Origin of the sequence: Xylophilus ampelinus (assembly GCF_003217575.1) — a bacterium.
GTDB lineage: Bacteria > Pseudomonadota > Gammaproteobacteria > Burkholderiales > Burkholderiaceae_C > Xylophilus > Xylophilus ampelinus.
In genome coordinates this window covers 1-40,499 of the sequence record NZ_QJTC01000027.1, presented here as the reverse complement: position 1 = coordinate 40,499, position 40,499 = coordinate 1, and the positions used below count along the sequence as shown (strand labels likewise).

Here is a 40,499-nt window from a genome sequence, read left to right as displayed (position 1 = left end):
GTGCCGCGCTGATCTCTTTGTTCTTGTTTCGACTCATGCATCGCCAAACGCACATCGCGCCCTTGGCGATGACAGGGTTGTGTTAGCCGCTCTTAAGTCAGAATCGAATTAGCGGCGATCGGAGCCTTCGGCCGCCGCTGGCCCGCGGTCGCGGGCCGATCCGCGGACCATATCGAAGCGGAACAGCCGGCATTCGATCGGGCCGTTCCACATCGGCACCCGGCGCGATTCCTTCAGGCGCATGCGGCTCGGCAGCTTCAGGTCGGGGGTCAGCATCCAGGCGGTCCAGCCGGCGTAGTGCTTCTTCCAGTGCGTGGCCAATTGCGGGAAGAAGTCGCCGCCGTCGTCGGTATGGGCGGTCTCGCGGGCACCGCTGGGGCCCGGTGCGGCCGCGTAGTCCTGCTCGAAGTCGATGTTGCGCGCCTGTTCACGGCCCGGTGGCTGGCGGTAATGGTCGCGCGAACTGCGGGCCACCGCGGTGCGGCCGGCCACGCCGCCGGGCTCGATCCGCTCGCCGTAGGGCGGGTTGAGCAGCAGCAGGCCGCGCTCGGCCGGCGGCATCCGCTGCAGCGCGTCGCCGCCGCGGAATTCGATGGCGTGGGCCACGCCGGCGCGCTCCGCGTTGCGCTGCGAGAAATCGACCATCCGGTGCGACACGTCGCTGCCGAAGATCGGCACCGCCGGCTCGGTGATGGCGGCGCGGGTTTCCTCCCGCAGCGCGTTCCACACATGGGGCTGGAAGGGCAGCAGCTTCTCGAAGGCGAAGCGCCGCAGCAGGCCGGGCGCGATGTTGCAGGCGATCTGCGCCGCCTCGATCGCCACGGTGCCGCTGCCGCAGCAGGGGTCGTAGAGCGGCAGCGCCTCGAAGCCCTCGGCGTCGCCGTCGGCCCAGCCGGTGGCGGCGATCATCGCGGCGGCCAGCGTCTCCTTGAGCGGCGCGTCGCCCTTGTCCTCGCGCCAGCCGCGCTTGAAGAGCGGCTCGCCGGTGGTGTCGATGTAGATCGTGGCGGTGTCGGTGGTCAGGTGGGCATGGATGCGCACGTCGGGCCGCCGGGTATCCACGCTGGGCCGCTCGCCGTGCTTGTCGCGGAACCGGTCGGCGACCGCGTCCTTGATCTTGAGCGCGGCGAAATTCAGGCTCTGCAGCGGGCTGTGCTGGGCGGTGATCTCGACCTTGATCGTCTGGCGCGGGGTGAACCAGATCTCCCACGCGACTTCGGACGCCGCCTGGTAGAGGTCCTGCTCGTTGCGGTAGGGCGTCGTCGACAGCTGCACCAGCACCCGCTGCGCCAGGCGGCTGTGCAGGTTGAGCAGCATCGCGTCCTGCCAGGAGGCGCGCAGCAGGGTGCCGCCGCGCAGCGTCTGCAGGTCCATGCCCGCCAGGCCGGTCAGGCGGTGCACCTCGTCGGCCAGATAGCCCTCGACGCCCGCGGCGCAAGGCAGGAAAAGTTGTAGTTGGTTCATGGGAAGCCAGGAGGATACGCGCTGCGCCCTGTCACGCGCCGATACAGGACAGCGGCGCACAATAGCCCGCATGCCCACGCCATCGGAAGACATCGCCATGCATCTGCGCCATTTCCTCGCCACCGCCGCCCTCGCCGCCGCCGTCGCCCTGCCCGCCGCGGCCCAGATGCCCGGCTTCGGCATCAAGCCGCTGCTGGGCCAGGCTTCCGACGCGGCGCTCGACCGGCTCTCGCAGCCAGGCGCCTTCTCGTCTGATACCGCGATCCGCATCGCCCTGCCGGGCGCCGGCAACAAGGGCGTCGGCAAGCTGCTGGAACTGGCCCAGCAATCGGGCATGACCGCCGACCTCGACGCCGCCCTGAACCGCGCGGCCGAGCAGGCCGCGACGCAGGCCAAGCCGATCTTCCGCGCCGCGATCGACAAGGCCACGCTCAACGACGCGGTCGACATCGCCCGCGGCGGCAGCACCGGCGCCACCGACTATCTGCGCAAGAGCACCGGCGCGCAGATCACCGCGCAGTTGCAGCCCCTGGTACGCACCGCCCTGCAAAGCAGCGGCGTGCTGCAGAAGACGGCCCAGCTTCAGGCCCTCGGCTTCGACGAAGCGCGCCTGACCGACTACGTGGCCGCCAAGACCTCGGACGGCATCTTCACCTATGTCGGTCGCGAGGAAACGCGGATGCGGCAGGACCCGATCGGGACCGGCACGCAGCTGCTGAAGGGTCTGCGGTTCTGAGCGCAGCCGCCGGCCGCCCGGCGCCGCTGTCGAGCGCACGGCCGGTGTCGCGGCGTCTCAGGCAGCCGGCAGCGGCAGCGCGGCGGTGTCCTCGTCCGGCGCCGGCGCCCTGTCCTTGCCGAACCAGGCCACGTAGAGCGCGGGCAGCACCACCAGGGTGAGCAGGGTGGCGGTGAACAGGCCGCCGATCACCACGATGGCGAGCGGCCGCTGCGTCTCGGAGCCGATCTCGCGGGAGAGGGCCATCGGCAGCAGGCCGAGCGCGGCCAGCATCGCCGTCATCAGGACGGTCCGCAGCCGCTGCAGCGAGCCTTCGCGCACCGCCTGCACCACCGGCATGCCGGCCTGGCGCAGCTGCTGGAACACCGACAGCATCACCACCCCGTTGAGCACCGCCTGCCCCGAGAGCGCGATGAAGCCGATCGCCGCCGACACCGACAGCGGGATGCCGAAGACCCACAGCGCCACGAAGCCGCCGATCAGGGCCAGCGGCACGTTGATCAGGATCAGGCCGGCCATCTTGAACGACTTGAAGGCGTCGAACAGCAGCACGAAGATCAGCAGCAGCGAGATCGGCACCACCACCGCCAGGCGCTTCATCGCCCGCTCCTGGTTCTCGAACTCGCCCGACCAGTTGACCTGGTAGCCCTGCGGCACCTTGACGTTCTGCTCGACCCGGGCCTTCATGTCGGCCACCACCGAGCCCATGTCGCGGCCGGCGATGAAGATGCCGATGGCGGTGGTGCGGCGGCCCGATTCGCGGGCGATGTTCATCGCGCCGGTGGTCTCGCGCACGTTGACCACGTCGCCCAGCACCACGAAGCCGCCGTCGGGCGTGGCGATCGGGGTGCGGCGCAGGTTGGCCATCACCCGCTCGCTGGCCGGCAGGCGCACCGCGACGGCGAACTTGCGCTCGCCCTCCCACAGGCTGGTGGCGGCCTTGCCGGCCAGCGCCGCCTCGATCACGTCCTGGATGTCGCCCACGTTCAGGCCGTAGCGGGCGGCGCGGTCGCGGTCGATGTCGAGCAGCAGCTGCGGCACCTGCCCTTCGCGGTCGATCTCGGCGCGGGCCACGCCCGGCACCTGCTTGACCTCGCGGGCGATGGCCTCGGTCACCTGCTTCATCAGCGCCAGGTCGTCGCCGGCGAGCTTGATCACGATCTGGCCCTTGATCTGCGAGATCGACTCGAGCACGTTGTCGCGGATCGGCTGCGAAAAAGCCGGGTCGATGCTCGGGATCGCCGACAGCACCCGGTTCATCTCCTCGGTGATCTTCTCGCGGGTCATGCCGGGGCGCCATTCCTCCTCGGGCTTCACGTCCACGAAGATCTCGGCCATCGAGATGGTCTTGGGATCGGTGCCGTCCTCGGGCTGGCCGGCCTTCGAGACGGTGGTGCGCACCTCGGGCACCGTCAGCAGGGCCTTGCGCGCCATCCGCAGGATGCGCGAGGCCTCCTGCGTCGAGACGTTGGGCGACAGGGTGAAGTTGACCCAGGTGGTGCCCTCGTTCAACTCGGGCAGGAATTCCGACCCGAGGCGCGAGGCGACCACCACCGTCACGCCGAAGGCCGCCAGCGCGATCACCACCACCGTGCGGCGGCGGCGCAGGGCCCAGTCGAGCACCGGCGCGTAGAAACGCTTGGCGCCGCGCACCACCCGGTTGTCGCCGTGCGGCAGCTTCTTGCGCAGCATCCAGTAGGCCAGCAGCGGCACCAGCGTGAGCGAGAAGATCAGCGAGCCGATCAGCGCGGTGGTCACCGACAGCGCCATCGGCTGGAAGATCCGGCCCTCGTGGCGCTGCAGCGCGAAGATCGGGATGTGCGCCGCGATGATGATCAGCATCGAGAACAGCGTCGGCCTGCCCACCTCGTTGGCGGCCAGGCCGATGGTCTCGCGCCGCTCGGTCGGGTCGAGGTCGTCGCCCTTCAGGTCGCGCCGCTCGGCCAGCCGGTGCAGGATGTTCTCGACGACGATCACCGCGCCGTCGACGATGATGCCGAAATCCATCGCACCGAGCGACAGCAGGTTGGCCGGCACGCCCATGATCTTCAGGCCCATGAAGGTCGAGAGCAGGGCCAGCGGGATCACCACCACCACCGCCAGGCTGGCGCGGAAGTTCGACAAAAAGATGTAGAGCACCAGCGACACCAGCAGCGCGCCTTCGACCAGGTTGCGGAACACGGTCGAGAGCGTCTTCTCCATCAGCCAGGTGCGGTCGTAGAAGGGCACGATCTGCACGCCGGCGGGCAGGCCGCGCTCGTTGAGGTCGGCGATCTTCTCCTTCACACCCTTGAGCACCACGCTCGGGTTCTCGCCTTTGCGCATGATCACGATGCCGGTGACGATGTCGTCTGCGTCGTCCTGGCCCACCACGCCCAGGCGCGGCACCGCGCCGATCTTCACCTCGGCGATGTCGCGGATCAGGATCGGGGTGCCGCCGCGCGCGGCCACCACCACCCGGCCGATGTCGTCCGCCGACTGCAAGAGGCCGATGCCGCGGATCGTGTACTGCTGCGCGCCCTGGCGCACATAGCTGCCGCCGGCGTTCGAGTTGCCGCGGCCCAGCGCGTCGAGCAGGTTCTGGAAGGTGACCTTGTAGGCCCGCAGCTTGTCGAGGTCGGGCTGCACCTCGTACTGCTTGATCGCGCCGCCCATGGCGACCACGTCGGCCACGCCCGGCACCTGGCGCAGGCCGCGCTCGACCACCCAGTCTTCCAGGGTGCGCAGCTCGGTCGTGGTCTTGCCGTCGCCCTTCAGGCGGTAGCGCATGATTTCGCCGACCGGGGTGGCGTTGGGGGCGATGTCGGATTCGACGCCGTCGGGCAGATCGACGCCGCGCAGCCGCTCGGCCACCTGCTGGCGCGCCAGGTTCACCTCGGCCTTGTCGTCGTAGGTCACGACGGTGAAGGACAGGCCGAACTGGGTGTGCGAGAACACCCGGATAGAGTTGGGCAGGCCGGCCAGCGCCACCTCGATCGGCAGGGTGACCTGCTTCTCAACCTCTTCGGCCGCGCGGCCGGGATAGAGCGCGATCACGGTGACCTGCGTGTCGGTCACGTCGGGGAACGCCTCGACCGACAGGTTCTTGAAGGCGATGACGCCCGCCAGCGCGAACAGCAGCGTCCCCAGGACGATGAAGAGCGGCTGGTGCAGCGCGTAGTGGATCAGGCGTTTCATTGGGCGGGCGCCTTCGGCGCTGCGGCCTTGGGTGCGGTGCCGGGCGCGGCGGTGGGCGCGGCGCTGCCTTCACGCGAGACGGCGAACTGGCGGGCCAGCAGCAGCGCGTTCTCGGCCACCACCTGCTCGCCGACGTTCAGGCCGCTGGTGATCACCACCTGGCGCGGGCCCATGTTGCCGGGCACCACCTGGCGCGGCTCGTACACGCCGGGCTGCACCTGCACGTAGACGGTGTGGCGGTTGCCGTCGAGCGTCACCGCGCCCGCGGGCACGACCACGCCGCGCAGGGCTTCCTGCACCACCGCCGTCGCGAGCATCTCGCCCTTCAGGCGCCGGTCGGCGTTGGGGATCAGGCCGCGGATCTTGATGGTGCGGGTGGTGGGGTCGATGAAATCTGCCGCGGCCGTCACCTTGCCGGCGAAGTTCTCGCCCGGATAGGCCGCCACCTGCAGCACGAAGCCGTCGCCGGGGCGCAGGCTGCCGACGTCGGCTTCCTTGGCATCGATCTGCACCCAGAGCGAGGTCGGATCGGTCAGCACGAAGAGCGCCGGCACGCCGGGGCCCGACTGGTCGGGCCGTACTTCCTGGCCGGGGTTGAGGTTGCGTTCGACCACCACCCCGTGGATGCCCGAGACCAGGCCCAGCTGCTGGTTCACGCCGCCGCCGGTGCCATAGAGGCTGGTACGGGCCGCGGAGCGGGCGGCCTCGGCCTGGAAGCGGGAGAGGTCGGCCTCGCTCTGCTCCAGGTCCTTGCGGGCGACGATGCCGGCCTCGAACAGCTCGCGCTGGCGCTGCAGGGTCTTGCGGGCCAGGGACACGTCGACGTTGGCCTTGGCGGTGTCGGCCTGCGCCGCCCCGAATTCGGGCGAGGCCAGGCGGGCCAGCGGCGTGCCGGGTTTCACCGGCGTGCCCACGTCGGCGCTGATCGCGACGATGCGGCCGCCGAAGCTCGGATAGATGCGCTGTGTGCGTTCCTCGTTCCAGACGAGGCGCGCGGGCAGCTCAACCGCCAGCGCGGTCGCGGCGGTGGCGGGCACCGTGGCCAGCAGGGCCAGTTGCGGATGGTTGGGCGGGAAGCGCAGCTGCTGGCCCTGCACGATCGGCGCGGGCGGCGGCGCTTCGGCCTTGGGCGCGGCGGATTCGCCGCAGCCGCCGAGCAGGGCGGCCACGCAGGCGGACGCCAGCAACGCTGCGTGGGCCGGGCGAAAGAGGGTGCGGGACGGATGCGGCATGGCGGATGTCTCGGGGCGTTCGGGAACAAATGGGAGAGGCGGTGCGCGGCGCGCGGGTCAGCGGTTGCCGACCAGCAGTTCGGGCCGGGTCTGCAGGGTCCAGGCGCCGGAGGTCTTGGCGAAGTCGGTGCGCGCGGCGACCGCTTCGAGCAGGGTGGCGCGCAGCACGCGGCGGGCGTCCAGCAGGTCGAACAGCGGGATCGCGCCGCGGCGGAAGGCCAGCTCGGCGTTCTCGGCCACGCGGCGAGCGCGGGGCAGGATGTCGGTCTCGTAGCTGCGGGCGCGGCGCTCGGCGGTGAGGGCCGCCTGCTGCAGGCCCTGCAGCTCCAGCGCGCCGTCGCGGCGGATCTTGTCGAGCGCGTCCTGGGCCTGGTAGTAGCTCGCCTGCGCGCGGCCGATCTCGCCTTCGTAGCCGTAGCCCCACTGCAGCGGGATCGAGGCGCGCACTTCCAGCAGGCGGGTGGAGACGCCCGGGTAGTGCTCGAAGCCGGCGCCGATGGTCACGTCCGACTTCTTCAGCGCCAGCGCGCCGTCGAGGCTGGCCTGGGCCGACTGCACCCGGGCCAGGGCGGCGCGCACGTCGGGCCGGTTCTCGGCCAGGGAGGCATAGTCGGCCGTCGGCGTATCGACCGACGGCAGCACCGGCCAGGCGTCCTCGGCCTGCAGGTTGGGCTCTACCGCGGCGCCGCGCGCGCCGATCGACTGGGCCAGCGCGATGGCCGCGCGCTGCCGGTCGAGCAGCGCCTGCTGCACGTCGGCGCGGGCGCGCTGGGTCTCGATCTCGACGCGCAGCGCGTCCTGCGCGGGCAGGTCGCCGGCCTGCACCCGGCGGTTGGCGCCGCTGGAGAGCTGGGTGGCGCCGCGCTCGATCTCCTCGACCTGCACCTGGCGCTCCTGCGCGGCCAGCAGGTCGTAGTAGGCCGAGAGCGCCTCGACCAGCTGCTGCACCCGCACGTCTTCCACGTCGGCGGCCGCGGCATCGGCGGCGCGGGTGGCGGCGGCGGTGCGCAGCGCGCGCTTGCCGCCGCGCTCGATCGTCCAGTCCAGGCCGATCTTCTTGTCGATGCGCTTTCGGACCAGGTTGCCGGCGCCGATGCCGTTCTTCAGGTCGATGTTCTCGGCCGAGGTGCTCAGCACCGGCAGCGGCGCGTGGTCGGCCGCCAGGATGTCGGCGCGGGCGGCGGCCAGGCCACCGCGGGCGATCGCGACGTCGAGGTTGTCGCGCGCCGCGACCAGGGCCTGCGCCAGGCTCAGGCGGGTCGCGGGCGATGCACCCGGCACGGGGGTGACGGGGGAGGCGGCCGGGCCTGCCACCGGCGCGGTGCCGCCCCCTGTCACCTGCGCCTGCAGTGGCAGGGCGGCGGCCAGGCCGAACGCCACGAATAACTGTCGTATGCTCATAACCCCGTTTATCGGCCCCAACGGCTGACCAAGACCTGACCTGAGCCGGGCAGGGCCTTTCCCCCCGTGCAAACCCTTAGCGGGTGTGCTTTTTTCTCACCGATCCTGACCCCCATGCGCATCCTCGTGGTCGAAGACGATGCCGTGCTGCGCGACATGATGGTTCGCAGCCTGCGCGACGCCGGCCACCGGATCGACGTGGCCCGCACCGTGTCCGAGGCCGACCACTTCTGGCGGGTGCAGGCGTTCGACGCGGTGCTGCTCGACCTGAACCTGCCGGCCACCGACGCCGCCGGCCCCGCGCTCGCCAGCGGCCTGACCACCCTGCGCGCCGCCCGTGCCCGGGGCGACGGCACGCCGGTGCTGGTGCTCACCGCCCGCGACCGTACCGAGGAGCGCATCGCCGGCCTCGATGCCGGGGCCGACGACTACTTGGGCAAGCCCTTCGAGCTGGCCGAGGTGGAGGCCCGTCTGCGTGCCCTGGTGCGGCGCAGCCTGGGCGCCCAGGACGTGTCGGAGGTCGGCGCGCTGCAGCTCGACCGCAAGGCTCGCCTCTTCGCCCTGCGCGGCCTGCGGATCGACCTGCCGGCGCGCGAGTTCGAGGTGCTGTGGGAGCTGATGACCCCGCCCGGTCGGGTCGTCAGCAAGCGCGACCTGTCGGCCAAGCTGTCGGATTTCAACGGGAGCCTGGGCGACAACGCGCTGGAGGCCTTCATCTCCCGATTGCGCAAGAAGCTGGCCGGCTCCGGCACGGGCATCCGCACCCTGCGCGGGCTGGGCTACATGCTGGAGTCCGAGGCGGCGGACCTCGCCGGCGGCGCATGAGGGGCGGCGGCCCGGCCCACCCGGTGGCCCGCCCCGCGGTGGGAGCCCGCCGGTGAACCCGGGCGGCCCCGCGTTCGGGCGGCCCGCCTCCGATCCGGACGCCGCGGCCCAGCCGCCCTCGCTGCGCTCGCGCCTGCTGCGCAACGTGCTCGGACCGATGGCGATCGCCTGGCTGTCGGGCGGCGTGGTGGCGGTCGGCGTGGCGAGCGTGTTCACCCAGCGCGCCTTCGACCGCGCCCTGCTCGACGACGCCTACTCGGTCGCCGCCAGCGTACGGCCGACCCGCGATTCGCTGGAGCTGACGCTCACCCCGCGCGAAGTGGGCGCGGTGCTCTTCGACCAGACCGAGACGGTGTATTTCGCCGTCCGCTGGCCCGACGGCACCCTGGTCGCCGGCCATGCCAACCTGTACGCCCCCTCGCCCCTGGACGGCGCCAGCTACCGGTTCTCCGACATCCACTACCAGGGCCATGCGCTGCGCGCGGTGACGCTGCAGCGCGGCGGCGAGCGGCCGTTCACCGTCATCATGGGCGAGACGACCCAAACCCGTCAGATCCTGCTGCGCAACGTGCTGGTCCTGTCGGTGCTGCCGCAGCTGGGCCTGCTGGCGCTGCTGGCCTTCTGGCTGCGCCGCGCCGTCGGCCGCGACCTGCAGCCGCTGGCGGCGCTCCAGCATGCGATGGACCAGCGCGACGTGCACGATCTCTCGCCGGTCGCGGCCACCGCCTCCACCAGCGAGATCCAGCGCCTGGGCGAGGCGGTCAACGGCCTGTTCGCCCGGGTGGGCGGCGGCGTTCGGGCGCAGCGCGAGTTCGCCGGCAACGTGGCGCACGAGCTGCGCACGCCGCTGGCCGGCATCCGCGCGCTGGCCGAGTACGGACTGGCCCAGAACGACCCTGCCGTCTGGCGCGAGCAACTGGAGCGCATTGCCCGCAGCGAGGAGCGCGCCAGCCACCTGGTCGACCAGCTGCTGGCGATGGCCCGCGCCGACGAAGGCCCGGCGCTGCGCATGGCCCCGGTCGTCCTCGACATGCTGGTGCGAGACGCGGTGCTGCGCTTCCTGCCGCGTGCCGACGCTGCAGGGGTGGACCTGGGCGCGCGCGGCATCGAGGACCCGGTGACGGTGCTGGGCCATGCCGCGCTGCTGGAGGGCATCGTCAACAACCTGCTCGACAACGCCCTGCGCTACGGCCTGGCCCCGCCGCAGACGGCGCGCAGCATCACGGTGGAGGTGGTGCAGGAAGGCGATACGGTCACCCTTTGCGTGGTCGACAACGGCCCCGGCATCTCGGTGGAGCGGCGCGGCCGACTGCAGCAGCGCTGGTCGCAGGGACCGGAGGGCCAGTGGCTGCGCCAGGGCATGGGCCTGGGCCTGGCGATCATCGCCCGCTACGCGCAGCTGATGGGCGCGCCGCTTCGTTTGGGCGACGCGCCGGGCGGGCAGGGGCTGGCGGTGTCGGTGACGCTGACGCGGGCCTGAGGACGCCGTTCGCCGCAACCCGATACGTCCTGCATCGGTCCTTGCGCACCATTCACATGTTTCGGCGCTACGCTGCCGGGGCCATCATCACCGTCACCCATCCATGCCCCGCCGCTTCATCGACATTTCGATCCATCTCGAGAACGACGTGCTGAGCGATCCGCCGGCCTTCGCGCCCAAGATCCAATACCTCGGCCACCAGGACACCTTCCACCAGATCGCGCCCTTCTTCCCGGGGCTGCAGCAGAGCGATCTGCCCGACGGCGAAGCCTGGGCGGCGGAGCTGGTGCAGCTCTCGACCCACAACGGCACGCACCTGGACGCGCCCTACCATTTCCACAGCACCATGAACAAGGCGCTGGGCACGCCCGAGCGGGCCGCCACCATCGACGAGGTGCCGCTGGAATGGTGCTTCCAGCCGGGCGTGAAGCTGGATTTCCGCCACCTGCCCGACGGCCACGTGGTCCGCGCGCAAGAAGTCGCGGACGAACTGACGCGCATCGGCCACGCCCTGCGGCCGCTGGAGATCGTGGTCGTCAATACGCGCGCCGGATCGCGCTACGGCCAGCCGGACTTCGTGTCGTCCGGCTGCGGCATGGGGTACGAGGCGACCATGTTCCTGCTGGAGCAGGGCGTGCGCCTCACCGGCACCGACGCCTGGAGCTGGGACGCGCCCTTCGTACACACGGCCGAGCGCTACGCCCGGACGCGCGACGCATCGCTGATCTGGGAAGGCCACAAGGCGGGCCGCGACATCGGCTACTGCCATCTGGAGAAGCTGCACAACCTGGAGTCGCTGCCGGCCACCGGCTTCTATGTCTCCTGCTTCCCCCACAAGATCCGCGGCGCATCGGCCGGATGGACGCGCGCCGTCGCGATCGTCGACGAAGCCCTGGCAGCGGGCGGGCCACTCGCCTGAAACCATCCAAGATGGCTGGTGCGCGCGGCCGATTACCGATAAAGCCTTTGCTGTGGAAAACATTGCCGCATGCCGTCGTCCGGTGCCGGCTGCGGCACGGCTTTGCTTGATGCTATATTTTTGATAGCTATTCGTCCGCGCCGGTCGCTGGCTGGAGGCCGAAAGCCTCCGCAATATCAGTTCAGCGCCGGGTAGTCGATATAGCCGTGCTCGCCGCCGCCGTAGAAGGTGTTCTTGTCGGGCGTGTTGAGCGGCGCGTTTTCCCTCAGGCGGCGCACCAGGTCGGGGTTGGCGATGTAGGGGCGACCGAACGCGACCAGGTCGGCGCCGTCGGCCACGGCCTTTTCGGCCAGGGCCTTGTCGTAGCCGTTGTTGACCATCCAGGCGCCCTTGCCGCCCGCATCGCGGTAGGCCGCCTTGGCGGCGGCATAGTCGAACGGCCGGTCGTCCACGTCGCGCGGGCCGCCGGTGGCGCCCTCGATGACGTGGATGTAGGCCAGGTTCAGCGGCGCCAGCTCGCGCAGCAGGTACTCGAACAGCGGCTGCGGCGCGTCGTCGGTGACGTCGTTGGCCGGGGTGACCGGCGACAGGCGGATGCCGACCCGATCGCCGCCGATGTCGTCGGCGATGCCGCGGGCGATCTCCAGCAGCAGGCGGGCGCGGTTCTCGATGTTGCCGCCGTAGTCGTCGGTGCGTTTGTTCGCGCCGGTCTTGAGGAACTGGTCGAGCAGGTAGCCGTTGGCGCCGTGGATCTCCACGCCGTCGAAGCCGGCGGTCTCCACCGCGTTGCGGGCGGCGGCGCGGAAGGTCTTGACGATCGCGGGTATCTCGCCGGCATCGAGCGCACGGGGCGTCGAGGTCTCGACGAAGGAGCCCTCGCCGTCCTTGTCGACCAGGTAGGTCTTGGTCTTGGCGGCGATGGCCGACGGGGCCACCGGTGCCTGGTGGTCGGGCTGCAGATCGACGTGCGAGACGCGGCCCACGTGCCAGAGCTGCACCACGATCTTGCCTCCCTTGTCGTGAACCGCCTGGGTGACCTTCTTCCAACCGTCGAGCTGCTCGGTGCCGTAGAGGCCCGGCACGTCGGCATAGCCTTGCGCCTGGTGGCTGATGGCGGTGGCCTCGGTGATCAGCAGGCCCGCGGTGGCGCGCTGCGCGTAGTAGGTGGCGGTGATGTCGCGCGGGATCGCGTTCGGCGAGCGGTTGCGGGTCAGCGGCGCCATGACGACGCGGTTGGACAGTTCCAGGCGGCCGGCCTTGGTGCTTTCGAAGAGTGACGACATGCGGGTTCCTGTTGCTTGAGAGGTCGGGCTGCAGGCGGCGCACGGAGCGGCCTGCGGCGCAGTGCGCGATGGAGCGCGTGCCGGGCCAGCGTAGTCGGCCGGGCTAATCCTTGCCGGGGACGGCTCACTGCATCCTGTGCTACATCCGCGCGGGACCGCGGTGGCGGCCGCCGCGGGCGGAGATCGTCACTGCAGCAGGCCTTCGGCCTTCATCGCCGTTTGCACCGCCGGACGGGCGCCGACGCGGGCGTGGTGCGCCCGCACATTGGGCAGCTTCGACAGGTCGAGGGAGACCTTGCCGGCCCAGTTCACCACGGTGAACAAGTAGCCGTCGGCCACCGAGAAGTTGTCGCCTGCCAAATAGTCCTTGCCGTCGAGTTCGCCGTCGACGAAGGCCAGGCGCTTGCCGATCTTCTCGACCGCGGCGGCTTTCGCATCGGCCGGGGTGGCCGGGTTGAACAGCGGGCCGAAGCTCTTGTGCAGTTCGGTGCCGATGAAGTTGAGCCACTCCTGCAGGCGGTAGCGTGCCAGCGTCCCGTTGGCGGGCGCGAGGTTTTTGGTGGGCACCTGATCGGCGATGTACTGGACGATCACAGGACCTTCGCGCAGGCGGGTACCGTCGTCGAGTTCGAGCAGCGGCACGTAGCCCAGCGGGTTGACGGCGTAGTAGTCGCTGCCGTCGGGCAACTGGTGCGTCTTGGTGGGCGCCGCCACGGCTTCGAAGGCCAGGCCCGCCTCGTGCAGGGCGATGTGCGGGGAGAGCGAGCAGGCGCCGGGGCTGTAGTAGAGCTTCATGAAGGGTACGGTCCTCGGGTTGAGATGGGGGGTGCCGGGCGGTGCGCCGGCACCCCGGCGACCGCCATGCTAGCCAATTCCCGCCGTTCGCGGTGGCCCCTCGCCAGGCCCCGTCTCGGGGCCTGGATGGCGTCCTACAGCCCAAAAAGGGAGTGCCCGACCCAACTCTCCTCTCGGCCGCTCTTACTATCGGGCCATTACCGACCAGGGCATTCGGCAATGCGGTCGCATTGCTGCGAGACGTCCTCATCTGGTTGCAAAGGAATACAAAATGCTCAAATACGCCATTATCTTCGCGCTGATCTCTCTCGTGGCAGGTGCTTTGGGTTTCACCGGCGTCGCCGCCGGATCGGCCGGCATCGCCAAGGTGCTGTTCGGCCTGTTCCTGGTGATCGCCATCGTCTTCGTGGTACTCGCGGCGCTCGGCGTCGGCGCGGCACGCAAGGTACTGAAGTGACCGCTTCCAACGTCTTCCGATTGCCGCATCCCGCGACGATCGACGGCGGTGGCGGAACTGTCGTGGGCATGTACACGCCGCTTTGGTATGCGGCCAAGGTGCTCAACACCACCGCCCACAGCTGGTGGAGCGAGGGCATTCCCCCGGCTCGAAAGCGCAGCGAACGCGCGACCGATGCCGTGGTCCAGGTGGCCTCGTCGGTGGTGCGGCACCTGAGGTCTGCGCCCCCGCGGCCCGGTTCCGCTGCGTACTGAAAGCCGCTTCCGCGGCTTTTTTCAGCCCGCGCCCTGCGCACGACGGACTCCGTCCCCCCACGGTATCCGGGGCTCGCATCGGCGGCCGCTGGGTGCTGTTCGACCCGACCGACATGGCGCGGATGGATCGCATCGTGCGGGTCGGCTCGCGACGCGACGGCGACCCCCGCCGCTCAGTGCGCGCGAGGGGCGGATTGTTATACTCGTTCCGCGCCGATTTGCTCCAGCTTGCGGGCGCTCTACAAATCCTGCTAAAGACGGACCGACGCGCTGCACCCCTCGTCCAGAAGCCCGGCCTCGTTTTCAGCGATGCCGGGCTTTTTCATGTCGTTCATTGCCACGCCTCAATCGATGCATTTCGCCGAACCGCTGCCCCTGCGGAGTGGCGCGGCGATCGCCGGCTACACCCTCGCCTTCGAGACCTACGGCACGCTCGACGCCGCGCGCTCCAACGCGGTGCTGATCTGCCACGCGCTCAACGCGTCGCACCACGTGGCGGGCACCTACGCCGGCCAGCCGCGCTCGGAAGGCTGGTGGGACAACATGGTGGGTCCCGGCAAGCCGGTCGACACCGACCGCTTCTTCGTCATCGGCATCAACAACCTCGGCTCCTGCTTCGGCTCCACCGGGCCGGCCGACCCCAACCCGGCCACCGGCCGCATATGGGGCGCCGACTTCCCGGTGGTGACGGTGGAGGACTGGGTGAACGCGCAGGCCCGGCTGCTCGACGCGTTGGGCATCCGAACCCTGGCCGCGGTGATGGGCGGCAGCCTCGGCGGCATGCAGGCGCTCTCCTGGACGATGCAGCATCCCGAGCGGGTGCGCCATGCGGTGGTGATCGCCAGCGCGCCCAACCTCAATGCCGAGAACATTGCCTTCAACGAGGTGGCGCGCCGCGCGATCGTGACCGACCCGGACTTCCACGGCGGCAACTTCTACGAGCACGCCACCGTGCCCAAGCGGGGCCTGCGCATCGCCCGGATGGTGGGCCACATCACCTATCTGAGCGACGACGTGATGAACGAGAAGTTCGGCCGCCAGCTGCGCCGCGTGGTCGAAAGCTCGGCCCTGGGCGACGACGCCTCGGCCCCCGCCGCCTACCGCTACACCACGCAAGATGTCGAGTTCCAGATCGAGAGCTACCTGCGCCACCAGGCCGACAAGTTCAGCGACTACTTCGATGCCAACACCTACCTGCTGATCACGCGTGCGCTGGACTACTTCGACCCGGCACGCGACCACGGCGGCCAGCTCGCCGAGGCGCTGGCGCGCGCACGGTGCCGCTTCCTGATCGCCAGCTTCACCACCGACTGGCGCTTCTCCCCGGCCCGCAGCCGCGAGATCGTCCGCGCGCTGCTCGACAACGGACACGACGTGGGCTATGCCGAGATCGATGCGCCGCACGGCCACGACGCCTTCCTGCTGGAAGATCCGCGCTACCTGGCGCTGGTGCGCTCCTACTTCGAACGCATCGCACGCGAGTCGGCAAGCGCGGCGACCGCGTCACCGGCGGCAGTGGCAGGAGCGGCAGCATGAGCGACCTGGCCACCAAGCAACGCATCGCCCGGCTGGTGCCGCAGGGCGCCCGGGTGCTCGACCTGGGCTGCGGCGACGGCACCATGCTCGACCTGCTCCAGCGGGAGCGCGGCTGCACCGGCTACGGCATCGAGATCGACGACGCCAACGTGCTGGCCTGCGTGCAGCGCGGCGTCAACGTGATCCAGCGCGACCTGGGCGCGGGCCTGGACCTGTTCGACGACCAGGCCTTCGACGTGGTGCTGCAGCTCGACACGCTCCAGCACCTGCACAACACCGAGACGATGCTGCGCGAGACCGCGCGCGTCGGCCGCATGGGCATCGTCGCGTTTCCCAATTTCGCGCACTGGCCCAACCGGGTGAGCGTGGCACGCGGCAGGATGCCGGTGACGCGGCGGCTGCCCTACGAGTGGTACGACACGCCCAATATCCGCGTCGGCACCTTCAAGGATTTCGAGGTGCTGGCGCGCAAGAACGCCCTGCGGATCCTCGATAGCTTCGGGCTGCAGGACGGGCGCGAGGTGCGGTGGCTGCCCAACCTGCTGGCGGGCACCGCGGTGTTCCGCTTCCAGCGCGGCTGAGGCGGGCCGAGCCGGAGACCTGCGCGATTACTTGGCCGGAACCGGCGTCACGGTTTCGCGGATGATGCCGCCGCTGCCCACGCTGCCGCTTCTGGTCGTGGTGCCGGCGGCGCCGGAAGCGCCCATGCGCTTCATGCAGTCGGCACGCTCGCCGGCGGGCAGGCTGCCGCAGCGGTCGGTGCCGTTGCGGCCTTGCTCGGGCGTGCTCGGCGAGGTCAGGCCGCCGCGGGCGGCTTCCTGCTTGGCGGCACCGCCTTCGCGGCGGCAGGCGGCCGGGTCGCTCTGGGCACCGGCCGGCGTGCAGCCGGCCTCGACCGGTGCCGAGGGGGTCTGCGCCTGGGCCGCACCCAGCCAGACGGTGCTGGAGAGCAGGGCGATGCCGGTGGCGCGAACGATACAGGAGACGATGGATTTCATGGGGCTACCTCGATGAGGGAAACGATGGCCGACGCTGCCGGCCGCGAAAAAGTCTGCAACCGTCTCGGTCAGGGCCGCAGCGTGGCGGTCAGCGTGATCTCGGGCACCGAGGCCAGCGCCTTCGACAGCGGGCAGTCACGCTTGGCGGTCTGCGCCAGTTCCTGGAAGCGGGCATCGTCGATGCCGGGCACCGAGGCGTCCAGCGTCAGTGCGATCCGGTCGATCTTGAAGCCGTCGCCGTCCTTGGCCAGGCGCACCACCGCGTTGGTGTCCACGTCCTTCGTCGGGAAGCCGGCCTTCTCGGCGGCCAGCGCGAAGGCCATCGTGAAGCAGGCCGCATGGGCGGCACCGAGGATCTCCTCGGGATTGGTGCCGGTGCGGTCGTCCTCGAAGCGGCTGCCGAAGCCGTACGGACAGGCCTTCAGCGCGCCGGTTTCGGTGGTGATCTGTCCCTGGCCTTTCTTGCCGGGGCCTTCCCAATGGACGCGTGCGTTCTTCTCGATCATGGATTTCCTTTCAAGGGTGGAGGCGCCGCATCGCAGACAGTACGAGTAGTACGACAAGGTGCGGCAACGACGCCAGAAGGGTTGTGTTAGCCGCTCTTAGGGCGCGGCGGGCGGATGGCGTGGTCGGACTGGCGGAGTTCGCCGGCGCGTAGCTGGCGCACCGCCTGCACCACCGAGCGGGCGACGTTCGAGACCTCGTCCTGCATCGGCGTGTCGCGGTCGAGCGTCTCGTGGCTGTCGTAGTAGGGCGCGTAGTAGCCGATGTAGCGGTCGATCCGCGACCAGTGGCCGGCGGGCACCAGGCCCATCCAGTCGGTCATGTCGCGGCGGTGCGACTCGACGCCCGACACGTCCCCGTGCACCACCACGCCGTAGGCGCGGCCGGCCACGTGCTTCGGGAAATCCCAGCCTTTTTCCTCGATGTCCTTGGCCTCCTGGGCCTTCTTGCCGTGGGTGCTGCTCGGGTCGGGATTGCCGCCGTCGGCGCAGACCAGGCGGTCGATCATCAGCTTGAGCGGGCTGGGCGACTGGTTCCAGTAGGTGGGCGCCATGATCACGATGCCGTGGGCCGAGACCCAGCGCTCGTAGATCTCGGCCATCCAGTCGTCGGTCTGGTCGAGCGAATGGTTGGGGTAGCAGCTGCAGGGCCAGTGGCACAGCGGCATCGCGGTGGAGACGCAGCCCTTGCACGGGTGGATCGTGCGTCCGTATTCGGAGGTGACGAGGCTCAAGTCGAGCAGGTCGGCCTCCATGCCGGCGTCTTCGACCACCTTGCGAGCCATCTGGCTGAAGCGCCAGGTCTTCGAGATCTCGCCGGGGCAGGTGCCGTCGTTGCGCGCGCTGCCGTTGATCAGCAGTACGCGGGAGCGGGTGGCCGGCTCCTTCAATCGGGCCTGGGCTGTCTCCAGGCGCCGGTGGGTGTCCATCCACTCGACCGACATGTCGTAGTCGGGGTCGGCGAAGCCGGTACCGGCCTTCTCGGTAATCGGTGCCTTGCGACCCTCGTCGTACGCCTCCCATGCGATCGCCTCCAGCCGGGCGATCGCCGCGTCTTCAGCCCGGTAGGCCGGATCGTAATAACGCAGGTGGAAGCGCTTGCCGAATGCAGCGCGGTCGAGGTGGGGCGGTGCCTGTCCGGTGCGGGGGGTGGTCATGGCGGGGCGGGTGTTTTTGTGGGAAGAGGCTGTCGCAGCATGGTCGCCGGCGCCCGCACCCACCGTCGGACGCTGCCGCGTAGCAGGTGGCTGCGGCTTCCTACACCCCGGCCTCGGATCCGGGCACCGGGTCGGCTTCAAGCTGAAAATAGCCAGGGCCCGCGTGATATGCCGACCTCCCGCTATTAAATAAGTAGCAAGCAGCTAATCGACCAATCGACCAATTGGCCAATCGACCGGCGGGTAGCCCTCGCCGTCGCCTGTCGTATCGTCCGTTACGGCTCCACCACGTTCAGGCAGCCCCCGGCCGGGGCGCCGCCGTCGTCCGGTGCGCCGCACTCGCCCAGCATCTGCTGCACGCCCTCGTCGAGCCAGGGCACCGGCGTGGCCTTGGCCAGGGTCATCCATACCGGGAAGGGTACCAGCGCGGCCCGGCGCGGCGCGGGCCGGGCCACACAGAGGCGGGTGCCTTCGAGCACCATCACGCCGCACTCCAGCGGGATCTCGTTGGCCGCGGCGATCGGCCGGCCGCGGGCGTCGTTGCCCAGCACGTACCAGCATTCGCTGGCCATGTGCAGATAGGCGGCGCGCTTGGCGGGCTTGCGCAGGTCGCCCAGCAGGTCGGCGCGGCGGACCTTCACCTCGTGCACCACCGGCAGGGCGTAGGCCTCGACGGTCGTGTTGCGGATCGAGAAGACATCGGGTTTGGCGATGCACCAGCGCAGGTCGGCCGGCGCGGGCGCGGCCATCGCGTCGGCCCCGGACTCCACCGGCTCCGCGCCGGGCACAGGATCGCGCTGCACCTGGGCCCGCAGCGACAGCCCGCGCCAGGCGATGCGGCCGGCGCGCTGCATCTCGCGCGCCACCGCCTCCACCAGCGCCTCGTGCTGCGACAGGCAGGCCCGGTTGCGCTGCAGGCTCCGGGCGATCGCGGCGATGCCGGCATCGGTCACCCGCAGCGTCTCGCCGGCGGACGAGGCCACCCGCTCCACCAGGCCGAAGGCCAGCAGCTCCACTTCGACCAGGTCCTGGCAGGGCCAGCCGGCCGAGCGGTAGATCTCGCGCAGCCGGCGGGTGTGCACCCGGCCCAGCACCGGGGCCGGCGGCGGCGCCACAGGCTCCAGCACGGCGGCCAGGGGCAGGGAGTCGGCAATGGGCAGCGCGGACATGGGCGGCAAGGGTAGCGGGGGGCGAAAGACCTGTGCTTTCATACAGGTACCCGGTGGCCGCCGTACGGGCGTGGCGGACCTGCGCACGGGGGCCGCTGAAAACCTGGGGCCGCATGGCACAGTGGCGCCATGAAACCCTTCTCCCGCAAAGACTACGCGCGGCAGCTCGAGCCGCTGCAGATCGAACTGGCCCGCATGGCCCGCTGGGCCGCCGCCACCGGTCAGCGCATCCTGGTGATCTTCGAGGGCCGCGACACCGCCGGCAAGGGCGGCGCGATCGGCGCGGTGTCGGAGCACCTCAACCCGCGCCAGTGCCGGGTGGTGGCGCTGCCCAAGCCCACCGACCGCGAGCGCAGCCAGTGGTACTTCCAGCGCTACGCCGCCCACCTGCCGGCCGCCGGCGAGATCGTGCTGTTCGACCGCAGCTGGTACAACCGCGCCGGCGTCGAGAAGGTGATGGGCTACGCCACCGACGCGCAGGTCGAGGCCTTCCTGCGGCAGGTGCCGGTGTTCGAGCAGATGCTGGTCGACGACGGCATCCTGCTCTTCAAATACTGGCTGGGCACCGACCAGGACGAGCAGGAGGCCCGCTTCGCCGAGCGGCACACCGATCCGCTCAAGCGCTGGAAGCTCTCGCCGATCGACCTGGAGGCGCGCAGGCATTACGCCGACTACACCGCCGCCCGCGAGGCGATGCTGCAGGCCACCCACACGCCGCAGGCGCCGTGGACGCTGGTCGACTTCAACCACCAGCGCGCCGGCCGCCTGACGCTGCTGCGCGACCTGCTCGACCGCCTGCCCGACACCCGTGTGGAAGGCGAAGCCGTGGCGTTGGCGCCGCTGGCCCGCAAGCCGCTGAAAGAGCGCTACGGCGTGGACCAGCCCCTGAAACCCGCCAAGCCGCTGAGGCCGGCGAAAGCCGTCGGCAAGGACCGCGCGGACGATTCCTGAAACCTGGCGGGGCCCTTCGCGACGCAGGGCACGGTGCCGAGGCATCTATCCTGGAGGGTTCGCGTCAAGACGCAAACCACGAGTCGCTCGGGGCCGCGGCCCGTCCGTCAGATACCGTCGCCAACCTTGTCGCTCGGATACCTGAAGCTGTCGCGCAGGATCGAGGACACCGGCAGCTCGAGGTTGATGCCTTTGGGCGGGATGGGGGTCTGGAACCACTTGCGATAGAGCTCGTATATCTCGCCGCTCTGGATCAGCCGGCGCATCTCGGCGTCGACCACCCGCTTGAACTCGGCGTCGCCCTTGGGCAGCACCATCGCGTAGGGCTCGATGGTCATCGGCTTGCCGATCACCTGGAAGTCCGAGGGCTTGCCGGAGGTGGCGCGCAGGCTGTAGAGCAGCACGTCGTCCATCGCGAAGGCGTCGGCGGCGGCCCTCTCGACCATCGAGAACGCCTCGGCATGGTCGCGCGCCTCGACGATCTTCATCTTCAGGCCCTGCTCGCGGTCGAGCCGACGCAGCGTCTCGATGTTGGTGGTGCCCGCAGTCGACACCACCGTCTTGCCGGCCAGATCGCCGACGGTGCTGCCCGGCGTGGAGCTGCGGGTGAGGAAGCGCGAGGCCGCGATGAAGTGCGTGATCGTGAAATCGACCTGCTGGCGCCGCGCGGCGGTGTTGGTGGTGGAGCCGCACTCCATCGCAGCCTTGCCTTCGACGATGGTGGGAATGCGGGTGGCGCCGGTCACCGGCAGGTAGCGCACCTCGAGCGCCGGTAGCTTCAGCTCCTTGCGCACCGCCTCGGCGATCTTCTGGCAAATCTCGACGGCATAGCCCAGCGGCTTCTTGTCGTCGCCCGCCACATACGAAAACGGCACCAATCCTTCGCGGTGGGCGATCACGATCTGGCGGCTTTCGCGAATTTGGTCGAGCTGGCCCGCGGTGGCGGCACCGGCGGCGAGGGCGGCCACACAGGCCAGCCAGGCGGCACGCCGAAAGTGTTTGAACGTCATGGGAATCTCCAGGAGAGGCGCAACGAGGGTCTTAGCGCCCGGGGAGATTGTGCCAGAGCGTAAGGATTTGTTGGAAAACGTTAGAGTGTAGGAAATAATCGCACACGCTCGCAATAGCGTCCAGATCGCAACCCGCCGCGGCGGGCTCTTCAGTCGCAGCTACGCAACGGCTTGCCGACCAGAGAGGTGGCCAGCGCCGACACCGCCGGGCGCAATGCCTCGTCCACCGTCGGCAGGCGCAGCGTCTGGCCCCGCACCTCGGCCCGCTCCTGCACCACCCGGGCGGTGCGCACGCCCCGCTGCGACAGGGAGGCCAGCTCCTCGGTGGCGGCCTCCTGGGTCGGGAAGCTGCCGAGCGACAGACCCGGCTCCAGCGAGGAGCTGGTCAATACCTCGAACGACACCCGGCGCGCCCGCAGTTCGGCGCGTTTCTTGTTCAGCTGGTCGGCATCGGCATAGCGGCCCATGTAGACGATCCAGCGGGCCGGCGCGGTGCCCGGCTCCAGCGCCCAGCGGCCGGTGGGCAGCAGGGTGGACGCGCGCTCGCGGATCACCGCCGCCTCCGCCTCGCCGAAGAGGCCGGCCTGCAGGCATTCGGTGGCCGGTGCCGGAGGCGGCGGGGCGGCGGCGCTGCGGCGCACGTCGTCGGCCGTCACCACCCGCAGCAGGTCGGGGCGGATCTGCTGGCCCATGCGCTGCGGCTCGGACTGCGGCACCGGCGCCAGGCCCCACGATTGCAGCGCGCCGTGCGCCCAGGCGTAATAGAGCCCGTTGGCCATTACGAGGAACAGGGCAGCTATGCGCAGCATGGTGTGCGAAGGGGGTCGGGAAGGTTCAGCCGCTTATCGGCCGGCCGGTCGGACGGACGCTGATCTCGGCGCTGCGGACCGCCTGGCGCACGCCGGGCGCGGTTTCCACCAGCAGCGAGCCGTCGGCATCGACGCCGCAGGCGGTGCCCTGGCCGCCGTCGCTCAGCTGCACCGCGCGGCGGGCCAGCACGTCGCGCCGGTCGAAGCGCTCGCGCCAGGGGCCGAAGCCGTCGAGCGCGAACGCCTGCAATGCCGTCACCAGCGGTGCGGCCACCCGGCCGAGCGCCAACGCGGCTGTCAGGCCCGGCTCCAGCTCGCGCAGGCCGGCGGGCGGGGTGCGCATTCCGGCGGCGTTCGGGGCGGCGATGTTCAGGCCCACGCCCACCACCGCGTAGCGCTGGACCGGGCCGCCGTCCTCGCCCGTCACGCCGGCCGTCTCGACCAGGATGCCGCCCAGCTTGCGGTCTTGCCACCAGAGGTCGTTGGGCCATTTCAGGCCGACGCGCGGGTGCAGCGCCTCGGCCACCGCCACGCCCACCGCCAGCGACAGGCCCGACCAGTCGGCCGGCGCCAGCGGCATGCCGAGCGAGAAGGTGAGCGTGTCGCCGGGCGCACCCGCATCGCTCTGCCAGCCCCGGCCCATCCGGCCGCGGCCGGCGGTCTGGCGCTCGGCCACCAGCAGCACCGGCTCGGTGCGGCCGGCGCGGGCGCGGCGCATCAGCTCGGTGCTGGTCGAGTCGATGGCCGGCACGATCTCGACCGAAAAATCGGGGATCGACGGCGACACCGCCTGCCAGATGTCCTCGGCCGGCCAGCGGATCGGCGGGGCCAGCCTCACCGGCGAAAACCCCGCTTGGGCGCCAGCAGCGTGCCGCGGCAGCGGTCGGCGCCGCACCGGCAGGGGTACTCGGCCTTGAGCTTCCTGGTGTAGCGCTCTTCGACGATCAGGCCGTAGTCGTAGTTGAGCTCTTCGCCGGCCGGGATGTTGCGCAGTGCACGGATGAAGATCCGGCCGGCCTGCTCGTCGGCCTCGCAGTTCGGGTCGCAGCTGTGGTTGATCCAGCGGGACGAGTTGCCCCCGTACTTCGCGTCGATCACCCGGTCGGCGTCGATGTGGAAGTAGAAGGTGTGGTGGGGGTCGGCCGGGTCGTGCGGATGGCGGTCCTGCGCCTCGTCCCAGCCGATGATCTCGCCCACGTACTCGACGATGCGCTCGCCCTCGGCGATGTCCTGTACCGCGAAGACACCCTTGCCGTGCACGCCGGAGCGGCGGGTCTGGATCCGACGGCCGGAAACGGGGGGGTTGGGAGCCATGTCCAAAACTCTGTTAACTTGAATAGGCACGTATGCGTGCACGCCAGCGCGTGCAGGCGCGCGAGAACTTGCGATTGTAGGGAGCCGCCGAGGCCGGCGCGCCCCCGCCCCACCCCGCCCCGACAAAACACAAGGTACGAGAGAGAGCATGACGAAGACACTGGTGATCGCGGAAAAGCCTTCGGTAGCGCAGGACATCGTGCGCGCACTGACGCCCGTGGCCGGCAAGTTCGACAAGCACGACGACTACTTCGAGAGCGAGAAGTACGTGGTGACCAGCGCCGTGGGCCACCTGGTGGAGATCCAGGCGCCCGAAGAATTCGACGTGAAGCGCGGCAAATGGAGCTTCGCCCACCTGCCGGTGATCCCGCCCTACTTCGACCTGAAGCCGGTCGACAAGACCAAGACCCGGCTGAACGCGGTGGTGCGCCAGGCCAAGCGCAAGGACGTCTCGGCCCTGGTCAACGCCTGCGACGCGGGCCGCGAGGGCGAGCTGATCTTCCGGCTGATCGAGCAGTACGCCGGCGGCTCCAAGCTGCTCAACAAGCCGGTGCGCCGGCTCTGGCTGCAGTCGATGACGCCGCAGGCGATCCGCGAGGGCTTCGAGCAGCTGCGCAGCGAGCAGCAGATGCAGGGCCTGGCCAACGCGGCGCGCAGCCGCTCCGAGGCCGACTGGCTGGTCGGCATCAACGGCACCCGCGCCATGACCGCGTTCAACTCGCGCGACGGCGGCTTCTTCCTGACGACCGTCGGCCGGGTGCAGACGCCCACGCTGTCGGTGGTGGTGGAGCGCGAGGAGCAGATCCGCCGCTTCGTCAGCCGCGACTACTGGGAGGTGCACGCCAGCTTCCAGGCCGAGGCCGGCCCCTACCCCGGCAAGTGGTTCGACCCCGACTGGAAGAAGGCCAACGCGCCGCTGCTGCAGGCCGGCATCAGCTCCGGCACCGCCCGCGCCGGCGACGCCGACCCCGAGCAGCGTGCCGACCGCGTCTGGGCCCGCGCCCAGGCCGACGCGATCGCCGCCGCCGCCCGCGGCAAGCCCGCCACCGTGACCGAGGACAGCAAGCCCAGCACCCAGGCCAGCCCGCTGCTGTTCGACCTGACCAGCCTGCAGCGCGAGGCCAACGGCCGCTTCGGCTTCTCGGCCAAGAACACGCTCTCGCTGGCCCAGAGCCTCTACGAGCGCCACAAGGCCCTGACCTACCCGCGGACCGATTCGCGCGCCCTGCCCGAGGACTACCTGGCGGTCGCCAAGCAGACCATGGGCATGCTGGCCGGCAGCGGCATGCGCCACCTGGCGCCCTATGCGCAGCAGGCGCTCGACGGCGGCTACGTCAAGCCCACCAAGCGCATCTTCGACAACGCCAAGGTGTCGGACCACTTCGCGATCATCCCCACGCTGCAGGCGCCCAGCGGCCTGAGCGACGCCGAGCAGAAGCTCTACGACTTCGTCGTGCGCCGCTTCCTCTCGGTCTTCTTCCCGAGCGCCGAGTACCAGATCACCACCCGCATCAGCACGGTGGAGCACGAGGGCAGGCGCTACCCCTTCCGCAGCGACGGCAAGGTGCTGGTCAAGCCCGGCTGGCTGGCGATCTACGGCAAGGAAGCGCAGGACGAAGAGGCCGAGGGCGACAAGGAAGCCAAGGACGGCAAGGACGCCGGCAAGCGCCTGGTGCCGGTTCGCCCCGGCGAGAAGCCGGTCGCCACCCAAGTCGACCCCAAGGCCCTCAAGACCAAGCCCCCCGCCCGCTACAGCGAAGCCACGCTGCTCGGCGCGATGGAAGGCGCCGGCAAGACGATCGACGACGAGGAACTGCGCGCCGCGATGCAGGAGAAAGGCCTGGGCACGCCCGCCACCCGCGCCGCCATCATCGAAGGCCTGCTCACAGAGAAGTACATGCTGCGCGACGGCCGCGAGCTGATCCCCACCGCCAAGGCGTTCCAGCTGATGACGCTGCTGCGCGGCCTGGGCGTGGAAGAGCTCTCCAAGGCCGAACTCACCGGCGAGTGGGAGTACAAGCTCTCGCAGATGGAGAAGGGCCTGCTGAGCCGCGAGGCCTTCATGGCCGAGATCGCGGCGATGACCGAGCACATCGTCAAGAAGGCCAAGGAATACGACCGCGACACGGTGCCGGGCGACTACGCGACGCTCGCCACGTCCTGCCCCAACTGCGGCGGCATCGTGCGCGAGAACTACCGGCGCTACAGCTGCATCGGCCGGCCGGCGGGCGCGGCCGACGGCCACGGCAGCAACCGCGACGCGGGCACCGAGGGCTGCGGCTTCTCGTTCGGCAAGTCGCCCGCCGGCCGCACTTTCGAGATCGCCGAGGCCGACGCGCTGCTGCGCGACCACAAGATCGGGCCGCTGGAGGGCTTCCGCTCCAAGGCGGGCTGGCCGTTTACCTCCGAGATCGTGCTGAAGTTCGACGACGAAGCCGCCAACTGGAAGCTGGAGTTCGACTTCGGCGACGACAGGAAGGGCGAGGAGAGCGGCGAGATCGTCGATTTCACCGGCCAGGAGCCGCTCGGCAAGTCGCCCTGCGACGACGGCATGGTCTACGAGCACGGCAGCAACTACGTCAGCGAGCGCGCCGTGCCCACCGCCGAGCACCCGACGCCCACCAGCGCCTTCAAGGTCGGCAAGATCATCCTGCAGCAGCCGATCTCCCGCGAGCAGGTGCAAAAGCTCCTGGAGACCGGCAAGACCGACCTGCTCGACAAGTTCATCAGCAACAAGACGCGTCGCCCGTTCAAGGCCTTCCTGGCCTGGGACGCCGCCGCCGGCAAAGTCAACTTCGAGTTCGAGCCCCGCGCCAGCAAGTTCCCGCCACGGCCGGGCGCCGCTATTAAAACCGCAGCAGGTAGTCGGGGCGTGGCGCCGGCCGCGGGCACGAAAGCCGTGAAGATCGCGGCCAAGACGGCCACCGCCAGGAAGACCACCGCCGCCAACGCACCGGCCGCCAAGAAGGTCGCGGCCGCCCCCAGGGCACCGCGCAAGACGACGCCCGGCACCGGCCTGGTCCCGAGCGCCGCGCTGGCCGCGGTGATCGGCACCGAGCCGGTCGCCCGTACCGAGGTGATCAAGAAGCTGTGGGACTACATCAAGGCGCACAAGCTGCAGGACGCCCGAGACAAGCGCGCGATCAACGCCGACGACAAGCTGCTGGCCGTCTTCGGCAAGCCGCAGGTCACGATGTTCGAGTTGGCCGGCATCGTCGGCAAGCATCTGGGAGCGGCGTCGTGAGCATTCGGCGCTTCTACATCGACAACTTCAAGACCCTGGTGGATTTCCACCTGCCGCCGCTGCCGCACGTTTTGGGCGCGTTCACCTGCCTTGTCGGCTTGAACGGGGCGGGCAAGTCGTCGGTGCTGCAGGCATTCGATCTGCTGGGGCATCTTGCAACCGGCGATGTGGAAGACTGGCTGCGACAGCGCGAGTGGGAAAAGTCGGATTTGACGAGTCGCTTCCTCAAGCGGCAGCTAATCAATTTCGAACTCGAATTCGATCTTCCCTCGGTGGGCCCGGTGGAGTGGAAAGGTGCGTTCAATACCTCGTTGCTGCGATGCACGGCCGAATCGGTCCGTGTCGACGGCGGCGACGTGCTGCGGATCGGCGAAGACCATCTCAAGGTTGCGACCGGGCCGTGGTCGCCCCCCCTGCTGTATCCGCTGCTCGGTTTGGACTACCACGGCTCCACGCTGTCGTTCCTCAAGACCGAGAAACTGCATCCGGCGCTGCATGCTTTGAGGGAACATGCCACGCGCCTGCGTTCGCTCGACATGCTGTCGCCGCAGTCGATGCGGCGCAGGGCCAAGGACGGCACGCATATCGGCTACGGCGGCGAGCGTTTGTCCGCCTTCCTGCATGCACTGCCGCGGCATGGCCAACAACAACTGCTGCGATCCTTGCAGCGTTTCTATCCGCAACTCGCCGACTGGAGCACCAAGGCCTTGCGCGCGGGATGGAAAGATCTGCGCGTCAGCGAGCAGTACCCGGACGCCAACGGCAAGCCACTCGAAACCGCTGCGCGGCATATCAACGACGGCTTGTTGCGGGTGCTGGCCGTGCTGTCGCAATTCGGCAGCGCAGCGGCCGCGGACGACGCACCGGTACTGTCGCCGCCGGCTCCTCGCGCCTGCCTGCTGCTCGACGAAATCGAGAACGGCATCAACCCGGAGTTGATGCAGCGCCTGGTGGAGGCGCTTCTGGAGGCAGACCGCCAGATCATCATCACCACCCACAGCCCTCTCGTGCTGAACTATCTGCCGGACGATTTCGCGCGCGAGGCCGTCATCCTGCTCTACCGCAATCCCGACGGCTACACCCGCTCCGTACGGCTGTTCGATCTGCCCTCGGCACGGGAGCGGCTGCGTCTTCTCGGGCCGGGCGAAGTGTTCGTCGACATTCCCCTGCGCGATGTGCCGGCCGAGGCCGCCGCACTTCCTGTGCCGCCACCGCCATGAGATTGTGGCTTTCGGGCGAAGGGCCGTCGGACCTGGGCACTCTGCGGCCCGATGCTGCGGGCCTTGATTTCGTGCCCGGGCCCATGGCGTTCATCGTGGATCGTCTGGTCGCGCGGCGACTGGGCTATTCGCTGCTGGATTACGAAGCAGAGGGAACCGACTGCATCCGGTACCAAAACAAAAGCGACCTTGCCCGCGCGGGAAAACGCGGCCCCATGTTGCTGCCCGGCGTGAAGTTCGGGCAGCACAACAGCCTTTTCACCCAGAATGCCCAGGTTCTGGGCTTGCTGGCCAAGGAAGACGGGCAGGCGTCTGGCATGCCGACGATCGCGGTGCTCTTCCGGGATTCGGACGGCACGCGCTCCACGCCCGCGCGGCAGTGGAAGGAGAAGGTCTATTCGATGCAGCGCGGTTTTGCGCTCGCGGACTATGCCTGCGGCGTTCCGATGGTGCCCCGCCCCAAATCGGAAGCATGGCTGATCGGCGCTTTTTTGCAGCCGCCCTATGCGCATTGCGCTGCGTTGGAAGATGCATCGGGTAACGACGGCAGCCCCCAAAGTCTCAAGAATCGACTGAAGTCGCTGGTCGGCCACGTGGCCAGTGCGCATGAGCAGGCGCAGTGGGTCCATGATGGCCGCGTCGAACCCGAAAGAATCGACATGCCCAGCTTCACGGCCTTCCGAACCGCGCTGGAAAGCGCCGTCGACGTTGCACTGCACCATGTACCCTGAACCCGACGCCCCGCCGAAACGCACGGGTGCCGGCACCCGAAGCCTTTCTGCCACTGCGATGCGGCGCACGGCGTACCGTGTGCTGGCCGCCGCGCTGCTGTGCGCAGGCCTGGTCGGCTGCAAGGCGCTGGGGGGCGCAGGCACGGCCGGCGCATCCGGCAGCGGGACGGGCACCGGTGGCAGCGGTCTGACCGTGTTCGGCACGGTGGATGCGGCGGTGACGCGCTCGCGCTGAGGCCGACGACCAGGGTCGGGCGGTACCCCCCGACCCTTCGCCTCCTCGCATCGGCACATGGCCCGTGCGGCCCGGCCCCTCCTCTCCGGGCCCGGCGATTGGCCGTCACCGCATCAGCAGGGCCTGCCGCAACAGCCGCGCGGCCCTGTCCCGGATCTGCCCCGGCAGGCTGCGCGCCGGCGAGATCGGCCGGCTGCGGAACGCGGCGCACGCCCCCAGGAAGTCGTGCAGGATGGCCGTGTCGTCGATCGTGTTGGCGCCGTGCCGGTGGAACTCGGGGTGCCACTGTGTCGCCGCGATGTAGCCCTTCTGCGGCCCGCCGGTGCGGCGGATCGCCTCGGGCACCCGGTCCGGCGCACTCCAGGCCTCCACGGTGAAATCGGGCGCCAGTTGTTTGATGCCCTGGTGGTGGATGCTGTTGACCCGGGCCCGCAGCACGCCCGGGTAGAGCTGCGACAGGCGCGTTCTCTCGACGATGTCGATCTCGTGGAAGTTCTGGTCGTAGGTGGTCGCATCGCGGTGGCGCAGGGCGCCGGCGTGCTGCGTCTCGATGTCCTGGTACAGCGTGCCGCCGTAGGCCACGTTGATCAGCTGCAGGCCGCGGCACACGCCGAAGACCGGCTTGCCCGCCTGTGCGAAGGCTTCGACCACCGCCAGATCGTAGAGGTCGCGCACCCGGTCGCCGATCCAGGCGTCCTGCAGCGGCTCTTCGCCGTAGCTTCCGGGCCAGACGTCGGCACCGCCGTGCATCACGACGCCGTCGAGCCACTCGGCATAGTGGGCCAGGCTGACGTCGCCGCGCGCGGTCTCGCCCGTCGGACAGGGCACCATCACCACCATCGCGCCGGCCGACATCAACCAGTGCGCGATCGACTGCTCCACGTACTGGAGCGTCTTGCCGGTGAAGAGCGATCGGTCCGGGTCGGCGTGCTGGAAGCAGGCCGACAGACCGATCTTCAGGCGCTTGGATGTGGGCTGCATGGCCCCATTGTGGCGCCGCCGCTCCGGTCGGTGCTGCCTGGCTTAGAGCGGCTAACACAACCCAGCGAAGCGGTTCTGGCTAGGCGCCGCATCGCAGACAGTACGAGTAGTACGACAAGGTGCGGCAACGACGCCAGAAGGGTTGTGTTGGCCGCTCTTAGACCACCATGTCCGCATTGCGCGGTTCGTGCATCGGGCAGCCGTTGCGGCTGCCGCGGAATGCGACCGACTCGGGATACACCGCGCGGCGCACGCGCATGACCGAGCCCAGCGGGCGATGCGCCGCCAGTCCGTGCCACGGATTGAAGGACATGCCGTCGTCCACCGCGGCCTTGCGGGCGGCGTCCCAGGCCGACTGGCGCGGGATGCGGATGCGGGCGACGGCCACATAGGGACTCAGCTTTTCCGGCCAGAGCACCGACGGGTCCTCGATCGGCATCGCCTCGATGTCGGTGCACAGCTGCACCCGCAGCTCCCACTCGGCATCGTCGTGCGACGCGAAGAAGTCCGTGACGGCTTCGCGCAGGCCGTCGGGCTTATCGTCCAGGTCCACCGGCGCGTCTTTCAGCGCGATGAGAGACGGTGCCACCGGCACGATCTGCAACTTGGCCATGTAAGGCCCATAGAGCAGCGGCACCTGGGCGAAGTAGGTGTCGCCCAGGGGATTCGTTTCGGGATGTCCGCCCATCGCCTTCACCGTGCCGCTTTCTAGGCCCACGGCTTCCAGCACCCTCTCGGTGCCGCGCAGCACGCTCGACAGCAGCTTCTTGGCGGTCGGCACCTTGTCGGTGGTGGCGGCCAGCAGCTTCAGGTTTCGCAGGAAACCCCTGGCGTTCGGCGCCGAGAACTTCGGGCCGTTGATCATCAGGAAATCTTGCGTGGTGGCGCCTTCGGAACCGGGCAGACGCGCGCCTTCGACCCCGATCACCTTGACCGCCATCGCACGCGGCAGCGAGACGGCGTCGTCCAGCTCTTCGGCCGGTGGGGTCGAAAGCCGGGCCACCAGAGGATAGACGCCGGCCCGGGCGAACAAACCCTGTGCCAGGGTGGGGGGCAGGTTCGGCAGCACATCGAGTTCGCCGCGCAGCAGGCCGTGGCTCTTGGCGTGCACGCTGCGCAGCGCATGTCCGGTGTGTTCGAACATCGTCGCAGACATCTTCAGCAGCACTTCCTTGGTTTGCGCGATTGTCTCGGCTTCGCCGTCCTCGGGGGTCTCGAAAGCGGACTGGTACGGAATCGGCGCGGCCGCGCCTGCAGGGGGCGTGGAGGTCATCATGGTCCTTGTAGTGCTGGCAGCCGGCCACACGCCGACCTCGAGAACCGGTTGTATCAGCGGGTTTTGGCGCCGCCTGTAGGCGACCGCGCAAGCGGCGATGACGGACGGGATGCCGCGACGCTATCGGCGGCCGGCCGGTTCCGGTGCAGGTCGGCAGGGCCGCGCTGCTGGCCGACCGTGGTGCCGAAACGGACGGTAAAGCGTGTGCCCGGCGGTCGGCGGCCGGGCAGGGCGTCTTCCAGCGCCACCTGCGCACCGTGCAGCCGGGCGATTTCCCGCACGATCGGCAGGCCCAGGCCCGAGCCGTCGGCGCCTGTGCCGAGCGCGCGGTAGAAGGGCTGGAACACCAACTCGCGCTCGGCCTCGGGAATGCCGGGGCCCGAGTCCTCCACCTGGAGCAGCGCCACGTCGCCGAAGGCGTCGGCCAGTACCCGTGCAGTGATGACGCCCGGCCGTTCGGCGGTCGAGGGCGTGTAGGCCAGCGCGTTGTCGACCAGGTTGCGGATCATCTCCTTCAACAACGTCGGATGGCCCTGCAGCGCAACGCCGGTCGCGCCCGGGGCCAAGCCGTCGTAGCCCAGGTCGATGCGCTTGTCCATCGCGCGGGGCACCGCCTCGCGCACCACCTCCATCGTGATGCGGGCCAGGTCGCAGTGCTGCATCGTGGTGAAGGCGGTGCCGCTGCTCTCGGCGCGCGCCAGGGCGAGCAACTGGTTGACGGTGTGGGTCGCGCGGATACTGGCCCGGCCGATCTGCTGCAACGACAGCTTCAGTTCGGCGGTGCTGGTGCCTTCGCGCTGGGCCAGGTCGGCCTGCATCCGCAGACCCGCCAGCGGCGTCTTCAGCTGGTGCGCCGCATCGGCCAGAAAGCGCTTCTGCGTCGCCACCGATTCCTGCAGCCGCAGCAGCAGATCGTTGACCGACGACACCAGCGGTGCCACTTCCATCGGAACGGCGGTCTCGTCGAGCGGGCTCAGGTCATCGGGCGAACGGGCGCGGATCCGCTCCTCCAGTTGCGACAGCGGCTTGATGCCGCGCGCCAGCGCCAGCCATACCAGCAGCACCGCCAGCGGCAGGATCACGAACTGCGGCAGCATCACGCCCTTGATGATCTCGGTCGCCAGCACCGAGCGCTTGCTGCGGGTCTCGGCCACCTGCACCAGCACCTGGACTTGCGGTTGGTCGACGTCGGCCGCGGCGAAGCGTACCCAGGTGGCGGCGACGCGCACGTCCAGCCCGCGCACCTCGTCGTCGCGCAGCCGCACCGCACCGGTCGCCGGCCACGGCTCGTCGGCCGGCTGTATGGGCACCGGCAGGTCGCGGTCGCCGACGAACACCTCGCCGCGCAGGCCGCGCACCTGGTAGTACACCGTGTCGGCATCGTCGGCCCGCAGCAGCTCGCGCGCCGGCTGGGGCAGGTCGAAGCGCAAACGTCCGTTCTGCAGCGTGACGAACTGCGCCAGCGCCTGGACGTTGTATTCCAGCGCCCGGTCGAACGGCTTGTCGGCGATGCTCTGCGCCACCAGCCAGGTCAGCGCCAGGCTGATAGGCCACAGCAGCAGCAGCGGCGTGAGCATCCAGTCCAGGATCTCGCCGAACAGCGACCGCTGTTGCCTTTGAAAGATCAAGCTAAATTTTCTCGAGGCAGTAGCCCAGGCCGCGCACGGTGGCGATCCGGATCGGGCCGCGCTCTATCTTCTTGCGCAGGCGGTGGATATAGACCTCGATCGCGTTGGTGCTCACCTGTTCGCCCCATTCGCAGAGCCGCTCGACCAGCTGGTCCTTGCTGACAAGGCGTCCGGCGCGCTGCAGCAGCACCTCCAAAAGGCCCAGTTCGCGTGCCGACAGCTCGACCATGCGGCCGTCGATCGTCGCCACCCGGCCGGCCTGGTCGTACTGCAGCGGGCCGTGCTTGATGGTGTTGCTGGTACCGCCCACGCCGCGGCGCACCAGGGCGCGCACCCGGGCCTCCAGCTCCTGCAGGCTGAAGGGCTTGGCCATGTAGTCGTCGGCACCGACATCCAGCCCCTTGACCCGTTCCTCGACGCTGTCGGCCGCGGTCAGGATCAGCACCGGCAGGGTCGATCCACGGCTGCGCAGGCGCTCCAGGACCTCCAGGCCGTGGACCTTGGGCAGGCCCAGATCCAGGATCAGCAGGTCGAACTGGTCGGTCTCCAGCAGGGCGGCGTCGGCCTCGCTGCCGCTGGCCACGTGGTCCACGGCGGCGCCCGAGCTGCGCAGGGTTCGCAGCAGGCCGTCCGCAAGGACCTGGTCGTCTTCTGCAATCAGGATGCGCATCTTGGGGTCCTCGCCCCGTGGGCGGGGGCTGTGCGATTCTAGGAGCGCAGGAGCGCCCCGGCGCTCAGGGTTTGGACGCGGCCGCCGCCGCCCCGGCGTTGGGGTCGACCCGCGCCAGCAGACGCTGCACCGTGCCCTCGGCGCGCAGGGATTCGAAGGCCGCGCGGGTGCGTACCACCAGGTCCTCGGGCGTGCCACGGCTGTAGGCGAGGTAGGCGCTCAGGGTCAGTGCGTCGAGCGTCGCCACGCGGGTCAGGCCGGGGCAGTTGGGCTTGAACTTGCGGCAGATGTCGGCGGCGTCGACGTCGGTCATCGGCAGCAGGTCGACCTGCCGGCGCAGCAGGCGTTGAAAGTTGTCTTCGCGCCGCGCGGCCAGGGTCAGCATGGTGAAGCCCTGCTGCGCCAGGTAGCGGTGGCGCACGTCGTCGCGGATCACCCCGATCGCGTAGCGCCGCGCATCGTCGAGCCGGGCGACCGCCACCTCGGGCCGGTCGCTCAGGCGGTAGAGGTGGTACTTCAGCGGAAGCACCTCGGCGGTCCACAGGAAAAGCGGCTCGCGCTCGGGCGTGCGCACCAGCAAGTAGATCAGCACGTTGGGCGCGTTCAGCGCCATGTCGTAGGCGCGCGCCCAGGGGTACACGCCCAGCTGCGCCGGGATGCCGGCCCGCTCCAGCGTCATCCGCACCAGGTCGGTCGCGGGACCCGGCGTCACGCCGTCGGACGCGTACGAATAGGGCGTGACTTCCGAGACCACCGTGATCGGCGCTGCCTGCGCGAAGGCGGCCGGGGCGGCGGCCAGCGTGTCCAGGGCCAGCGCCAGCGCCAGCGCCAGTGCCGCGGCCCAGCGGTGCAGCCGCGTGGCACGGGGGCGCCGAAACCCCGGCGGCGCAGGCGAGGGCGACGGGGGTAGCGAAGGGGGACATGGGTGCATGGGTGCGCTCCGATAAAAAAGCTGCCTCGGGTATCAGAAGGCCGCGACGACGCGGTTGCGGCCCTGTTCCTTGGCCTGGTACATCGCCCGGTCGGCATGGCGGAACAGCATGTCGACGTCGGGCATCGTCGGCTCCTGCTGCGCCACGCCGATGCTCAGCGTGACGTAGGGCGCCGCGCCCGGGCCGGCGCCCGCGTGCGTGATCGCCAGGGCGTGCACCGTGTCGCGCAGCAGCTCGGCCAGGCGGGTGGCCTGCGCCAGGGTGGTGTCGGGCAGCAGCAGGGCGAACTCCTCGCCGCCGACGCGCGCGGCCAGGTCGGTCGCGCGGGCCGCCACCCGCTGCAGCGCGCCGGCTACGGCGCGTAGGCAGGCGTCGCCGTTGGCATGGCCGTGGGTGTCGTTGAAGCGCTTGAAATAATCGACGTCGGCCAGCAGCAGGCAGAGCGGTTGTCCGCTGCGGTCGCTAAGCGCGAATTCTCGGGCGGCCGCCTCGTCGAAGTGCCGCCGGTTGGCGAGCGCGGTGAGCGCGTCGGTGCGCGACAGCCTCTCCAGCGTCCGGTTGGCGGTCTCCAGTTCCAGGGTACGGGCCTGCACCAGTTCGGCCAGCCGGTCGCGGTGGTGGGCCAGCTCGGTCTCGTAACGGTGCTGGCGCTGCAGGAAGTCCGACAGATTGGTCTGCAGGTGGTTCACCCCGTCCACCAGCTGGGTCAGCTCGTCGCGGCGCGAGGACGGGCGTCGCAGCACCAGCGGCCGGTCGAGCGTCTCGGGCGAGAGCCGCTTAAGGTGCGCCGCGATGCGCCGCACGTGCCGGGTGACCAGCCGGTTGAACACCAGCACCACAAGTCCCGCCACCAGCAGCGACTGGGTGAGCTGCGTCACCACGATGCCCATCACCTCGACCCGCAGCCGCGACCACAGCGCCCGCTCCTCGCCGTACAGCGTCAGCGTGCCGACGGTTTCCTTGCGGCCGATGAAGGGCTCGTGCACCAGCGCCACGGTGCGGGCGGGCGCCAGGGTCGAGAGCCGCCAACCCGGCCGCACCGCGCCGAAGGTCTCGGGCTGGCGGCCGCGGGCGTCGGCCGCTACCGTCAGCTCGACCATGCCGACTGCCTTGGCGCCCAGCAGGCCCGAGATCTGGCTCAGCACCGAGTCGCGGTCCAGCTCCCAGACCGAGCGGGCCAGCCCGGGCTGGAAGACGTCCTCCAGCATCTTCAGGTCGCTTTCCATCCAAGCCACGCCGTTGTTCCAGGCGGCCCAGGTGCGCACCGCACCCGCCAGCGTGGTGAAGACGATGCAGAAGCCGAGGGTGACCAGCGTCAGCCGCCCCGCCACCGACCGCAGCGCCTGGCCGATCCGCTGCCGCCGCGTCGGGCGCACGGGTTCCGGCGCGGCGGTCGCGGGGGCGCCGCGCGGCACGGAATCGGGGGGCGCGGCGTTCATCGGCGCGTGGTCGGCAGGGGAAAAGCCATGCGTGAGGGTACCGGAGGCCGGCGCGCGTGGATAGCCGGCACGGCGGCCGGGCGGTGCCGGTCAGGTCGAATACGCTTCCAGCCCCAGCCGGACTACGGTGGCCACCGCATCTCCCACCGCGGCGTGGAATTCGGCCTCGGCCTGCGCCACCGCGCGCTGGAAGCCGGCCAGCCAGTCGCGCCCCGCCGGGGTGAAGCGCACCAGCCGTGCACGTGCGTCGCGCGGGTCGGGCGCCCGCGACACCAGGCCCCAGGCCTCGCACTGGTCCACCAAGTCGCCCATCGCCTGCTTGCTCATGCCGGCCGCGGCTGCCAGCTCGGTCAGGCGGGCCCCGGGCAGCGGCAGATGGCGGGTGATGTGGATGTGCGCCGCCGTCACCTGGGCGCGTGCCGCCAGGTTGGAGAGCGCCAGCGGCACCTGGGCGTCGTGGGCCATCAGCACCAGCACCCGCTCGTCGAAGCGGCGCATCGCATGGCCCAGCAGCCTGCCCAGGTGGGCCTCGCGCCAGCGGTCGTCGTCGGGATCGGGCGGGCAAATATCCGGTCGTTCGGTCATTCCCATATAGTAAGTCAAACTGACTAAAAATTGGGCGTGCGTGTTGGAATACCTCCTTAGAATACTGTTCAAGCATCCAGCCTGTGCTTATTCTCAGGCGCTGGAACCTGTTGCAAGTCATTGAACCACTGGAGTTTTTCATGGACGTATCGACCAAGAATCCCGCTGCCGCCGAAAAGGCCAAAGCCCTGCAGGCAGCACTGGCGCAGATCGAGAAGCAGTTCGGCAAGGGCACGATCATGCGGCTGGGCGAGGGCGAGGTGGTGGCCGACATCCAGGTCGTCTCCACCGGTTCCCTGGGCCTGGACGTGGCGCTCGGCGTGGGTGGCCTGCCGCGCGGCCGGGTCATCGAGATCTACGGCCCGGAGTCGTCGGGCAAGACGACGCTCACCCTGCAGGTCATCGCCGAGATGCAGAAGCAGGCCGGCACCTGCGCCTTCGTGGACGCCGAGCATGCGCTCGACACCCAGTACGCGCAGAAGCTGGGCGTGAACCTGCAGGAGCTGCTGATTTCCCAGCCCGACACCGGCGAGCAGGCGCTCGAGATCGTCGACAGCCTGGTGCGCTCCGGCGCGGTCGACCTGATCGTCATCGACTCGGTCGCGGCGCTGACGCCCAAGGCCGAGATCGAGGGCGACATGGGCGACAGCCTGCCCGGCCTGCAGGCCCGCCTGATGAGCCAGGCGCTGCGCAAGCTCACCGCCACCATCAAGAAGACCAACTGCATGGTGATCTTCATCAACCAGATCCGGATGAAGATCGGCGTGATGTTCGGCTCGCCCGAAACCACCACCGGCGGCAACGCGCTGAAGTTCTACGCCTCGGTGCGGCTCGACATCCGCCGCATCGGCTCGATCAAGAAGGGCGAGGAGATCATCGGCAACGAGACCAAGGTCAAGGTGGTCAAGAACAAGGTCAGCCCGCCGTTCAAGACGGCCGAGTTCGACATCCTGTTCGGCGAGGGCATCAGCCGCGAGGGCGAGATCATCGACATGGGCGTCGAGGCCAAGGTGATCGAGAAATCGGGTGCCTGGTACGCCTACCAGGGCGAGAAGATCGGCCAGGGCCGCGACAACGCACGCGAGTTCCTGCGCGAGAACGGCGACCTGGCCCGCGAGATCGAGAACAAGGTGCGCGAAGGCCTGGGCATCTCGCTGCTGCCGGCCGAGGGTGAAACCGCATCGGCTTCGGCCGCCACGGCCACGGCGTGACCTGCCGGGTTTTCGAAGAAAAAGGGGCGCCGGCCGGCGCCCCCTGCCGGCCACATGCTATCGATTCAATAGCATATGGCCGTCGTGCGTGCGGGGCGGCCCATCGGGTGGCGCATGGCCTTCGGTAAGCCCTCGCTCAAGGGCCGAGCCCTGCGGCTGCTGGCCGGCCGGGAGTATTCGCGCACCGAGCTGGAGCGGCGGCTGCGCCAGCACGAGGAGCAGCCCGGCGAGCTGGCGGCCGCGCTCGACGAGCTGACCGCCAAGGGCTTCATCAGCGAGGCGCGGGTGGTGCATTCGGTGGTGCAGCGCCGCGCCGCCCGGCTCGGCGCGGCCCGCATCCGCCAGGAACTGCAGGCCAAGGGCGTCGCGCCCGAGGCGGTGGCCGCAGCCGTACAGGGCCTGCAGAGCAGCGAACTTGCCCGTGCCCAGGACGTCTGGCGCCGCAAATTCGACACGCCGCCCCGGGATGCCCAGGAGCGCGGCAAGCAGATGCGTTTTCTGGTGGCCCGCGGCTTCGGCGGCGAGACGGTGCGCAAGGTGCTGGCAGGCAGGGGCGACGAAGACGACGGGGGAGGTCGGTACGCCGACGCAGGCGACTGACGCGCCCGGGCTCCGGCCCCAGGCGTCATGCCGCGACCGCCCTCAGTTTTCGGCGGGCCGACCGCGTGTTTTCCAAAGCGAGACCAGCACGCCGCCCGCGATCAGGCCGAAGGTCACGCCGAGCGAGATGACCGCAGGAATCTTGCCGATGATGCCGACCAGGAAAATCTTGCTGCCGATGAACACCAGCACCAGCGCCAGTGCGTACTTCAGGTACTTGAAGCGGTGGATCATGGCGGCCAGCGCGAAATAGAGCGCGCGCAGGCCGAGGATGGCGAAAATATTGCTGGTGTAGACGATGAACGGATCGGTGGTGATGGCGAAGATCGCCGGCACCGAATCGACCGCGAATACCAAGTCGACGAACTCGATCAGCACCAGGGCCAGCAGCAGCGGGGTCGCGAAGCGCTCGACCTTGCCGGTGGCGGGATCGGTCTCGCGCACCCAGAAGCTGTTGCCGCGCAGCCCGTCGGTCAGGCGCATGTGCCGCTTCAGGAACTTCAGCATCGGATTGTTCGCGATGTCGGGCATGTGGTCGGCGATGATCCACATCTTGATGCCGGTGAAGATCAGGAAGGCGCCGAAGAGATAGAGCACCCAGCTGAAGCGGCTGACCAGGGTGGCGCCCAGGCCGATCATCAAGGCCCGCAGCACGATCACCCCCAGGATGCCCCAGAACAGCACCCGGTGCTGGTACTGCCACGGGATCGCGAAGAAGCTGAAGATCAGCGCGATCACGAAGACGTTGTCCATCGACAGCGACTTCTCGATCATGAAGCCGGTGTAGTAGTCCATGCCGCTCTGTGCGCCCAGATACCACCAGACCCAGGCGCCGAACAGCAGCGACACGGTGATGTAGCCCGCCGACAGCAGCAGGCTTTCCTTGACTTCGATCTCGTGGTCGTCCCGGTGCAGAACGCCCAGGTCGAAGGCCAGCAACGAGACGACAACGACGACGAACGCCAGCCAGACCCAGGCCGGTTTACCCAGGAAGTCGGCCAGCAGGAAGGGGAGCAGGAAGTCCATGGTTCAATTTCAAGGATCGCAACGAAAAGGGGTAGCGGTGCATGGCCGAAGAATCATAAAACGGGCCCACGCGGCGGCTCCGCATCCTGCGGGCCATGTCGAGGTACCTGGGGCCAACGCCGGGTGCATCGGGCGGATGGTAGCCGCCGTGCTCCAGGAACCGCCTCCGTTCATCGGCTGTTCATGCGGCCGCGTTCCGATGCGGCCCCCTACAGCACGCCCGAGGCCGCGCCCGGCACCATGCCGCGCTGCACCGCTTCGGCCAGCAGCGCGCCGGCGCCGCGCCAGAAGATCTGGATGCCCAGGCACAGCAGGATGAAGGCCGAGAGCCGCAGAAAGACGATGGTGCCGGTCTCGCCCAGCGGCCTCAGCAAGGCCTGCGCATAGCGGTAGCAGAGGAAGGTGACCAGCGCCACCCCGAACAGGCCTACCGCCGCGCCGGCGCTGCGGGCCACGGTGGCGGTGAGCGAGGGTTCGACCAGGCTCACACCCACGGTGATCGTCGCGGCCAGCGATCCCGGGCCGCAGGTGAGCGGGAACGACAGCGGGTAGAACGCGGTGCGGTTCACCATCTCGGGCGTATAGGCCTCGGCCAGCCGCTCGGCCGGCGGCGAGCCCGCCTGGTTGGTGTTGATCAGCCGCCAGGCGATGGCCGAGACCAGCAGGCCGCCGCCCACCCGCACGATGTCGAGCGAAATCCCGAAAAAGTCGAGCACGAACGATCCGACCACCGTGCCCGCCGCCATGAGCAGGAACACGTTGCGCGCCACCCGCTGCGCCAGCAGCCTGCGCGTGGCGTCCGACGCCCCCTCGGTCAGCGACAGGAAGAGCGGCGCGGTGCTCGGCGGATTGACGATCGGCAGCAGCGTCGCCACCACGAGCAGGAAGCTCTTGCCGAAGGCCAGCAGCAGATCGGGCAGGGGCAGGTTCATGGCAGCGTAAAAATCAGAACTAAAAAGCCTTCCAGCCGGCGTCTCGCGCCGGCCATCAGCTATGAATTATGTAGCGCGTACCTTGAGCCCTCGGCCCCCATCCCATGCAACGCAAAAGGTGTGAATGAACCGTAGCGAGCGGCCCGAGTTTCGGTTTGCGCTAGTGTGGTGTCTCAAAAATAAGCAGAACTAAGTTTATGGGCAGCCCGAGCGACCTTTGCGAGGATCGTATCGGCGCTCTTGTGCCAGATGAAAGGTTTCGGGTCGGCGTTATGTCGGTCGATGTATTGCCGGATGGAGCGCTCCAGATCGGCCACGC

The 40,499-nt window shown here is 69.5% G+C and carries 38 protein-coding genes and 1 pseudogene; 15 read left to right on the top strand and 24 right to left on the bottom strand.

The features are described from left to right. Positions 1–108 precede the first annotated feature (108 nt). Positions 109–1,464 carry a THUMP domain-containing class I SAM-dependent RNA methyltransferase gene (locus DFQ15_RS14925; RefSeq protein ID WP_110466744.1) on the bottom strand — a complete coding sequence of 452 codons (1,356 nt, stop codon included), beginning with the start codon at positions 1,462–1,464 and terminating at the stop codon, positions 109–111. 70 nt (positions 1,465–1,534) lie between these two features. Here DFQ15_RS14925 and DFQ15_RS14920 point away from each other — a divergent pair, with 70 nt between their 5' ends. Beyond that, positions 1,535–2,200, top strand: a complete 666-nt coding sequence (locus DFQ15_RS14920; RefSeq protein WP_158529082.1) for a DUF4197 domain-containing protein — start codon at positions 1,535–1,537, stop codon at positions 2,198–2,200. 57 nt (positions 2,201–2,257) lie between these two features. Here the strand turns inward: DFQ15_RS14920 and DFQ15_RS14915 are convergent, their stop codons facing one another. Genes DFQ15_RS14915 through DFQ15_RS14905 form a run of 3 tightly spaced genes read right to left on the bottom strand, consistent with a single transcriptional unit; the run spans position 2,258 to position 8,010 of the window. Further along, a complete protein-coding gene (locus tag DFQ15_RS14915; RefSeq protein ID WP_110466742.1) occupies positions 2,258–5,377 on the bottom strand; it encodes an efflux RND transporter permease subunit in 3,120 nt (1,039 codons plus the stop codon). After that, positions 5,374–6,609: an efflux RND transporter periplasmic adaptor subunit gene (locus DFQ15_RS14910; RefSeq protein ID WP_110466741.1), complete on the bottom strand. Its 1,236-nt coding sequence runs from the start codon at positions 6,607–6,609 to the stop codon at positions 5,374–5,376. The genes DFQ15_RS14915 and DFQ15_RS14910 overlap by 4 nt, the downstream gene beginning before the upstream one ends. Positions 6,610–6,666: 57 nt before the next feature. Beyond that, complete coding sequence (locus tag DFQ15_RS14905; protein ID WP_110466740.1) at positions 6,667–8,010, bottom strand: TolC family protein; 1,344 nt, start codon at positions 8,008–8,010, stop codon at positions 6,667–6,669. 114 nt (positions 8,011–8,124) lie between these two features. Here DFQ15_RS14905 and DFQ15_RS14900 point away from each other — a divergent pair, with 114 nt between their 5' ends. The 3 genes from DFQ15_RS14900 (at position 8,125) to DFQ15_RS14890 (ending at position 11,234) form a co-directional block, all read left to right on the top strand. After that, entirely contained in the window at positions 8,125–8,835 is a 711-nt protein-coding gene (locus DFQ15_RS14900) for a response regulator transcription factor (protein ID WP_110466739.1), read from the top strand. Positions 8,836–8,887: 52 nt separating this feature from the next. Then, the gene (locus tag DFQ15_RS14895; protein ID WP_233504540.1) at positions 8,888–10,315 is read left to right on the top strand and encodes a sensor histidine kinase; all 1,428 of its coding nucleotides are present in this window, start codon (positions 8,888–8,890) and stop codon (positions 10,313–10,315) included. A 103-nt stretch (positions 10,316–10,418) separates the two neighbouring features. Beyond that, entirely contained in the window at positions 10,419–11,234 is an 816-nt protein-coding gene (locus DFQ15_RS14890; RefSeq protein ID WP_110466738.1) for a cyclase family protein, read from the top strand. Positions 11,235–11,410: 176 nt separating this feature from the next. Here DFQ15_RS14890 and DFQ15_RS14885 read toward each other — a convergent pair whose 3' ends face one another. Both DFQ15_RS14885 and gstA read right to left on the bottom strand, forming a co-directional pair. Next, positions 11,411–12,517, bottom strand: coding sequence for an alkene reductase (locus tag DFQ15_RS14885; RefSeq protein ID WP_110466737.1), 1,107 nt, complete (start codon positions 12,515–12,517; stop codon positions 11,411–11,413). Positions 12,518–12,703: 186 nt separating this feature from the next. Continuing rightward, entirely contained in the window at positions 12,704–13,312 is a 609-nt protein-coding gene (gene gstA / locus DFQ15_RS14880) for a glutathione transferase GstA (RefSeq protein WP_110466736.1), read from the bottom strand. A gap of 271 nt (positions 13,313–13,583) precedes the next feature. On the opposite strand from gstA, the gene DFQ15_RS14875 reads away from it, so the two are divergent. The 4 genes from DFQ15_RS14875 (at position 13,584) to metW (ending at position 16,140) form a co-directional block, all read left to right on the top strand. Next, positions 13,584–13,769 (top strand): DUF1328 domain-containing protein, encoded by a 186-nt coding sequence (locus DFQ15_RS14875; RefSeq protein ID WP_110466735.1) that lies wholly within the window; start codon positions 13,584–13,586, stop codon positions 13,767–13,769. After that, positions 13,766–14,023, top strand: coding sequence for a hypothetical protein (locus DFQ15_RS14870; protein WP_146228770.1), 258 nt, complete (start codon positions 13,766–13,768; stop codon positions 14,021–14,023). Before DFQ15_RS14875 ends, DFQ15_RS14870 begins: the two co-directional genes overlap by 4 nt. Positions 14,024–14,332: 309 nt before the next feature. Beyond that, positions 14,333–15,559: a homoserine O-succinyltransferase MetX gene (gene metX, locus DFQ15_RS14865; protein ID WP_374941033.1), complete on the top strand. Its 1,227-nt coding sequence runs from the start codon at positions 14,333–14,335 to the stop codon at positions 15,557–15,559. Next, a complete protein-coding gene (metW, locus tag DFQ15_RS14860; protein ID WP_110466733.1) occupies positions 15,556–16,140 on the top strand; it encodes a methionine biosynthesis protein MetW in 585 nt (194 codons plus the stop codon). Before metX ends, metW begins: the two co-directional genes overlap by 4 nt. Before the next feature lie 27 nt (positions 16,141–16,167). On the opposite strand, the gene DFQ15_RS14855 is transcribed toward metW, so the two are convergent. From DFQ15_RS14855 to DFQ15_RS14840, 4 genes are all read right to left on the bottom strand, one after another. Next, entirely contained in the window at positions 16,168–16,557 is a 390-nt protein-coding gene (locus DFQ15_RS14855; protein WP_110466732.1) for a hypothetical protein, read from the bottom strand. A gap of 68 nt (positions 16,558–16,625) precedes the next feature. After that, the gene (locus DFQ15_RS14850) at positions 16,626–17,063 is read right to left on the bottom strand and encodes an OsmC family protein (protein ID WP_110466731.1); all 438 of its coding nucleotides are present in this window, start codon (positions 17,061–17,063) and stop codon (positions 16,626–16,628) included. An 86-nt stretch (positions 17,064–17,149) separates the two neighbouring features. Next, positions 17,150–18,217: a flavodoxin family protein gene (locus DFQ15_RS14845; protein ID WP_110466730.1), complete on the bottom strand. Its 1,068-nt coding sequence runs from the start codon at positions 18,215–18,217 to the stop codon at positions 17,150–17,152. 275 nt (positions 18,218–18,492) lie between these two features. After that, a complete protein-coding gene (locus DFQ15_RS14840) occupies positions 18,493–19,386 on the bottom strand; it encodes a hypothetical protein (RefSeq protein WP_233504539.1) in 894 nt (297 codons plus the stop codon). A gap of 129 nt (positions 19,387–19,515) precedes the next feature. Between DFQ15_RS14840 and ppk2 the strand changes: the two genes are divergently transcribed. Beyond that, positions 19,516–20,337: a polyphosphate kinase 2 gene (gene ppk2, locus DFQ15_RS14835; protein WP_110466729.1), complete on the top strand. Its 822-nt coding sequence runs from the start codon at positions 19,516–19,518 to the stop codon at positions 20,335–20,337. A 107-nt stretch (positions 20,338–20,444) separates the two neighbouring features. Here ppk2 and DFQ15_RS14830 read toward each other — a convergent pair whose 3' ends face one another. The 4 genes from DFQ15_RS14830 to DFQ15_RS14815 all read right to left on the bottom strand — a co-directional run bounded on the left by DFQ15_RS14830 (position 20,445) and on the right by DFQ15_RS14815 (position 23,470). After that, complete coding sequence (locus DFQ15_RS14830) at positions 20,445–21,347, bottom strand: amino acid ABC transporter substrate-binding protein (RefSeq protein ID WP_110466728.1); 903 nt, start codon at positions 21,345–21,347, stop codon at positions 20,445–20,447. Positions 21,348–21,496: 149 nt separating this feature from the next. After that, positions 21,497–22,156, bottom strand: a complete 660-nt coding sequence (locus DFQ15_RS14825; protein WP_110466727.1) for an SPOR domain-containing protein — start codon at positions 22,154–22,156, stop codon at positions 21,497–21,499. 25 nt (positions 22,157–22,181) lie between these two features. Further along, a complete protein-coding gene (locus DFQ15_RS14820; RefSeq protein ID WP_110466726.1) occupies positions 22,182–22,994 on the bottom strand; it encodes a biotin--[acetyl-CoA-carboxylase] ligase in 813 nt (270 codons plus the stop codon). Next, positions 22,991–23,470 (bottom strand): SET domain-containing protein, encoded by a 480-nt coding sequence (locus tag DFQ15_RS14815; RefSeq protein WP_110466725.1) that lies wholly within the window; start codon positions 23,468–23,470, stop codon positions 22,991–22,993. Before DFQ15_RS14815 ends, DFQ15_RS14820 begins: the two co-directional genes overlap by 4 nt. A 148-nt stretch (positions 23,471–23,618) precedes the next feature. On the opposite strand from DFQ15_RS14815, the gene DFQ15_RS14810 reads away from it, so the two are divergent. The 4 genes from DFQ15_RS14810 (at position 23,619) to DFQ15_RS17595 (ending at position 28,900) form a co-directional block, all read left to right on the top strand. Continuing rightward, a complete protein-coding gene (locus DFQ15_RS14810; protein ID WP_110466724.1) occupies positions 23,619–26,714 on the top strand; it encodes a DNA topoisomerase III in 3,096 nt (1,031 codons plus the stop codon). After that, positions 26,711–27,934 (top strand): AAA family ATPase, encoded by a 1,224-nt coding sequence (locus tag DFQ15_RS14805; RefSeq protein ID WP_110466723.1) that lies wholly within the window; start codon positions 26,711–26,713, stop codon positions 27,932–27,934. The genes DFQ15_RS14810 and DFQ15_RS14805 overlap by 4 nt, the downstream gene beginning before the upstream one ends. An 83-nt stretch (positions 27,935–28,017) precedes the next feature. Continuing rightward, complete coding sequence (locus DFQ15_RS14800) at positions 28,018–28,665, top strand: hypothetical protein (protein ID WP_110466722.1); 648 nt, start codon at positions 28,018–28,020, stop codon at positions 28,663–28,665. Between the two features lie 58 nt (positions 28,666–28,723). Beyond that, entirely contained in the window at positions 28,724–28,900 is a 177-nt protein-coding gene (locus DFQ15_RS17595; protein ID WP_199399894.1) for a hypothetical protein, read from the top strand. A 105-nt stretch (positions 28,901–29,005) separates the two neighbouring features. Here the strand turns inward: DFQ15_RS17595 and DFQ15_RS14795 are convergent, their stop codons facing one another. The 7 genes from DFQ15_RS14795 to DFQ15_RS14765 all read right to left on the bottom strand — a co-directional run bounded on the left by DFQ15_RS14795 (position 29,006) and on the right by DFQ15_RS14765 (position 36,411). Then, positions 29,006–29,881, bottom strand: coding sequence for a gamma-glutamyl-gamma-aminobutyrate hydrolase family protein (locus DFQ15_RS14795; RefSeq protein ID WP_110466721.1), 876 nt, complete (start codon positions 29,879–29,881; stop codon positions 29,006–29,008). Between the two features lie 157 nt (positions 29,882–30,038). Beyond that, positions 30,039–31,154 (bottom strand): catalase family protein, encoded by a 1,116-nt coding sequence (locus DFQ15_RS14790; RefSeq protein ID WP_110466747.1) that lies wholly within the window; start codon positions 31,152–31,154, stop codon positions 30,039–30,041. A gap of 56 nt (positions 31,155–31,210) precedes the next feature. After that, a complete protein-coding gene (locus tag DFQ15_RS14785; protein WP_110466746.1) occupies positions 31,211–32,734 on the bottom strand; it encodes a sensor histidine kinase in 1,524 nt (507 codons plus the stop codon). A gap of 52 nt (positions 32,735–32,786) precedes the next feature. Then, positions 32,787–33,455: a response regulator gene (locus tag DFQ15_RS14780; protein ID WP_110466720.1), complete on the bottom strand. Its 669-nt coding sequence runs from the start codon at positions 33,453–33,455 to the stop codon at positions 32,787–32,789. A gap of 64 nt (positions 33,456–33,519) precedes the next feature. Continuing rightward, positions 33,520–34,386 carry a substrate-binding periplasmic protein gene (locus DFQ15_RS14775; protein ID WP_110466719.1) on the bottom strand — a complete coding sequence of 289 codons (867 nt, stop codon included), beginning with the start codon at positions 34,384–34,386 and terminating at the stop codon, positions 33,520–33,522. A 33-nt stretch (positions 34,387–34,419) separates the two neighbouring features. Next, entirely contained in the window at positions 34,420–35,826 is a 1,407-nt protein-coding gene (locus DFQ15_RS14770; RefSeq protein ID WP_110466718.1) for a GGDEF domain-containing protein, read from the bottom strand. 90 nt (positions 35,827–35,916) lie between these two features. Continuing rightward, positions 35,917–36,411, bottom strand: coding sequence for a MarR family winged helix-turn-helix transcriptional regulator (locus DFQ15_RS14765; RefSeq protein ID WP_110466717.1), 495 nt, complete (start codon positions 36,409–36,411; stop codon positions 35,917–35,919). Between the two features lie 140 nt (positions 36,412–36,551). Here DFQ15_RS14765 and recA point away from each other — a divergent pair, with 140 nt between their 5' ends. Together recA and recX are read left to right on the top strand one after the other, a co-directional pair. Beyond that, positions 36,552–37,622 carry a recombinase RecA gene (gene recA / locus DFQ15_RS14760; RefSeq protein ID WP_110466716.1) on the top strand — a complete coding sequence of 357 codons (1,071 nt, stop codon included), beginning with the start codon at positions 36,552–36,554 and terminating at the stop codon, positions 37,620–37,622. Positions 37,623–37,736: 114 nt separating this feature from the next. Then, the gene (gene recX, locus DFQ15_RS14755; protein ID WP_110466745.1) at positions 37,737–38,222 is read left to right on the top strand and encodes a recombination regulator RecX; all 486 of its coding nucleotides are present in this window, start codon (positions 37,737–37,739) and stop codon (positions 38,220–38,222) included. 42 nt (positions 38,223–38,264) lie between these two features. Here recX and DFQ15_RS14750 read toward each other — a convergent pair whose 3' ends face one another. The 3 genes and pseudogenes from DFQ15_RS14750 to DFQ15_RS17940 all read right to left on the bottom strand — a co-directional run. Beyond that, positions 38,265–39,248, bottom strand: a complete 984-nt coding sequence (locus DFQ15_RS14750) for a TerC family protein (RefSeq protein WP_110466715.1) — start codon at positions 39,246–39,248, stop codon at positions 38,265–38,267. Positions 39,249–39,457: 209 nt separating this feature from the next. After that, a complete protein-coding gene (locus DFQ15_RS14745; protein ID WP_110466714.1) occupies positions 39,458–40,180 on the bottom strand; it encodes a MarC family protein in 723 nt (240 codons plus the stop codon). A 173-nt stretch (positions 40,181–40,353) separates the two neighbouring features. Further along, positions 40,354–40,499 (bottom strand): annotated as a pseudogene (locus DFQ15_RS17940) (IS630 family transposase); the annotation flags it as partial.

Excerpts from the sequence above, each read along its gene's own strand:
- DFQ15_RS14900 (WP_110466739.1), top strand. The coding sequence starts at position 8,125 with ATGCGCATCCTCGTGGTCGAAGACGATGCCGTGCTGCGCGACATGATG.
- DFQ15_RS14850 (WP_110466731.1), bottom strand. The coding sequence starts at position 17,063 with ATGATCGAGAAGAACGCACGCGTCCATTGGGAAGGCCCCGGCAAGAAA.
- DFQ15_RS14925 (WP_110466744.1), bottom strand. The coding sequence starts at position 1,464 with ATGAACCAACTACAACTTTTCCTGCCTTGCGCCGCGGGCGTCGAGGGC.
- DFQ15_RS14815 (WP_110466725.1), bottom strand. The coding sequence starts at position 23,470 with ATGGCTCCCAACCCCCCCGTTTCCGGCCGTCGGATCCAGACCCGCCGC.
- DFQ15_RS14785 (WP_110466746.1), bottom strand. The coding sequence starts at position 32,734 with ATGCTCACGCCGCTGCTGCTGCTGTGGCCTATCAGCCTGGCGCTGACC.
- DFQ15_RS14885 (WP_110466737.1), bottom strand. The coding sequence starts at position 12,517 with ATGTCGTCACTCTTCGAAAGCACCAAGGCCGGCCGCCTGGAACTGTCC.
- DFQ15_RS14745 (WP_110466714.1), bottom strand. The coding sequence starts at position 40,180 with ATGAACCTGCCCCTGCCCGATCTGCTGCTGGCCTTCGGCAAGAGCTTC.
- DFQ15_RS14840 (WP_233504539.1), bottom strand. The coding sequence starts at position 19,386 with ATGTCCGCGCTGCCCATTGCCGACTCCCTGCCCCTGGCCGCCGTGCTG.
- metW (WP_110466733.1), top strand. The coding sequence starts at position 15,556 with ATGAGCGACCTGGCCACCAAGCAACGCATCGCCCGGCTGGTGCCGCAG.
- DFQ15_RS14775 (WP_110466719.1), bottom strand. The coding sequence starts at position 34,386 with ATGCACCCATGTCCCCCTTCGCTACCCCCGTCGCCCTCGCCTGCGCCG.
- DFQ15_RS14765 (WP_110466717.1), bottom strand. The coding sequence starts at position 36,411 with ATGACCGAACGACCGGATATTTGCCCGCCCGATCCCGACGACGACCGC.
- DFQ15_RS14795 (WP_110466721.1), bottom strand. The coding sequence starts at position 29,881 with ATGCAGCCCACATCCAAGCGCCTGAAGATCGGTCTGTCGGCCTGCTTC.
- DFQ15_RS14875 (WP_110466735.1), top strand. The coding sequence starts at position 13,584 with ATGCTCAAATACGCCATTATCTTCGCGCTGATCTCTCTCGTGGCAGGT.
- DFQ15_RS14780 (WP_110466720.1), bottom strand. The coding sequence starts at position 33,455 with ATGCGCATCCTGATTGCAGAAGACGACCAGGTCCTTGCGGACGGCCTG.
- DFQ15_RS14825 (WP_110466727.1), bottom strand. The coding sequence starts at position 22,156 with ATGCTGCGCATAGCTGCCCTGTTCCTCGTAATGGCCAACGGGCTCTAT.
- DFQ15_RS14810 (WP_110466724.1), top strand. The coding sequence starts at position 23,619 with ATGACGAAGACACTGGTGATCGCGGAAAAGCCTTCGGTAGCGCAGGAC.
- gstA (WP_110466736.1), bottom strand. The coding sequence starts at position 13,312 with ATGAAGCTCTACTACAGCCCCGGCGCCTGCTCGCTCTCCCCGCACATC.
- ppk2 (WP_110466729.1), top strand. The coding sequence starts at position 19,516 with ATGAAACCCTTCTCCCGCAAAGACTACGCGCGGCAGCTCGAGCCGCTG.
- DFQ15_RS14855 (WP_110466732.1), bottom strand. The coding sequence starts at position 16,557 with ATGAAATCCATCGTCTCCTGTATCGTTCGCGCCACCGGCATCGCCCTG.
- DFQ15_RS14770 (WP_110466718.1), bottom strand. The coding sequence starts at position 35,826 with ATGAACGCCGCGCCCCCCGATTCCGTGCCGCGCGGCGCCCCCGCGACC.
- DFQ15_RS14910 (WP_110466741.1), bottom strand. The coding sequence starts at position 6,609 with ATGCCGCATCCGTCCCGCACCCTCTTTCGCCCGGCCCACGCAGCGTTG.
- DFQ15_RS14890 (WP_110466738.1), top strand. The coding sequence starts at position 10,419 with ATGCCCCGCCGCTTCATCGACATTTCGATCCATCTCGAGAACGACGTG.
- DFQ15_RS14845 (WP_110466730.1), bottom strand. The coding sequence starts at position 18,217 with ATGACCACCCCCCGCACCGGACAGGCACCGCCCCACCTCGACCGCGCT.
- DFQ15_RS14800 (WP_110466722.1), top strand. The coding sequence starts at position 28,018 with ATGGCGTTCATCGTGGATCGTCTGGTCGCGCGGCGACTGGGCTATTCG.
- metX (WP_374941033.1), top strand. The coding sequence starts at position 14,333 with ATGCCGGGCTTTTTCATGTCGTTCATTGCCACGCCTCAATCGATGCAT.
- DFQ15_RS14920 (WP_158529082.1), top strand. The coding sequence starts at position 1,535 with ATGCCCACGCCATCGGAAGACATCGCCATGCATCTGCGCCATTTCCTC.
- DFQ15_RS14905 (WP_110466740.1), bottom strand. The coding sequence starts at position 8,010 with ATGAGCATACGACAGTTATTCGTGGCGTTCGGCCTGGCCGCCGCCCTG.
- DFQ15_RS14790 (WP_110466747.1), bottom strand. The coding sequence starts at position 31,154 with ATGACCTCCACGCCCCCTGCAGGCGCGGCCGCGCCGATTCCGTACCAG.
- DFQ15_RS14750 (WP_110466715.1), bottom strand. The coding sequence starts at position 39,248 with ATGGACTTCCTGCTCCCCTTCCTGCTGGCCGACTTCCTGGGTAAACCG.
- recX (WP_110466745.1), top strand. The coding sequence starts at position 37,737 with ATGGCCTTCGGTAAGCCCTCGCTCAAGGGCCGAGCCCTGCGGCTGCTG.
- DFQ15_RS14915 (WP_110466742.1), bottom strand. The coding sequence starts at position 5,377 with ATGAAACGCCTGATCCACTACGCGCTGCACCAGCCGCTCTTCATCGTC.
- DFQ15_RS17595 (WP_199399894.1), top strand. The coding sequence starts at position 28,724 with ATGCGGCGCACGGCGTACCGTGTGCTGGCCGCCGCGCTGCTGTGCGCA.
- recA (WP_110466716.1), top strand. The coding sequence starts at position 36,552 with ATGGACGTATCGACCAAGAATCCCGCTGCCGCCGAAAAGGCCAAAGCC.
- DFQ15_RS14830 (WP_110466728.1), bottom strand. The coding sequence starts at position 21,347 with ATGACGTTCAAACACTTTCGGCGTGCCGCCTGGCTGGCCTGTGTGGCC.